This is a genomic window from Chloracidobacterium sp., from assembly GCA_015075585.1.
GTDB lineage: Bacteria > Acidobacteriota > Blastocatellia > Pyrinomonadales > Pyrinomonadaceae > OLB17.
The window spans coordinates 807399-864709 of record JABTUB010000001.1 but is presented as its reverse complement, the minus strand read 5'-3'; the positions used below and the strand labels follow the sequence as shown (position 1 = coordinate 864709).

The window sequence follows — 57311 nt, the reverse complement described above, 5'->3', positions numbered from 1 at the left end:
TATTCTCGACACCTGTTGAAAGCATCCCTTAGAATGGTACCACTGGAAAGTGGAGTTTTCGGCCTGACGGTAGGATCGTGTAACCCTGCTCAAAGTTGAGATCACTCAAAGCTCTCCTTTTCGAGATCCAGCCAGTTCAAAGCGGAGCCGTTCAGGAGCATTTCGATTATCTCTTCGTCGTAAGACATTGATTCGATGAGCTTTCCGGGTTCAAGCTCGCCGAGCGGGAACGGATAATCGGTGCCCAGCATCACACGTTCGGCACCTGCAATGTTGATCAGGTATTCGAGAGCGGCACCATCGTGAACAAGCGAATCGAAGTACATTCGGTTGAGGTATTTTCGCGGGCTGTGGTCGTTATCGACCGCACAAAGGTCGGGCCGAACATTGAATCCGTGCTCGATCCTGCCGATCGTCGCCGGAAACGAACCGCCGCCGTGAGCAAAGCAAATACGCAATTGCGGCAGACGCTCCAGAACGCCGGAAAATATGAGTGAGCATATTGCACGCGAAGTTTCCGCCGGCATACCGACAAGCCACGGCAGCCAAAATTTCTGCATATCTTCCTCGCCCATCATGTCCCACGGATGCACAAAAACGGCCATTCCAAGCTCTTGACACGCGGCAAACACGTCAAAGAACTGCGGCTCGCTGAGGTTGAGCTGATTGACGTTCGTCCCGATCTCGACACCGACAAGCCCTATCGAACGGCACCGTTCGAGTTCCTTTACGGCGAGTTCGGGCGCCTGCATCGGCAGCGTACCGAGGCCGACGAAGCGTTTCGGGTGCCGCAGGATATGCTCGGCGATATCATCATTCAGAAATTTTGCAACCTTGGCTCCGTCCTTTGGCTCCGCCCAATATGAGAACATCACCGGAACGGTTGACAGCACTTGAACATCGACGCCGGCGGCATCGCATTCCTCGATACGTCGCTCGGGCGACCAGCAATTCGCTTCGACATCACGGAACTGCTTGCCGTCATCACGCATCATCCGCGCACAGCATGCCTTGTGATGATCCAGCGTGATAAAGCCGCCGTAGCCGAATCGCTCTTTCCATCCGGGAATATTTCGAGGCAGTATGTGTGTATGGACGTCGATCGTAAACATTTGATGATTTTGGCATTTATCGGCCGGTGCGAAAAGCTGTCAAAGCCGGCCGTTGCCGTTTCTGAGTATAAAATTGATTTACAAAAGTTTACATTCGGCGCCCGACAGACGCCCCCTTATTCATAGCCACACAGGCCGAACGGCGTTAATATCAACTGTAACGTTCAGATCTTAGCAGGAGGAGTATTTTGTATGCGGGCAATCTTTTTTCGTTTCGCCGTATCGGCGATAGCATTTACCGGCTTGGCTCTTGGCATCTACGGGCAGCCGGGACCGCGTCCCGATCCGGCACTTATCGCGAAACGCAACGCGATCGAGGCCGAGCTGAATTCGGTCGCTGTCGTTGACCGGAAGGTGATGGTAACGATGCGTGACGGCAAGCGAATGGCCGCCGACATCTATCGTCCGAAGGATTCGTCGAAGACCTATCCGATCATATTTTCGAGAACGCCGTACAACTTCAATTTCTGGGACGTGCGTCTCGGTGCTCCGCGTGATATGACGACGATCCTTGATGCCGTCAAACGCGGCTATGCTTACGTCGTGATGAATGAACGCGGACACTTTTTTTCCGAAGGCAATTACGACATTCTTGGTGCTCCGATCTCAGACGGCGAGGACGCGATCCGTTGGCTCACGACTCAAAAGTGGTCGAACGGTAAACTCGGTACGATCGGCTGCTCTTCGACCGCCGAATGGCAGATGGCGGTTGCCGCACAGAATGTTCCCGGATTCACGACCTTCATTCCGCAGGGCTTCGGCGCGGGCATCGGGCGTGTCGGGCCGTACTATGAACAAGGTAATTGGTATCGCGGCGGTGCGGTTCAAATGCTCTTTATTGCATGGCTCTACGGCGAACAGAATCAGGTGCGGCCGATGTTCCCGGCAAATACCTCGCAAGAAGATCTGATACGTGTTTCAAAGTCCTTCGACCTCGGACAGCAGCTTCCGCCTGTCGATTGGTCAAAAGCTCTGCGTCATCTGCCCGAAATGGATATCCTCAAAGCGGTTGACGGGCCTCACGGCATTTTTGCGGACAAGATGCCGAACACGACCGGCGGAGCGATGATACAACGTAAGCCGAACGATCCCGCGTGGTACAAGGGCGGCCTTTTCCACGACAATATGAAGATAAATATGCCGGGATTTTGGTTCATGTCGTGGTACGACGTCTCGGTCGGCCCGAACCTCGCAGCCTACAACCACGTTCGCCGAACGGCAAGCCCCGACATTGCCGACAAGCAGTATGCCGTGATCGCACCGACACTGCACTGCTCCTACACGCGGGCGACCGAGAATACCATTGTCGGCGAACGCAGCGTTGGCGACGCGCGCCTCGATTACAGCAAGATGACGTATGATTGGTTCGACTATTTCTTGAAAGGCGAGAAGAACGACGTCCTGAAGATGCCGAAAGTGCAGTACTACACAATGGGCAGCAACAAATGGCAAACAGCGGATGAATGGCCGCCGAAAGGCGCGCAGCCATTGACCTTCTACCTTGCAAGTGACGGTTCAGCGAACACTCTAAAGGGCGACGGGAAACTCGTTTCGACACCGCCTGACGCCGATAAGCCTGATTCGTTCACATACGACCCGATGGATCCCGTGCCTTCGTACGGCGGCAACGTCTGCTGCACGGGCAACGCTGTAGTGGGCGGGTCTTTCGATCAAAGCCGGATGGAGGAGCGCAAGGACATCCTCGTTTATTCGACCGAGCCGCTCAAAGAAGGCTTTGAGCTTAGCGGCCCGATCGAGGTAACGCTCTATGTATCTTCTGACGCAAAGGACACTGACTTCACGGTCAAGCTCATCGATGTTGACGAGAACGGAAAAGCGTGGAACTTGGATGAGACGATCCAACGTATGCGCTATCGGAACGGATACACCGCACCGCTCGCGTGGATGGAACCGAACAAGGTTTACAAGATGGCATTCCAACCGATGACGACCAGCAACTATTTCGCTGCCGGCCATCGCCTGCGGATCGAGATCTCCTCGAGCAACTTCCCGCGTTTTGACCGAAATATGAACACCGGCGGCAATAACTACGACGAGGTCAAAGGCGTCGTCGCACGCAACTCCGTCCATCACTCGAAACAGTTCCCGGCATCGGTTACGATCTCAGTGGTGAAGCACAAATAGCAAAAAGGGCGGACCCAAGCGGTCTGCCCTTTTCTTTTCCGCTCGTCGATGAACGGCGAAATTCACACCGATTCTAATTTTGCCTTTAGGCGTTTGAGAGCTTTCTTATCTTTCAAGAGCTTCTCGATCGGGTCGGCGGTTTTGGCGTTCATCTTTTCGCGGAGAGTTCTATTTATCAGCGTTTGATAGCCAACGTGCGAACGTTCCGCCTCCGATTTGAAATGTTCGATCACATCCGGATCGAGCATTATGGTTATGCGGTTCTTATTGGCCTTTACGACCTTGTCGATGAATGCAGGACGAGTGATCCGCCTTAAGCCTCGTTTTGACGCCTCTTCAGAAGTGGGCAGGTATTCGTAATCTTTATCTTTTGTTGCTTTCATACTCTTTAGTTGCCCATTTTTCGGCCTTCCATGCGGTTATCAACCTTATCGCGGCACCGTCGTAATTGAAAGTGACGTAAACAAGTCCGTAATGCGCAGAAACGCCGATAAGATTGAATCTGACTTCTTCGTCACTCGAATGAGCCTCATCCTCAAAATAAACTCCAAAAGGATCATCAAATGCATCCGCGATCAACGCAAGGTCAACACCGTTGTTCTTGATCACTTCTTGGCGCTTCGCCTCATCCCAAGCAAACATAGATTATATTTATATTATATGTATATCAATGAATATTAACTCGCGACCGGCGGCGGCTCCATTACAGCAAAGCAGTTCTTGCACGTGCGGAAATTTTGGTCGCCGTAGAATTTTTTGAAGACGCCCTGGAATTGGGTCGTGATGTCGGTGAGTTGAAAGTATTCTTCGTAGAGTTTTTCGTTGCAGTTTTCGCAGAACCATAGCAGGCCGTCGAGTTCGCCCTCGCGGCGCTTGCGTTCGATGACGAGGCCGACGGTGTTCTCGCCGCGGATCGGATTGTGCGGGATGCGCGGCGGCAAAAGGAACATCTCGCCCTCGCGGATCGGCACCTCGACCGCCTTGCCGCCCTCCTGAACGAGTACCTTTATATCGCCCTCGATCTGATAAAAAAGCTCCTCGCCCTCGTCCCAATGGTAGTCTTTTCGCGAATTCGGCCCGCCGACAACCATCACGATAAAATCAGCGGAATCATAAATACACTGGTTCCCGACCGGCGGCTTCAGCAAATGCCTGTGCTCATCGATCCACTGTTTGAAATTAAAAGGGCGTCGGATCATATGCTAAGAATGTTACTCGCGAAACTCACGAAATGCACGGAAGATCACAGCACTGCAAGTTTTTCTACCGTCCGCCAATTGCGTCCGGTGACGGAGAGTTTTAATTTCTTTTCGATAAAGCTTTTGCCGAGCAGGCTGTCGGCGACACCTTTTGGCAGATGGCAGTATATTTCGCGGCCGTTTACGACAAAGCGTTCGCATTCGGGCGCGGCGGCAAGTAGCTGCTTTTCTTTTTCCTCCGGCATATTTTCCGTCAGAAAAACGACATGCATTTCTTTGTGGCTATCGAACTGGCCCGCAAAAGGATTTGCGTCGATGATGCGGGCGATGTCGCTCTGTTCGCGTATTATGACCGGAACGGTTTTGCCGAGATCTTTTTCTATCGCGGTTTCTATACGAGAAGCGAGTTTGTTATGGTCGGCCTTGCGCGTGTCGAATGCGAGATTGCCGCTGTTAATGTAAGTCGCAATATTTTCAAAGCCGAGTAAAGTGAACAAGTTCTTCAGCTCGGCCATTTTGATCATCGTGTTGCCGCCGACATTTACGCCGCGAAGTAGTGCAATGTAACGCATAACGTCGGAACCGCCTGAGTAAGTGGGCGGTCGGTTTGTTTGCTGGCCCGCCGCTTACGCAGCGGGTTCTGATATGTCGAGCGACTGGCCCGCCGCTTACGCAGCGGGTTCTGACATGTCGATCACGAATCTGTATCGCACGTCGGCATTGATCGTGCGGTCGTATGCTTCGGGAATACGGTCAGGCGAGATGACCTCGACGTCCGAAGTTATGTTGTGCTCGGCGCAAAAATCGAGCATCTCCTGCGTTTCCGGAATGCCGCCGATCAGCGAACCTGCCAACGTCTTGTTGCCGAAGATCAGCGACAGCGAATGCACCTGATTAGGGCTAGGCGGAACGCCGACAACGACCATTGTCCCGCCGACTCCGAGCAGATTCAGGTACGGGTTCACGTCGTGATCGGCCGAAACCGTGTCGAGGATCATATTGAATGTGCCGGTGAGCGGCGCTAGGTTCGCCGGGTCGCGGGTAACAACGAAATGATCTGCACCGAGCGATCTCGCGTCCGATTCTTTTGACGGCGAAGTGCTGAAGATGGTCACTTCCGCCCCCATCGCTTTCGCGATCTTCACGCCCATATGCCCGAGGCCGCCAAGCCCGACGACGCCAACCTTCTGTCCCGGCCCGACCTTGAAACGCTTAAGCGGCGAATACGTCGTTATACCTGCACAAAGCAGCGGAGCAACGCCTGCGAGGTCGCTCTCATCGCGTTGAACTTTCAGGGCGTAATTCTCATCTATGACGTAGTTGTTCGAGTAGCCGCCGTACGTTTTCGTCACGCGATCCATCTCGGTTCCGTTGTAAGTGTAGGCTGCCATCTTGAGACAAAACTGCTCTTGGCCGTTCTGACAGTTCGGACATTCGCGGCACGAATCGACAAAACAACCGATGCCCGCGATGTCGCCGACCTTGAATTTCGTCACGTTATCGCCGACCTTCGCGACGCGCCCGACGATCTCATGCCCCGGCACGAGCGGATAATTCGTCGGCATCGAATCGTGCCACTCATCCTTCGCCTGATGAATGTCCGAATGGCAAATGCCCGCGTAAAGAATGTCGATCAGGATGTCGTGCGGCCCGACATCGCGTCGCTCAAAATCGAATGGTGCGAAATTCGTACCCGCCTCATGAACTGCGTAGCCCTTTGTCTGTGTCATATTTTCCTTTTGTTATCTTCCTCTTAGTTTGAATTCCATCAGCGGGAGAATTCGCGTTGTGCCATCAAGCTCCGATCTGCTTTCACCAACTTTCACTGCACCCATTGCGGCGTAAAATCCCTCGGCATTCGGGTCTGACTCGATAAACACTCTAGAATATCCCATACCTTTGGCTGTAGCCATCGCGTGTTCAAAGAGACGCCGTCCAAGTCCATTTCCGATCGAGCTTGGATCGAGCCAGAGATGTTCGAGCCAAAGCTTTTCTCGATCTTCACGCAATGTATAAAACCCGCGGATCTCGCCGCTCTCGGTCAGCTTGATTGCCGCTCCGCTCGCAATATCGTCATCGGTGATGGTAAGCTGCGGACGCCATTTTTCGAGCCATTCCGCAGGATATTGCCAATAGGATTTTGCGGCAAAAGCGATCTCTGAAAGCCGTACGAGATCGCCATTTTCCGCCGGTTCGAATCGTGCTTCGTCGTTCATTCGATAGTTGCGATCACTTTGAGTTCGATCGCTATCGGTGTGGGAAGGGCGTTGACCTCGACCGTCGTCCGACACGGCCGAACATCAGCAAAAAACTCGGCATAGAGCCGGTTGTACGCGGCAAAATCCGCTTTCATATTCGTCAGAAAGACCGTCACATCGACCATATTCTGCCACGCCGACCCTGCGTCCTCGAGGATCAACCGCACGTTCTCAAAAACCGAACGGCACTGTACTTCGATGTCGTAAGAGACAATATTTCCGTCAGCATCAAGTTCAACACCGGGAATTTTCGTATTACCGCGTTCACGCGGCCCGACGCCCGACAAATACAGAAGGTTGCCAACGCGGCGTGCGTGCGGATACATACCAACAGGCTCGGGAGCACGGTCAGAATCGATCCTATCGGTATTTTGATCAGCCATCTTTATTACAACAATGCCGCATGATTTTGACACAGAATACCGTAATGAGTAAATTTTCCCTTTATTTTTTCTTCGATAGGCAATAAAATCTTCTGGTGCGTAAGGCAACTTGGATCGGGAGGCCGCTCATCATAACCGGGGACGAAGTCATAAAATCTGGAAGCGAACTCTTAGGAGCTTGTATGGATGTAAACGCTGTCGCGGTCGAACGCGATGCCGCTGTCGGTGTTGAAGATAGGACAGGCCGGCTTACCGTCACAAAACATTCCGAGGTTGCGGCCGTTGCCGACGATGCTCCTGACATGGAGCTTTGCCGGCTTGCTTCGGACGGTAATTTGGCTGCGTTCGAGATCATTTATAAGCGCTATCACCGGCGCACATACAGCCTCGCGCTTAGAATGACCGGCAGCCCGACCGAAGCGGAAGATCTTACCCAGGATGTCTTTATTCAGCTTTTTCGCAAGATCGGGAGCTTTCGCGGTGATTCGGCATTCTCAACGTGGCTTCACAGGATGACGGTCAACCAAGTGCTCATGCATTTTCGGCGGCGAAATGTGAAAAAGGAGCGCACCAGTGACGACGGCGAGATGCCAGAACAGGTCGTTACCGGTTCGGCCGACCCGGGTAAGATGCAGGTCGTTGACCGCATTGCGCTCAAGAATGCGATCGCTCAATTGCCCGACGGATATCGAAAGGTATTTATTCTCCACGATGTAAAGGGATATGAGCATGAAGAGGTCGCCCGAATGATGGGAATTTCGGTAGGCACCTCAAAATCACAACTTCACAAGGCCCGCCTGAAGCTACGCGGTCTTATTGTCAATACTGCGAAGGGATGACGACGCCCCGCATAGGAGCATGAGCAGATCGTTCTGTTCGTGCTTTTTTTGCGTCTCCGAACCGGCGCGGCACGGGAAAGATCAATGCCTTAAGACAACTCTTTCCCGCTCCGGATAATCTATTGAACTGTAGTGAATTGCGACGAGTGCAAAAGTTCATTAACTGCTTTCTTTGAAAGCGACCTCAGGCCCGAGCGTGCCGCCGCGGTTAGGACGCATCTTGCCGAGTGCAATGACTGTGCAATGGTCTGCGAGGAGCTATCCCTTTTTGAGGAAGCCGCGGTCAGCGACGATGGCGAGTACTCTCCGCCGAATGCCCAAGCACTATGGCGCAGGATCAATAACATAATCGAGGGCGATCTTGCAAAGGAGCGGCAGACCGAGCCGCCTCCGCCAAAGAAAAGGTTCTGGAAATGGTCGATACCGCAGATTGCGTCTGCTATGGTGGCGATCGCCGTCATCAGTTCCCTGCTGACAGTTGTGGCGATCAAACAGTACGATCGGCCGAGGACTGACGATTTCACACTCCGCACCTCCGCGTCGCAAACCACTTTTGAAAAGCTGATGAGCACCATCGGGCTGATCGACACCCCTCAACAGGCGCGCGAACGGCACATTAAGGAACAGCAAGCAGCGATCGACTATTGGGATCAACGCGTAAAAGCGAGGCGGCCAATGTGGGACTCACGCACGCGCGAGGCGTTCGACCGCAACCTACGCGTACTCGACCAGTCGATGAATGAGTACATGGTGATCTTGGCTCAGGATCCTGATGATGAGCTGTCGGGCGAAATGCTTGATGCTGTTCTGGATGATAAAATGAATTTGCTTCGCGATTTCTCTGATCTTTAGTTTGTAATGTCGTCCGTGCCGCAATGTGATCTTGATCTCCACTCGAAGGTCAGAACTACTATCCTATTGGGTGTAGTTCTTTTCTTTGCGGTGCTGCCCGCGGCCGCTTTTGGCCAGAAAAAGTTCTCTCGCACGTATCCGGGCAGTCAGAATGTCAGGATCCAGCTTCTCAATCGTACGGGGACGATAACTGTCGAGGGGTGGACACGAAGCGATATAAATATCCAAGCATCACTCGAAGCCCCGACCGCCAATATCGAGCCGCAGAACCTAAGCGGCACGATCGTTATCAATCTTGTAAAAGACAATCAAGGGCGAAGTGACGTCGGCAGTGTGAATTTTACGATACGCCTGCCATACACTGCCGTTGTCGATGTCGAAACGATGATCGGCAACTTGAGCGTAAGCAACATCCGCAGCGGCCTTGTGCGGGCAAGAATATCGAGCGAGGGTGATATTACGCTTACAAATATCGGAGCCGGTGCTGTCTCTGCAGAGAATACGATCGGTGACATTTTTTTCGACGGCGAGATCCAAAATAACGGCAGCTACCGCTTTTCATCGACCCGAGGCAATATTAACCTTCGCATACCGTTCGAATCGAGCTTCAGGCTGATGGCGACGGCACCGTCATCACGGAGCATTGTACTCGGGCCATTCTCATCCGCCGACATGAGCTATGTCGGGAACGGACGGCGGGTCGTCGGGCGTTTCGGCGACGGCAGTGCGACACTTTCTGTAACAAATCAGCAAGGCAGCATATCATTCATACGACGCTGATATACTGAACCAGATGAATATTCAAACAACGGCTCGCTTCGTGCTCATCCTTACCTCAGTGTTCATTCTGGGTGTCCCTGTGGCTTCGCAATCGCTGACCCGTAATTTATCAAAAACGGTAACGGTGCCTTTCGGGGCGGGCGGCACGCTGAACTTGATCGGCGCCCCGGCGGGCGCTGTTACGATCGAAGGTTCGAACAGGCAGGACGTCGAGATCACCGCAAAGATCGAATTGACGGGTTCAACGGAAGCTGAGCTTGACCGCCTGGCACAGGTGACATCATTTGCGGTCGAGGAAGGGACGGCACGAATGACGATCCGAAGTATCGGCACGCACAATCGCCTCGGCGACAAGAAATTCTGGAAAAAGTTTCCAAAGGAACTGCTCACGCGGCCTTTTCGCATTGATTATTCGCTAAAGGTTCCGTTCTATCTCGATCTTAACATAAGCGGCGGCGACGGCGACCTCTCGCTGAAGGGCGTTGAAGGGACGATCCGGACGACCTTCGCCCGTTCCGATGCACGAATCACCCTTGTAGGCGGAACTCTGAATGTCGCGATCGACGCCGGCAAATTGGAACTCGTCTTTCCCGAACGCAACTGGCGCAGCGGGATGATCGAGGCATCCGTTGCGAACGGCGACATAACTGCGAAGGTGCCGTCAGCACTCAATGCTGAATTGACCGCCGCCATCGCCGGCTCCGGCAAGATCGATAATCGATTGGCCTCGCTGAAGCCGCGATCCGCGAATGTGCCTTTTACGGAGCGCTCCGTTATAGCAAAGGCCGGCGTCGGCGGCCCGCCGGTCCGATTCTCGGTCGGCAGCGGCAATATCGAACTCATCCCTATCGAAAAGTAACCGCGAACTGACACCTCGCCGATGTTTAGTTACAATAAGGCTCTATCGGCCGTTTTTCGCCGAGTTTTGCCTTATGTCAATCAGATCAGATCTATGGCTGCGCCGCATGGCCGAGGAATTCGATATGATCTCGCCGTTCCTGCCCGAACTTGTTCGTGAACGCGACGGCAATAAGATCATCTCTGCCGGAGCGTCGAGCTATGGCTACGATATGCGGCTTGCTGATGACGGCTTCCGCATATTTTCGTCGGTACACGGCAAGGAGATCGACCCGAAGCGCTTCGATGAACAGTATTCGCTCATCGAGCCCGAGATACACACTGCTGAGGACGGCGCTCGTTATTACCTGATGCCGCCGCACCATTACGGGCTTGGCGTTACGGTCGAGACATTTAAGATGCCGCGCAACGTAACCGGCGTGGCCCTAGGCAAATCGACTTATGCGCGCGCGGGCCTGCTCGTCAACACAACGCCGCTCGAAGCCGGCTGGACCGGCCGCCTCGTCGTTGAGATCGCTAACCTCGCCAACCTGCCGCTGCGCGTTTACATCGATGAAGGTATCGGCCAGATACTGTTCTTCGAATCCGATCAGGACTGCGCCGTCTCTTACGAAGACCGCGGCGGCAAATACCAAGGGCAAACCGGCCTGACCTTCGCTAAAGTATAGGTAAAATATTCTCGAACATCTGCCTGCAATAAGCCTGACAATTTCTTTGGCTTTTGTCGGCTTGATCTGAATCTCAAGCCGACAGGATCCCGCGATCTCGGCCCTTTTAGGACGGCTCTGTGAAAGTGAACTGACAGCTGACTTTCATTCCACCAACACCTTGACTTTTCGGTTAATGTGTAATAGAAGGGGCTGAGAACCGACGAAAATTATTAATACCGGTTCAACGGAGGTATGTAAAATGATCAAGGCACTGCGCGCCGTTGCTGTTTTACTCGCAGCAGTGGCTTTTCTCACGATTCCAGTATATTCACAATCGAATCTTCCCGGCCCGGACACATCATGTTTTTGTTCCGTCGAAGGTCTATGCTCCGCCTCGCAAACGTGTCCGGATGGCTACTTTGCTATTTGTAATTGTTCGGCAACAGGCTGCACTTCATATTGCAGCCGGCTCGCCGGAGCGATGGATCTTTCAGTAGAGAGTCTTACCAAAAAGCTCCAAGCCAATCCTGCCGAAGATCTCGGTTCGGTGCTGTCCAAAGCGTTCAAGCGGGTCGTCGAGTTCGTACCTACATCCCGAAACTTCAAGTTCGATCTCAAGCCCGCCGATCGCGAACGCGCCTCACACTGGGACATCCTTCAATATCTTGCGGAAAATGGAGACCTTAAGATAAACGGCCGGGATATCAATTTCTGGCTGGGAGTTCGGCGTAACATGGCGAACGGAGGCGAAATCAACCTTTGTACAGGCCCCGTTGCGGTGCGGCTGATCGTAGATGAGCTTTCATTTTTGTCGGGTAAGCATTATTCGATCGTCTCGGGCGATACCGAAACCAAGATCAACGGGCCGTTCAAGGGAACAATGGGTGAAATGCTCGCAAATATCAGCTCGCAAAGCGCCACCCGTATCGCGGCTGAGGAGCGCTAGAACAGCAAGCTAACCGTATCGATAATTGCAAGGGGCTGCTCTGATCTCAGAAGCAGCCCTTCTAACCTTCGGACATAAGGAACAGCTAGACCATTCCGTCGTCCATTGACGGGTCGTGGATCACTGATGATGACATATCCGCGCCCGCATCATACCCCGTATCAACGGTCCCGGCATCGTAATGGCCGCCGCTATCGACCATTGATGAATGATCGACGTCGTAGCCGATCGATGACGGATCGGCGGCATCGGCCGATGCGTAGGCCGCATCGCCATAGTCTCCGGCGTGGCCGAGCGCACTTTCCGCAGCGTCCATATTGCCCTGCTCAGCGTACCATGCAGCGTCATCCTGGAAGCCCTGTGCCTGATTCTCATTCCACGAGGCATTGCCGAGATTGTATGCATCTTGATCGGCTTGTCCCGTGTGATCAGAACCGCCGGCGAGGTAATCCCCGCTGCCGATGTGGTAAGCCGCATTCTCGGCATCGGCCTTGGCCGCCTCGTAATCACCCGCCGCTATGTGATCGGCCTGCTGCTGCTGATACTCCTCAGCGGTCTGCTGGTGATATGCTGCGTTCTGAAGATCGGTCGAGTCGGATGAGCCGAGCATTGATGAATCGCCCGCAGCATACGCTTCACTCTCAGCGGTCTCACGAGCTTCGGCTGCCGCGGCATAATCACCTTGAGCAATGTATTCATCGGCAGCGGACTGCGCATCTTGTGCGGCGTCTGCGTGTGCCTGTTGCTCTGCGGCGGCAGTGTGGTCTTCTGAAGCAGGCTCGACCGAATAGCCCGCATCGGTTTCTGCAGGATCACTTACCGAATACCCTGTATCGATCGTTCCGTCAGGAGAACCGGTAAAGTCCGGATCGTTGCCCAGCGTATGAACTCCGGCATCGTCCGACACCGGAAAGCCGTCCTCACCGACCGTGAACTCGATCGAGTCGGTGGACATCTCTTCATCTGAAGGCAAGCCCTCATCTTGGATCGTCTGATCGTCCAACGACACCTCTTGCCCGTCGGCTGTCATAGCGGTATCGAATTCCCCATCGCCGTCGGTGTCCATAGCCGAAACATCTATAGTGCCGTCACCATCTGTATCGACACCGACTGCATCAATTGAGCCGTCGCCATCAGTGTCAACGCCGATCGCATCAAGCTGACCGTCGCCATCAGAATCAACACCGATAGCATCAACATGGCCGTCGCCGTCAAGATCGGCCGCGATGGTATCGACCTGTCCGTCGCCATCCGTATCAGCCGCGCCTGCATCGAACGTACCGTCGTGATCAAGGTCGGCGAACGCAACGTCCGAGGCAGAGTCGCCGTCATCGAACAGGGCTTCGACGATTTCACTCGGCGCCGCGGGGTCATCGGCACTCATTGTCGTAATTTCAATTTCATCTTGGTTGATGTTCGTAGCGTCGTTCTCATTCGTCATTGCTCTCGTTCTCCTTTATTGGCTTCACCGGAGAATCTTTTAACTCTGCCGGTTTTGGTTTCGTCTTAATGACGGTCAGTTTTCCGCATTTTGCATTAGGGCACTTGACCGACAACTTTGATCTGTCCGCCAACACCGAACGTGATATCCGCATCGGCGTTGCACAGGCCGCGCACTTGAACCGTATAACGCTGCCGGCCGGCTCCTTTGCAGCAGGTGCTTCGGCAGCCGAAGGTTCTGCCTTTGTCGCATCTTCCGTGGGCTTCGGCGGCGCATGCTGAGCAAGTGTCGCCTTGATCCATTCGACGGTTTGTTGAAATTCGGTACTAGCTGCGAATTGGCTTAAAAGTTTTAATCGCGGACCGATATACGGTGTTGATGTCGTCGTAAGCTCTGACAGGCGAAGCATATCGCCATGATCTACCTGCTGCTGCTCCAGCCATGCGTTCATATTGACCTGCCGAAACATATACGACGATTTGAGCGAAAGCGTGAGCAGGGAGCGGCGTGCGACGTTCTCACTCGCAACCGCTATCAATCCGGCACGGTCGGCCGTTATCTCGGCCTGGCGTGCCCAAGCAAGGAGCGGTATTTCGATGGCCCCTGTTATCATCGAGGTCGGACTGAGTATAGCATTGAAAATGCCGCCCGCCATGAAACCTTTCTGCGGGCCGCGCTCACCGAGAAAGAATCTGATCACAGTCTTCCAAAGTGCATGTCCCGCCTTACAATGGCCCATCTCGCGAGCAAGCAAATACAAGAGGTCAACACCGTGAAAATTGCCCGCAATAGCCGACCCGATGACGATGAACGAATCCTTATCCGTACCGAAGGTCAACATTTCCCATGGCCTTTCGCCCGATATATAAATATCGGGCATGTGCGACATCCCAAGAATGCGTGCCGCGCGAACGGCCTGCCCGAAAATTTGCGGCAGTTGTTTTTCGCCAAGACAAATGCCGTTGAACGAAACCTCGATCCAGCGGCGGCCGACCTTTTCCGAAACTGCCTTTGCCGCGGCGTTCAGCGGCGTCATCGCACGCAATGCAGCCATCGCCTTGGCGTCTGCGGCCCAAGCGAAAGCTTCATTCGGGATCGCAAAGCCCGGCACTAACGGCTTGAGCCAACGGCATTGAGTACACAGTATCGTTGTTTCTGGCAATCCGCTGCCGTCACCGCCGCAAACTTGGCACTTCGGCTGGGCTTGAAACGGCGGCGGCTGGGCTTGATATTGTTGTTGCTGTTGCGGCGGCATTTGCGCCTGAGCCTGCGCGGCCATAGCAACGCCGCAGTAAATGCAGAAGCGCGTCGCGGCGGCCGGTTGCGGATGCCCGTTGACACAAAATGTATTTGACGATAGTTCCGACATCAACCCAGCCTGGTTAGGGCTCCAAGCAACATCCAGATAACCCAAATGGCAATATGGATGACGGTTGCTCCGATACCAAGCCACAACCCGACAGTTGCCATCATTTTACCCTTCTCAGATGCACGGCCTTCCTTTATTGCCGTCAACTCGAGCCAACCTAAGATCGCTCCGGGAACGCCGGTGAATGGCCCGCAGCACAATAAGGCCGCGATCGACAGTATCATTGCGATCATCGCCTTTTGGGTTTCCGGCGGTGCCGCTACGTAATTCTGCCCTCCCACAACAGGCCCGCCTACGGGCATCTGCTGCCACGGCGGCGGCGGCGCGGTTGCGGAGCCGCCCAATGGCGAAGAGCAATTTTGGCAAAAGGCCGCCTGCGACAGGTTAGGCGTGCCACATTTCTGGCAAGTGATGGTCATCTTGAGTATATTTGCTTCAGTATCGATCCTGTTATTCTAGGTTAGCCGTGGCGTTACGCCTTGACAGCTCGACCAACATTTACTTCATTCAGGTACAATCATATTACGCTATTTTTTCTAATTTCGTTAATAAAAAATGAAACGCCTTCAAAACTACATAAACGGTAAGCTTTCCGAACCGATCTCACAAAAATACCTCGACAATCTCGACCCGTCGAGCGGCCGGGCCTATTCCCTATTGCCCGATTCGGATGAACGCGATGTCGAGCAGGCCGTTAATGCGGCACGAGCGGCGTTCTCTGACTGGGCAGCGACAGAGGCCGAAGAAAGATGCTTGATAATGCTTCGCATCGCCGACCTTATAGAACGCGATCTCGAAATGCTTGCCGGTGCCGAATCCATCGACAACGGCAAGCCCGTTACGCTGGCGCGTTCAGTCGATATACCGCGTGCCGCGGCAAATTTCCGATTTTATGCTACCGCTGCAATGCACATGGCAAATGAATCGCACGACACGATCGGCCGTAACGCGATCAACTACACGCTCCGCCGGCCGCTTGGCATCGTCGGGTGCATTTCGCCTTGGAATCTGCCGCTCTATCTCTTTACGTGGAAGGTCGCGCCGGCACTTGCCGCGGGCTGCACCGTCGTCGCAAAGCCCAGCGAGATAACGCCGATGACCGCGTACTTGCTCTCGAAGCTTGCGATCGAAGCGGAATTGCCGCCCGGCGTTCTGAATATCGTCCACGGCACCGGGCCAAAGGTCGGCTCGGCGATCGTTGCACATCCCGACACAAAAGCGATCTCGTTCACCGGCGGCACAAAGACCGGCGAAGAGATCGCACGCGTTGCAGCTCCGATGTTCAAGAAACTCTCGCTCGAGCTCGGGGGCAAGAATCCGAATATCATCTTTGCTGACTGCAATTATGATGAGATGATCGCAACAAGCGTGCGTTCGTCGTTCTCAAATCAGGGCGAGATATGCCTTTGTGGCTCTCGCATATTTGTCGAGCGGCCGATCTATGAACGGTTTCGAAATGATCTTGTTGAGAGCGTAAAGGCGTTGAAAGTTGGCGATCCGGCCGATGAAGCGACCGACGTCGGTGCTATCGTCTCGAAGCAGCACCTCGAGAAGATAATGTCGTACATCGAACTCGCAAAAACCGAAGGCGGCACGATCCTATGCGGCGGGCAGGCGGCGGCCGGTACGACCGGTTTTTTCATCGAACCGACCGTGATCGAAGGCCTGCCGTTCGATTGCCGAACCAACCAGGAAGAGATCTTCGGCCCGGTGGTAACGATAATGCCGTTCGACACCGAAGACGAGGTTCTGCGTTACGCGAACAGCGTTCGCTACGGCCTCTCGGCAACCGTTTGGACCGAAAACCTTTCGCGTGCGCATCGCGTTGCGGCGGCGCTCGAATCCGGCATCGTTTGGATAAACTGCTGGCTCCTTCGCGACCTGCGAACACCATTCGGCGGCGTTAAAGACTCAGGAGTCGGCCGCGAAGGCGGCTTTGAAGCCGTTCGATTCTTCACCGAGGAGAAGAACATATGCATAAAATATTAGATAGAACTATAGTGATCATTGTCGTTATGTACTTGGCCGCCACCTTCGCGTGTAAATCGGGAAATAATGCGACAAAGGATACGCCCATCCCTTCGCCTTCGAAGTCAAAGGAAGAGATTCAAGAAGAGACGCTGAAGAAGTCGCGTGATAGATTTGTTGCGGCAATGGAACACGAATACTCCACGTCAGATCAAAAGGCCAAGATAACCGTTAGCAACAATGGTGAGACTCTGACAATTGATAGCGAAATTGTCTCTTGTAAGTCCGTTGGCACTTTATACCCTAATCCTGAGAACAGAAAGCCGTACGCTGTCCTTGGATTCAAGGAACTTGTCGTTATCGATCCCAAACATCGTGATGGAAAATGTTCTTTCGATATGACGAAAACGACTTATTAGGATCTGGTGTCAGCCGTGAAGGCGGCTTCGAAGCACTCAGATTTTTCACGGAAAAGAAGAATGTGTACTTGAGTATTTCCGGGAAGTGGAGCATTTAGTTAAGACGACGGGCCATGATCTATGGTTCGAGGAGATTTTTAGCCCCGATGAGTTTGTGTCGCCATTTGGAGATGACGACTATGTTCTATTGCTCGTAAACGATCGTACAGATGTACCTGATCCGGAACAGAAGAACCTTAGCGAACGATTGATAGCCACGGGTTGTCGATATCCGTGCTCGTTTGGATTTGAATGTTCGTCGTGGGACGATCCCATAGATTATCCCTACATCTTCTCTGACCGGAATCTCGATCCGCCTAATGATCGATTCGTAATGACGACGGGGTATGAGGGTGAAACGATCGAGGAGGTAGCCACTATCTACGCTGGAACACGATATTCGATGATTTTATCCCGACCAGATTTCCAGTTCTGTTTTTGGGAAAGCACGACGCCCTCAAGGTGAGAACCCTTGCTGCCCTGACCCGCGTTTTTCCTTAGGACGCGGTTGCATAGTCGCCAACGGCGACAAATCGGAATAGATTGGAACTGAAACAGTGCGGCTCAACTGCGTTACTCTAGGCCTTAGACTTTAGACCCTGGTCGCCGTTGGCGACATCTCGGGTACAATTATGGGACAATAATTTTATGAAAATCATCATTGCATCATTATTTACATTGGTTTTTGCTTTTTCGTCCTTTGGCCAGACGGTGCCGCCAAAGGAAACGTCTATGTCGCGGTTCCTGCGGTATGTCAAGATCGACACGCAATCGGCCGAGGATCAGAATACTGTGCCTTCGACAAAGAAGCAGTTCGATCTTGCGCGGCTGCTGGAGAAGGAGTTGAAGGAGCTTGGCGTGCAGGATGTGCGTATGAGCGAATTTGCGATCGTATATGGTATGGTCCCCGGCAATCTTCCCGACAATTCAAAGGTGCCGACGATCGGCTTGATCGGACATATGGACACTTCACCGGCGGTCTCGGGCGCGAACGTCAACCCTATCATTCACAAGAATTATCAGGGAGGCGACATTGTGCTGCCGAATGATAAGACACAGGTCATCACCGTTGCGCAGAATCCCGATCTCAAGAATCTCATCGGCGACGACATCATCACCGCGGACGGTACGACGCTGCTCGGTTCGGACGATAAGTCGGGCGTGGCCGAGATAATGACGATGATCGACATCCTGAAGCAGAATCCGCAGATCAAACACGGCAACATCGCGATCGCGTTCACACCGGACGAGGAGGTCGGCGGCGGTATTGATAAATTCGACATAAAGGGCTGGGGGGCGAAATTCGCTTACACTGTCGATGGCGAAGAGTTGGGCGATATCTCGAACGAGACGTGGTCCGCACGCACCGCAACCGTCACTTTTCACGGTAAGAATACGCATCCGGGCACTGCGAAGGGGATCATGATCAATTCGATGTACGCTGCGGGCGATTTCCTCGGTAATTTTCCCGATATGGTGCCCAATCGGCCGGAGACGACGGAAAAACGCGAAGGCTTTCTGCACCCGTATGTTGCGACGATGGGCGAAGAGACCTCGGTGGTCAAGGTGCTGCTCAGAAACTTTGACATCGCGGGCCTCGCCGCACAGGAAGAGGCCGTGAAGCAGGTGATCGCGCGTACACAGGCGAAATATCCGAACGTCAAGATCGAATATAAGAGTGAGCTTGGTTACCTGAATATGTTCGAGGTCTTAAAGGATTATCCGCAGTTGACCGACTATGCCATCGAGGCCGCGAAACGCGCGGGCATTACGGCAAAGCTTACGCCGATACGCGGCGGCACGGACGGCTCGAACCTGACCGCGCGCGGACTGCCTACGCCGAACCTTTTCACCGGCGGACATAATTTCCACGGCAAACTCGAATTCAACTCGCGCAAAGGCCTTGAGAAAACGACCGAGACGCTTGTGAACCTAGTACAGATATGGGCGGAGAAAGCAAAATGACGTTTATGAAGCGAAGCCTCTCGATATTCGCAGCGATCTTTTTATTGGCTGCGGTTGCAGCTGCACAGAGAACGACATTTCCGGGTTTGACGCCTGCCGCAAAAAAAGAACTGGATGCGGCGAAACGCTCACTCGCATTCCCGCTGCCTACGTGGCTTCCTGCCGGCTTTGAGATCGCGGCGGTCGAGAGCAGCCTCGGCAGGAAGGTAAAGATCGAAGACAAGGTCTTCTCGGTAACCTACCGGCGCATATTGAAAGATGATAAGAAGCAGAGCTTCTCGATCACGGCCGGCTTCGACGGCCTCGGCGATCTGATGTACGACGGCGCGCGGACGCTGCGAACCGGCGTCGGACGGGTTTATCTGCTCTATCAGCCGTTGGATGAGGACGGCAAGAAGATGCCTAACTTTGCGATGACCGAGTGGTTCTCTGTCGGCAAAACGGCGTTTCACTACAACGGAAACGTCGACTCCGAGGATGAGAGCCTTGTAATGATATCGCTCGCCGACACTGAAAAGATCCTGAGGTCGCTCAAGCGATATTGAGCAGCGATAATTCAGATGCCGACATCAGTACCAAAGAACACGGGGTACGACCTTGGGTCGTACCCCGTGTTCTTCTATGCGATGCAAAAGCTCAGCTAAAGATATTCCGTACCTTGTCTAAAAATGACTCGTCCGAAAAATCGGACGTTTCAACTTCGGCAAGCTGTTCCAGTAATTTTCGCTGTTCGCCTGTCAATTTCTTAGGCGTAACAACCGTCACTGCAACGAAAAGATCACCTTTACCGCGGCCGCCAAGCACGGGCATTCCCTGTGACCTGACACGGAAGACCGTGCCGGTCTGCGTACCGGCAGGAACTTTTATCTTCTCGTTACCATCCAGCGTCGGAACGTCGATATCAGCACCCAACGCCGCCTGCGCGAACGTGATAGGAACCGCCGAATAGAGATTCGCGCCCTGACGTTCGAAACGCTCGTGATCAGCAACGTGGATCACGACATAAAGGTCGCCGGGGCCGCCGCCGTTCGTACCCGACTCACCTTCGCCGGCAACACGCAGACGCGAACCGGTCTCAACGCCGGCGGGTATCTTTATCTCTATGGTCTTTTCGCGTTCGACACGGCCTTGTCCGCGGCACGTTTTGCAGGGCGACTTAATGATGCGGCCCTTGCCGCCGCAGTTCGCACACGTCCGCATCACGCTGAAGAACCCTTGACTGTAACTCGTTTGGCCGCTGCCTTTACACGTAATGCAGATCTCCGGTTGTGTGCCTTTTTCGGCACCTGTGCCGCTGCATTCATCGCACTGTTCAAGGCGAGGGATACGGAGCTTCTCATCCTTGCCCAACGCCGCATCTTCTAGCGTGATCTGAAGGTCGAATCGAAGATCGGAACCGCGCTGTACGGTCGAGCGTGTCGAGCGCCGCCCAAACATATCACCGAACCCGAACATATCGAATATATCCTCGAAATTCGAGTATCCGGCATCATAGCCGCCTGCACCCGCACTGACGCCGCGATGGCCGAACCTATCGTATGCAGCCCGCTTTTGGCTGTCGGACAAGACACTATAGGCTTCGGCTGCTTCTTTGAATTTGTCTTCGGCTTCCGCATCGCCCGGATTCTTATCCGGATGGTGCTGTACCGCAAGGCTTCGATATGCACGCTTGATCTCTACCTCGGTCGCGGTGCGTGTCACGCCTAATATCTCGTAATAATCTCGCTTACTCATCCAAAAAAGCGCCAGCCCACGATCGGTGGCCTAACGCACTAAATATTATCTCAAATGAATGCACCGGAACGCAAAACTTATCCTCAGCAGTGCCGGGAATGAAGAATGGACGCCGAAAATGACGCCCATTCTGTTTATCGCAAGCGTGCAGCGGGATCTAAGCCATTGTCAGCATTGCCGCGGTAATCCGATTAGCCGCTGATTCGACCCTTGAGAACTGATCCCGCAGTTGGCTGAGGCTTTCGGAGCCAAGCATCTCATCAGCCTCGCCGAGGATCGCTTTGATCGTCTGCTGATCTTCTGCTGATAAAGCGGCCCCAACCTCGGACATCGCACGGCGGGCGTTGCGTATCAGCGAATCCAGTTTGTTGCGTTCTACGATCAGATCCTTTTCGGTTCGGTCGCGTTCAACGCTCGTCTCCGCCTCAATTATCAATTTCTCGATCTCGTCAGGCGACAGGCCTGACGACGGCGTGATCTGCATCGCCTGTTCGAGGCCGGTCATCTTATCCTTCGCCGAAACGCTTACGATGCCGTTCGCATCGATCTCAAAGGACACATCGACCTGCGGAACTCCGCGAGGTGCCGGCGGAATTCCGACAAGCTCGAATTTGCCGAGCGACCGGTTCGCCGATGCGATCTCGCGTTCACCCTGCAGAATGTGCACTTCGACCGATTGCTGGTTGTCAACGACCGTCGTGAACGTCATCGTATTCTTAAGCGGGATGGTCGAGTTACGCGAGATGAGCTTTACGAAAAGACCACCGCGCGTTTCAAGTCCCAGCGACAACGGCAGGACGTCGAGAAGCACGATATCCTTGACATCGCCGGTGAGCACACCGCCTTGGATCGCGGCGCCCATCGCAACAACTTCGTCGGGGTTGATCTCGGACGACGCCGCCTTGCCGAAAACCTCGACAACCGTTCTCCCGATTATCGGTGAACGCGTCTGGCCGCCTACCAATATCACCTTATCAATGTCAGAAGGCTGAAGCTTTGCATCCCACAGCGCCTTTTGACATGGCTCGACCGACGACTCGACAAGGTCTATTACCAATTCTTCGAATTTGTCGCGTGTCAAAACTGAATTTATGTGTTTCGGGCCTGTGGCATCGGCTGCGATGAAGGGCAGACTGATCGTCGTCTCAGCCACGCTCGAAAGCTCGCATTTGGCCCGCTCCGCGGCTTCCTTGAGCCGTTGGAGTGCCAATCGGTCCTTGCGCAGATCAATACCGTTCTCGGTCTGGAATCCTTCCACAAGCCATTCGAGTATGCGTTCGTCAAAGTCCTCGCCGCCGAGGAACGTATTTCCGGATGTTGACAGCACCTCGAAGACGCCGTCGTTGATCTCCAGGATCGAGATATCGAATGTACCGCCGCCGAGGTCATAGACGGCAACCTTTTCGGTCTTTGCCTTGCCGAACCCATAGGCAAGGGCAGCCGCCGTCGGCTCGTTAATGATACGTTCGACCTCAAGGCCCGCGATCTTGCCGGCGTCACGCGTCGCTTGCCGCTGCATATCGTCAAAGTACGCGGGAACCGTAATGATCGCCTCGGTAACCTTGTCACCGAGGAATTCTTCAGCCGCTAGCTTTAAACGCTGGAGCAGTATCGCCGATATCTCAGGCGGGCTGTAAACACGGTCGAGCACGCGAATATGGGCGTCGCCATTCGGCGATTTCACGATCTCGAAAGGCACGCTTTTGCGCATCTTTTCGACCTCCGGAGCATCGAATTTACGTCCTATGAGGCGCTTTACAGCGAAGAGCGTATTCGCCGCGTTCGTTACCGCCTGGCGTTTGGCGATCTGCCCTACAAGACGCTCGTCTTTGTCCGTAAACCCGATGACCGACGGCGTCGTACGCCCGCCTTCTTTATTTGAGATGATCTGGACCGTTCCGCCTTCGAGTACCGAGACGCAGCAGTTCGTTGTACCAAGATCGATTCCTATTACCTTGCCCATAATCTATATCCTTTTGCTTCGGGTTCTGTGAGATATATCATTCGGCAGCCTCGCTCTCCGAGACGTCCGTTTCAGGTGAAAGATCCTCCGATGCTTCTTCGGAGGCCTTGGGAGCGGCCTTTGGGGCCGAAACTCGTACCATCGAGTGGCGGATCACTCTGTTGCCGATGCGGTAGCCGCGGAGCATCTCATCGATGATAATGTTCGGCTCAAGATCATCGCGTTCCTCCATCGCAACTGCCTCGTGAAAATTCGGGTCAAAACGCTCGCCCATAGCCGGGATCGAGATCACGCCCATGCCGGCAAATACCTCATTCATCTGCTGATTGACCAGCACAAGCCCGTCAAAAAGATGTTTGAATTCAGGCGTTCTTCCGGCTAGCTCAGCCGGTGAAACGTCGAGCGCTCGGTTAAGATTATCGAGTACCGGGAGCATCTGGACGCCCAGATTTGCGATCTGATCGATAAAAGCACCGCGACGCTCACGATCAACGCGATACTTGAAGTTCTCGAAATCCTTCAACCTGCGATCACTTTTTTCCTGTATCTCGTTGCGTTCGTTTCGCAGCTCGAATACTTTGAGCTTCAGTGCGGCGATCTCATTCTCGAGCTCGAAATTACTAACTTTGGAGGCAGCCGCGGCCTGAGCATTCGCGACCGCAGGAGAGCCGATCTCCTCCATAACAAAATCGGGCACCGTTTCGTGGTCTTCGTCCGCATCGGCGATCTCAATAGAAAGATCGGACGTGATATGAAGGTCCCTTTCCTTGGCCTCAAGTTCGCGGATGAAATCCTCGACGGACGATGTCATATCGCCATCTATCTCTCGGATCGGGTCTTCGGGGTCTGAAATTTGTTCCTTGGGGTCCATAAGGCATTGGCCGGAGCGACAATGCCTGTCGCCCTATTCGTGCGGAGAACCGGATGACATCATCCGTTCCAATGTCTTCGCTACATACGAGACGATCGAGATCATCCTCGGGTACTCGATCCTCGTGGGGCCGAGCACGCTCAGTGTGCCGATCGCACTGCTGCCCGCGATGCGGTACGGAGCGGAAATGAGCGTGCAATTCTGCATGCTCGGCGTCCGATGCTCACTTCCGATCATGATCTGAACATCACCTTTGGCCGCCGTATCCGTTTCGATACATTCGGTTAGGATCTGAAGCAGGCGTGACCGCTCGCCGATCGTCCGCAGCAATTCCCGCAGGTTCTCGAGGTCGGTAAAATCCTTTTTCGTAAGGATGTTCGTGGTACCGTCAACAAAAACCTCGCCCGCTTCATCCTCGTTCTCGATACTCTGAGTACAAAGGATCGCGGCAGATTGCAGCTGTTTGTCAAATAAGGCCTTTTCCTCGTGCATCTGACGTATGATCTCAGCACGCGTCTCGGCCAGACTCTTGCCGGCAAATTCCCTGTTCAGATAGTTTGCCGTTCTTTCAAGCTCGTCCCTCGAAAAGGTAATGCCGGTCCGAATGATCTTGTTGTGCACGATATTCGGTGCCGAAACCAGGACAACCAAAATGCGGTCGTCACTCAGGCCGACGAACTCGATATGCTGCAGGCGGTCGGTCGCCAATGACGGCGAAACGACAATACCCACATTATTTGAAAGAGCCGATAGTAAATGGGACGTACGTTCCATCAGCCTGTCGGGTGTTTCGTACTGATCGTTGAATGTAAGGCCATACTCTTCGCCGATGCGATGCAGGTCATCATTCGATATGCTCAGCACCCCGAGCAGATTGTCAACGTAGAACCGGTAGCCTTTATCGGTAGGAACTCGTCCGGCTGAAGTGTGCGGCTGCTCAAGCATTCCGCGTTCTTCAAGTTCTGCCATTACATTTCGGATCGTAGCTGAGCTAAGCCCTGATGCATTGGCGAACCGCTCGGCAAGTACCTTTGAACTCACAGGCTCTCCCGTGACAAAGTGTTCATTGATAATGGCCGTCAGGATGATCTGCGCGCGATGATCGAGTGCTTCGCTGCTGCGCTCGCCGCCTGGGTTTGCGTCGCGGCCGGTCTTCCTGTTTGGGCGGGTTTGAAACATACTGCCGTCAAGCGGTATGCTCTTCCCATATAAATGGATAGCATTTCGCTCGATCGATTGTCAAGATAAATTAAACTTTGACTAACATTGTTTTGCCACACGAATCCCTCTCAACGATAAAGGAATTTTACGAAGAAGCGTTCGCCCGCTATGAACCGGAGCGTACGATCCCGGTGGTCCGTGTTTCATTTTACCCTTATATCGGGATAAATCATACGGTTCGCATTCGAGACGGCGTGATATTGGTTCGCATCGGGACGATTTGCAGCGATATGCCGCTTCCATTGCAGCGGGCTCTTGCGTATATCTTGGTTGGCAAGCTCTTCGGAAAACGGATACCTGCGGCCGCTCGAAATGCCTACAATGAGTATGTGCGTTCCGATCAAATGCACGAAAGGGCGCGTCAATCGCGTCGAAGCCGAGCGCGCAAGGTAGTAACATCCTCGAAAGGCGAGATCTACGACCTCGACGAGCTTTTTGATGAGTTAAACCGCGTCTATTTCGGGAGTACGCTCGCAAAACCCACGCTCACTTGGTCGGCAAAAAGAACGTACCGCCTTCTTGGGCACCACGATGAGACGCTCGATCATATTACGGTCAGCCGATCATTTGACTCGGCCTCCGTGCCGCGTTATGTGGTTTCTTACATCCTTTTTCACGAGATGCTGCACATATTTCACCCCACGCAATATGTGAACGGCCGGCGGCGCAACCACACTCCCGCATTTCGCAGTGACGAAAAGAAGTTTCGCCATTACGCATCGGCCGAAAGGTGGATCGAAAATAATACAGCTCGTATGAAACGTGCCGCCAAACGAAAAAAGAGATGACAGAGTTACCGGACTGGGCTGTCATTCCTCAACAAGTTGTCCGATGATCCAGCCGATCAGGCCCAGATCGGAAATGGTCCTTCGTTCGACACCCGATCTGTTGAAGCTCGTTTCGGTTAATGAAATTGCCGACGCCTTTTTCTTATCGATGCACGTCGTCAACAGATCGCAGACCTTCGCTGTATCGTCCGCCGAGACCGAGATCGTTCGGACCGTCGCTGTTTTCGATACGGTAAGCATTGACTTGAACCGATCTTCGCCTGTCGGCTGAGCATCTATCTGCGCGATAAGTTCGGGCGAACCGAACTCAACAAGCCCGTCCGATGAACGCACGGCAAGATCGCCGTCCTCAGCCTTGCCTTTTTGTGGGTTTGCGAGAGCCGCTATCAACCGATCATGATCCTTTACCATTGCGGCAACCATATGTTGGTCGCCGTCCTTACCGCCGCTTTCAGTACGAATGATCGGCCCGGCAGATGCAAGGAAATCGCTTGGTTTCTCAATTCCGTAGGCTTCGAAAAGCACCGGGACAATCAGATCCGCCATCATTTTGGAACGCGGGTCAAGTATATTCTTCAGACGGTCAACGATCGTATTCCACGCGGTCAGAGGGTCTTTCAGGTCGTAGCTGGTCGCAGTTTGAATATCGCCGCGCAATGAACCGGCAAGACCTTGATCATCAGACCCCGAAGGCTTCATTGCCTCAGAAAATGCAGTTGCGATATCCGGCGGCGTGCCGACCTGATATGTATCTTCGATGCCCGCCGCGCTCTCGTGTTGCGACCAGCTAACATCAGTTATTGTTCCGCGAATGATCTGCGGCAAAATTCCCGCGAGCGCCGACTGAACTTCCGCCTCATCGCTCGCTTCGCCCGCGAATTGAAGCGAAATCACGTTGGCTATCTGCGCCACACCGTCAGTGGAAACATAACCCGCCGCAAGCACTTTTTCATCGATCTGAGGCACTTTGTTCAGCTTTGCGACGCTGTCGATCTCGCCGCGTTTGGCCGCGAGACACTTATCGATCGCAGTCTCATCATTTCCAAAATAAATGATCCCGTTCACGACAAGAGCAAAGGCCGTACGTCCGTCTTCCGCGGTCCATTTGAAGTAACTGCCGCTATTTTTCGTGCCCTTATCGAGTTTTGGCTCACTGTTGTAGATCGTTTCGACAAAGCTGCCGAGCTTTTGTTCGACAAATTGCTCGACCTGATAATTCCATTTGTGAGTATCGACCACTGCAACAAAACGCGGGCGAATCCGTCCGACGCTCTGCGTTTCATTGATCTTCTCTTCAGACGCAACAAAGCCCGTCACCGCGACCGCCATTTGTACGCCGCGCAGCATCGACAGATCGGCTTTTGTCGCCACAAGCTCGCTCATTGGCTTGCTGTCGATCACCGGCTGCAGGGCCGCTGCGAGGTCATTTGTCTCAAGATATACGAGTGATTCTGCCGGTACAAAGGTGCGAAGATCCGTTCGCGGCGGTTCTGAACACGCCGCCAGGAAAAGCGCCGATGCGAAAATACACAGTGCTGACAGCACAAGGCCTGTACCGGGAAATCTTGAGACTGCTGATCGCTTGTTCATGGGCGGTTGGCGTCGTATGTTAAAATTCGTGCACTATGGACAGAGTATTCTGCAAAGACATTTTACAGGGAAAGATCGCATTTGTTACAGGCGGCGGCACGGGCATTACCGGCGGCGTCGCCCGAGCCTTTGCGGAACACGGAGCAAAGCTTACGATAATCAGCCGTAAAGAGGACAATCTGATCGCACAAAAGCAGTTCATCGAAGAGAACGGCGGCGAGTGTCTCGCGATCGCGGCGGACGTTCGCGATTCTGCCGCGATCGAAGAAGCCATCCGCCGAACGCTGGATCATTACGGACGTCTCGATATCGTGGTCAACGGTGCCGCGGGCAACTTTCTCTGTGCGGCGAACGAGCTGTCGCCGAACGGCTTCGGAACCGTGATAGACATAGACACCAAGGGCACATTCAACACCTGTCGTGCGGCGTTCGAGGCATTAAGATCGTCGAGAGGGCAGATAATCAACATCTCGGCCACACTGCATTATCTGGCTACGCCGATGCAGATACATGTATCGGCGGCGAAGGCCGCGGTCGATGCTGTCACGCGCAACCTTTCGGTCGAATGGGGTATGCACGGCATCCGAGTTAACGGAATCGCTCCGGGGCCGATCGAAGATACTGAGGGGATGAAACGCCTGCTGCTGCCCGAACTGCGCGACAAACTTGCAAAGCGCATTCCGCTCGGCAGGTTCGGCCGCATCGAGGACATTCGAAACGCCGCCCTATTCCTTGCATCCGATGCCGCAAGCTATATCAACGGTGTTACGCTTGTGGTGGACGGCGGTGCATGGATGCTTGGAACGAGCCTGACATAACCGGCCGCGAAACAGAGACAATGCTTCTTGTTATAGACAATTACGATTCTTTTACCTTCAACCTCGTCCAATATTTCGGCGAATTGGGCGCCGAGATGAAAGTTGTGCGAAATGATGAAGTGTCCGTTGATGAAGTGGACGAAGACCTGCGGCCGCAGCACATCGTGATCTCGCCGGGGCCCGGAACGCCGGACACCGCAGGCATCTCGCTTGGTGTGATCGAACGGTTTGCGGGCCGCGTCCCGATCCTTGGGGTTTGTCTCGGGCACCAAGCGATAGGACAGCACTTTGGCGGCAAGGTCATTCGAGCGCCTGAACCTGTCCACGGCAAACCGGTTGAGATCGTTCATGACGGCAAGACGGTCTTTTCCGGCATACCGCAGAGCTTTGCGGCCGGAAGGTATCATTCGCTCGTCGTTGATCGCGATTCACTGCCTGCTGAACTTGTGGTGTCGGCAGAGTCGCCCGACGGGCTTGTAATGGGATTGCGGCACAGAACCAAAAAGATCGAGGGCGTACAGTTCCATCCTGAGTCGATATTGAGCGACCACGGTAAAAAATTGTTGCAAAACTTCCTTGAACTTTGAGAAAGTAGTAATGGGAGCGTTTTCACTCCCCGCTCACTGCTTTCCATTCTACTCCCGGCCGTCAAATTGCTATGCACCAGACAAAGACCGAGTGGTTAATGTCCGCTCCGGTTTCAGCAACAAATCCAAAGGCCGATTCGCCGCTGTTCCCATACATCGTTAAGCTCATCCGCGGTGAGCATCTCACTGCGCCCGACGCCGCAAACTTTTTCCGCATCCTCACAGACGGGCGTCACGGTTCGATCCAGATCGCCGCTGCTCTTACGGCATTGACCGCAAAAGGCGAAACCGCCGAGGAGCTTGCGGGAATGACGAAGGTAATGCGGGAGCAGGCGATCCATCTGCGGTCAGTACCGAAAAACGCGGTTGATATCGCCGGCACAGGCTCTTCATCTGCAAAGACCTTCAATGTCTCGACGGCGGCGGCTATCGTAGCGGCAGGAGCTGGCCTTCCGGTGGCAAAACAAAGCAATCGCGGCGTTACGACAGCCATCGGCAGTTCCGACGTGCTCGCCGAACTCGGCATTAAGCCCGCGGCTGATGTTGAAACGGCACAATCAGCGCTTGACGGGATCGAGATTTGCTTTATGGCGGCACCGAAGTTTCATCCTTCGCTAAACCGCGTAGGCATGGTACGCCGAGCACTCGGCATTCGCACTTGTCTGAATCTATTGGGAGCAATAGCAAATCCTGCTCCCGTATCGCGAATGCTGATCGGCCTTTGGCATCATTCGCTGATCTCGCCTGTAGGCAATGCACTCGCGATGCTGAAGGTTGATAAGGCGTGGGTCGTTCAGGGCGTTGACGGCCTCGATGAGATCTCGATCTCAGGACCGACGCACGTTATGGAGGCGATCGGCAACAAGACACGCACATTCACGCTCACACCCGAAGATTTCGGTTTGAAAAAAGGCAGCACCGCGGGGCTGAAGTGCCACTCCGCAAAAGAAAGCGCCGCTATCATACGCGACGTCCTCGAAAGCAAACGCCGCGACGAGGCCCGATCGCTTATCGTAATGAACGCTGCGGCGGCGATACTTATCGGCGGCTTGGCAAAGACAACACTTCAAGCAGCAAGGCTCGCCGAGCATTCCATCGACAGCGGTCGGGCACAAACAAAGCTCGAACGCCTTGCAGCGGCAGGAAAGAAATAACTAACGTATTTTGCCGCTGTCGCGCTGATAGCCGATAATGTCGGCGATGAGGCTGCTCTCATTCATTTACGAAAAGGTCACAGATCTGAGGAATACGCTCTACGATCGCGGCGTATTTCATACAGCCTCGCTGAACGCTCGTGTCATAAGCATCGGCAATCTGACCACAGGCGGCACCGGAAAGACGCCGCTGACAGCATTCGTTGCGAATTCACTCTCTGCACACGGCTCGCCGGTGTGCATCCTAACACGAGGCTACGGGCGAAAGGAATCACGCAAACGTGTACTCGTAAGCGACGGGAAAAACGTGCTTGCTGACGCAGATGCCGGCGGCGATGAGCCGGTCGAATTAGCACGAAACCTTCAGGAACGCGCCATCGTGATAGCCGACGCGGATCGACTTTCAGCCGGCGAATGGGCTGTCAGGCGATTCGGAACCGCGGTCTTTGTGCTTGACGACGGTTTTCAACATCGAAAACTCAAGCGGGATCTCGACATCGTGTGCATCGATGCGACCGATCCTTTTGGCGGCGGCGAACTCTTGCCGGCCGGCCGCCTGCGTGAACCTCTAAAAGGCCTTCAGCGAGCGGACATCGCCATGATCACGCGTGCCGACCTCGTCCGCCATATCGACACGATCAAGGCTGATCTTTTGGAGATCAACCCGAAGCTCGACATCTTTACATGCAGAACGCGAATAAAGCGGCTGATCGGATCGAATGATGCAGCGAACAACGGAGAGCAGCTCGCAGCCGTTCATGAAGGCCGTTCCTATGCGTTCTGCGGTATCGGAAATCCCGAGAGCTTCTTTGAATTGCTTCGCCGCGGCGGCTATACGCTTGCGGATACACAAATATTCAAAGACCACCATCGCTTTACAGAAGACGATATCGAACGGATCGCGGATGAAGCTCGCCTTTCGGGCGCAAGCGCGCTTCTCACCACCGCAAAAGATGCCGAAAGGCTGCGGCACTTTGAGTTGCCGCTTCCCTGCTTTGTTGTTGAGACCGAGATCGAGATCGACCGATGCGATGACTTCGTCGAAATGCTTCGATCAAAAGGTCGGTTCTAAATTTGCACGAAACTACGCGTCGGCATTACTTTGCTTGGTCTGTTCGGAGCCTTCGATCCAGCTTGCGATAAGGCTGCGATGGCCTCGGTGATCAAGAATATGCCGATAGGCAACCGTTGCGACGGCAACGAACGGAATTGACACGAATACACCCGGAATGCCGGCGATCTGTTCGCCTGCAAGGATCGCGAGAATGATCGCAAGCGGGTGCAGGTGAATGCCGCCACGCACAATGCGAGGATACATCAGATAATCCTGAATGACCCGAAGCACTATCAAAAAGACCGCAACATATAGCCCACGCCATGGGTTCTCTGAAGCCACGGCGGTCGCAACGACTATTACGCCCACAAGTGCCGGCCCGAGCAGCGGCACGAATTCAAAGATACCGGCTATGATACCAAGCAGCAATGCGTATTTCATGCCAAGCATATAAAAGCCCAGCACGCAGATCAAACCGATAAGGAAACACGATATCAACTGCGCCCGCGTATATGCAGCAAGCGTAGTATTGAGATCTTGCAGCACCATTTCCGCGCGCATACGCCAGCGCCCGGCCGGAAATGATCTGAGAACGCCGAGACGGAACAGGTTCGCATCCTTTAGGAAAAAGAACGCGATCACCGGTATAAGTATCAGCCATGGGACAAATGTTGCGACCGTTAAGAAAAACACACCCAAGGTCGCCGATATCGAACCCGCGATCTCGGTCGCTTTCTTTGTAAGGTCTGATTGGATCTCGTCGGGGATTCGAAGGCGGTCAAAGCGGCCGTTCAGTTCATTGAGTTTTTGCCGGAGCGTCGCCCCGTAACTCGGAAGATTCTGTCCGAACTCTTTTGCTTGCTCGACAACCCGCGGCGCAAGATTTGAAATTGCGAAACCTATGCCGCCGAAAACAAGTATGTATGCCAGCAGGATCGCAACCGAACGCGGCATAAAACGCTCAACGCCGTGAGCCTTGAACGGCCGTCTGATCAGCTTCACGATCGGATCGATCAAATAGGCAAAGAACAGCGACAGCACGATCAAAAAGAACAGATACGAGAGCGATGAAACGATGCTCTGAACCCAGCCCGAGATGGCAACGCCGATCAATGCGATGACGACCACCCGAACGATCGAACGGATCGAGGGCGATGACGGATCGAGACGAACCGTCCGGAACGCGGCCGGTTCCACTGCCGTTTCCTCAGGAATATCGAGGGGTTCTTGAAGCTCGTCGTCCTGCATATTCGCTCGTCTAATATACGCTATTTCCGTTAGTTCGGCATTACTTTCTCGGCAGGTGGCGGCTGCGGAGACATATCTTCGACCGTCAGGCGTTGCTTCCCTTCGGTCAAGGCGTCAAACACAACGGGAGCGTTGGTTCCTACGACGACCGCCGTGCCGTCCGCAGTAAGTTCGCGCCGATTCGCGGCCGCGGTCAATGTCCGTATGGATGCGATATCATTCTTGCTCAGTGCGCCGCCGTCTGCCCGCCTTATGACATAAATAAATGAGAACGCGGCGGTGCGCATATCTTCAACCACGGCTTCGGCGGTGTTTCGCTGCGTCGCCTGCTCGGCCTGCGGCGGTGTCGCAGTCCCGGAACGAAGAACGCCCTCATTGGGCGAACACGCTGTAACGAAAAGTATCAATGCGAAGAGCGGCAGGCTAATTTTCGTCATCTTCGAGGTCGAGGTTCGCGTTCTTATCATTACGTTCCTGCTGATCGAGTATCTGCTTTTCTTCCGGCGTCTCCGGGGCCTCATCAGCCGAGGGATCGGACGGCGCACCTTTCTGATCACGGATCTTCATCAGCCTCGCATCCTGATCCTCATAGACGATCTCGGCCCAACCGGAGTCAAGAGCTTTTGCGAACATCTCTGTATTCTCTTTGGCATCAGCAAAGACAAAGCGCGCACCGAACCGCTCTCGGATCAATGGTGCCGGATCGTCAACCTTTCCTTCTGTCAGGTCTTTGAGCAGTTTGTAAAGATCGGGATTCTCCGAGTAGAGGTAGTTCGGGTCAAGGCCGTAAACGTATGTGTGTTTCGTGTCGTAAAAGAACAGTTTCGGAAAATCATCCCAAGTGCAGTTAAAGATCATCTCGCCCGCAGGGATGTTCTCGACGCCGTTCTCATCGGTTCCGGTAGCCCACTGCATCGCTTTTTCGTATTTCGATGCAGGCTCATTGGCCCTTATGCTCTCGCTGACGCCCGTGATCTCAATACCGAATTTATGAAAGCCGACAAGGCTGAAGAGGAACATTATCGACAGCGCGATGCCTAACACCCACACGAATGCATTTTTTGTATAAGCCCAAAGGCTTGCGGATGGTGCGGGTTTGCCTTTGTCCAGATAAGGGTCGATCTCGCGTTGGAATTCATCGGGCAATTCAGCGACCTTTGGTGCAGTGAATGCCTGCCAACTGAACGCTCCGAACAGAATGGCGAACGGCGGAAAGTATTCGGCGAATCGCTTTGAGCGGAACTGTGCGGCAACGAGTATCGACGCGAACGCGAGAAAGAATGTCGCTCGTTCCGGAAGCTTGCCTCCTCTGGGCATAAAAAGGATATATCCGAGCAGCATCGCGGCGAATGCAACCGGAAATTCCGTCAAAAGCTCTTGTCCTGTGTAGGAGTACCATTCGCCGCCGACGGCTACGACAAAGTCTGAACCTACCTTGAACTTTTCGGCAAAATGCTCGACAAAGAGAAAAAGATTGTTCGGGAAATACGGATTGATGACATTTCCTAAAACAAGGCCGGCTCCCGTATAAGCAAGCGGCCGCCACTCAAAGCGGTGCTCATTCCACGCGATTATCGCCGTCCAAATGATCGCGGCGAAAAACAGCAGCGGGAATAAACTGTATGTCCATACGAAGGCGAACATCAGAGGCAGCAGCCATACATATTTACGCCGGAACAGCAGATGTATGCCGAGTACTGTAATGATGATGGTCAGAGGCGGCGCCTTCGCCATATTCATTCGGTAATAGAAGGCGTTCGCACACGTCAGCAACGCACCGAGCCATATCAGCTGATGTTTGACGCCGTAGCGGAATATCAGCCAATAGACCGAAAAGATCGCAAAAGTGCCGTAAAAGATGGTCGAGACCTTTGCCGCCATCACTGGCTCAAAGAGCCAGAGAAAAGGTATCTGCAGGAGATGGAAAAGGAAATGGTGATCCGCGTAATCCCTTGGATTCAGAACAGTTAGCGGCAGCCACTCAAAGGTCGGCAGCCATTTGCCCTGCCTAAAATTCTCCCAGAGCATCGACGACCATTTTATGTGGTAATAGCCGTCCCAATCGCCGCAGCAGATCGCATCGGTACGCATCTGCAAAAAGATCATCACCATCAAAATGGCACAAAAGCCAAATATCAAGTAGATGACCCGAACGGCCTCTTCTGTTTCAAGAACCTCACGCCAGGACCGCTTTTTCGGTTCTACTGTCGTGCTCTCGCGGTTAGTTCCTTCCATTCAAAATGCGTAAACAACAAAAGAAGAAAGTTACCACGAACCGACGTATTTTGAAACTTGTTGTCGCTCCGCAGACAAATCCGCGATCAAATATCTTTTGAACCTTGAGTAGTTTACCTAAAGCCCGACAAGATCGAAAAGACAGCGCCAATACGAATCGAGTACGCCCTCAACGGCGCCTCATCGTACTACGAGATCAACTTCGCGTATCGGCCGTTAAGCAGCGTTCCTCATATTCGGCATCGTATGTCTTGCCGGCAGCAGTTATGTTCGAAACGCGGCGATTTGGTAAGATTGTAGTTTTGATATGTACCCGAAGGGCGATCTTTTTATACCGGCATCACACGGAGTTCTCGAAGCTATATTGAAACAGCCGAGCGGTACGCGTCGCGGCGTTGGCCTTGTATGCCATCCGCATCCTCTCGGCGGCGGCACGATGCACAACAAGGTCGTGTTCCGTGCTGCGGCAGGCCTTGTTGACGCAGGCCTTACCGCACTGCGGTTCAATTTTCGAGGCGTCGGTGCATCCACAGGTGTTCACAACGAGATCGAAGGCGGCGTTGAGGATGTTTGCGATGCGCTTAATTGGCTCACGGACAAGTATCCCGATGAAGATCTGACGCTTGCCGGCTTTTCATTCGGCTCACGTGTCGGTATGCAGGCCGGGATGGCGGATCCGCGCGTCAAACGCCTGATCTCGATCGGAACTCCGGTCGAAAAATACCGCGATTACGACTTTCTTGCCGATGTTGCAAAGCCGATACTCTTTTTGCATGGCGACCGTGACGAATTCTGTTCCGTCGCCGGGTTGCGTTCGTTGACCGACCGCATTCCGCAGGCTGAGGTCGTGATCTTCGACAACTGCGGGCATTTTTTTGATGACCGGCTGAATGAACTGCGCGGGACCATCGCCAAGTGGGTCGAGAGCAGCATCGCGAATACGATACCTTAGCCGACGGCACTTTTTAGAATTTCGGATATTTGAGGATTAGATAAATGGAAGAACCGATACGAGATGCAGCTATCAGGCTGACGATGATGCCTCGCGACACAAACGCATTCGGCACCGTCTTCGGCGGCGTTATTCTCAGTTACATTGATATCGCAGGCGGCGTTGAGGCCGTCAGGCACACGAAACATGAGCGATTCGTAACGGTCGCAATGAACGAGATCGTGTTTCATGAGCCTGTTTTTATAGGCGACCTTGTCAGCTTCTACGCAAATACGACGAAAGTCGGCCGCACATCGATCACGATCCACGTTGAGGTCGAGGCCGAGCGATTCGGCAACAAAGGGCAAAAGGTTCGGGTAACCTCCGCTGATCTCGTATTTGTCGCAATAAATGAACATCGCGAGAAGGTCGTGATCGGAAATTAGGGATGCTCCCGTATCGCGAGGCTTTGACTGCGCCGCACCGTTGTGCGAAATTCGAAATAGATGGAAATCGGAACATCAGGGCCGCGAATTACCGCGGAAACGGCAAATGGAACAATAGCCTTTGAGGCGCCGGCGGGCAAGAAACTCGTCCTTGCTATCGAAGACGAAGGCATCGATATTCTGCATCGATGCGGCGGTAACGCCCGATGCACGACGTGTCGGGTAGAGATCCTTTCCGAAAATATCGGCGAACGAACCGATGTTGAAAAGGCTATTCTCGCCACAAAGCCGGACATTAGTGAGCGAATACGGCTGTCATGCCAGTTGCGGCTGAATGAAGACCTTCATATTCGCGTTGTGAATCAGGCGAGCATCGCAGGCATCGACCCGGGAAAACGGCCTGAAGACTAGTATCAAATCAGGAGGAATAATAATGGGAACAACTACTACATATACCGCGAAGACATTTGATCTGAGCGATCTTACCGGCATTTCGAATGAAACGCTGGCGATGCACTTCAAATTGTACGAAGGCTACGTTGCCAACACCAACACTTATAACCAGCGTATTGCCGACCTCATCGGCGGCGGACAGCTCGATGCGACACAGGTTGCAGCGTTCAGCGAGCTGAAACGCCGTTTCGGCTTTGAGTACAACGGCATGGTGCTCCACGAATATTACTTCGGCAATATGCAGAAGCACGGCACGGGCGATGCTGCAAAGGATTCCGCATTCTATGCGGCGGCCGAGAAAAGCTTCGGCAGCTACGATGTTTGGAAGGCCGACTTCAACGCGACCGGCAAGATGCGCGGCGTCGGATGGGCAACCGTTTATCAGGATCCGGCAAGCGGTGCAATATCGAATCACTGGATCGACCTCCATGAGACAGGCAACGTTGCAGGATTCAAACCGATCCTCGTGATGGACGTTTGGGAGCACGCTTGGATCAAAGATTATGCACCGGCGGACCGCCCGAAGTATATCGAGGCTTTCTTTGCGAATATCAATTGGGACGTCGTCAATTCGCGGATCGGCTGATAGACGGCACAAGATGAAAGGCCACAGGTGAACGCGCTTCCGTGCGGATGTGTGTTAGTCTGTGGCCTTGAGGCTTTTTATGATAGAGGACAAGGTTTTAGTTCAGAAATTCCTAAATCGGAAGCAACGTGAGAAGCTTCGCAAACCCGATTGGCTGAAGATCAAGCTCGGCGATCCGCGCAACCAGAATGAGGTAATGGACCTTATCTCGGGGCTGAATCTGCACACTGTCTGCCAAGAGGCGAAATGCCCGAATATTTTCGAGTGTTGGACGGACAAGACCGCGACCTTTATGCTCGGCGGCGATACTTGCACGCGGCATTGCGGCTTTTGTGCCGTGAACAAAGGTAAGCCGATGCCGCTCGACCCGATGGAGCCGACACACGTCGCCGAGGCGGTCAAGCACCTCAAGCTTAAGCACGCTGTCATCACATCGGTAAATCGAGACGATCTCGCCGACGGCGGTTCGATGCACTGGGCAGAGACGATCTTGAGAGTGCGTGAGCTAAATCCGGAATGCAAGATCGAGGTTCTGATACCGGATTTTAACGGAGACGAGCAAGCTCTCAACAACGTGCTCGAAGCACGGCCCGAAGTTCTGAACCACAACACAGAAACGATCGCTCGTCTTTATAGGCGCGTTCGACCGGACGCAAAATATCCGCAGACGCTCGAACTACTCGAACGAGCAGCGCACTACCGCGATACTCGATTCCCGCAGATGCTCACCAAGAGCGGCATTATGGCCGGCCTTGGCGAAGGCTTCGAAGAGGTCGTCGATCTGATGCGCGACCTGCGGCGGGTTTCGTGCGACATTATGACGATCGGACAGTACCTGCAGCCGTATGAGAAACGCCTGCCGGTCGAACGCTATGTTACGCCCGAAGAATTCGCCGAGTGGAAACGCATCGGCGAGGCAATGGGCTTCAAACACGTCGAATCATCGCCGCTCACGCGGAGTTCGTATCACGCTCGGCAACAGACCGAATCTGCATAGTTGCTAAATTCACACCACATTTGACAACTGTGTTACCATAGGACTGCTATGAATTTAACCGAAGATATTCAAAGCCTGAGCGTGTTTAAGCGTGACACGGCGAAGTTTATGCGTAGGATGAAGAAAACGCAGCGTCCGATGGTTCTCACTGTCAACGGCAAACCGGCGCTGGTTGTGCACGACGCGGTCAGTTATGAAAAATTCGCCAGGGAACGCGACCGCCTGGAAGCGATCGAGGGGATTCGACGAGGTCTTGAGGATGTCGAGGCCGGGCGAGTGCAGGAAGCCGAGGAATTTTTCAGAGAATTTGAAGCAAAGTACGGTATCGCGGACAATGAATGAAACGCTATCGTGTGATCTTCACCACCAATGCTATAGCCGAGATCGCCGGTTCGTTTGAGTGGGGCAAAAAGTACTGGGGTGAACATGCGGCGAAACTTTGGTATCAAAGCCTTAGGCAGTCCGTACGCCGATCGCTTTCGTCAACACCTCTTGCGTGGCCATTGGCTCCGGAGGATGAAGTTTATACGGCGGAGGTAAGAAATATGTTCGTCGGACGTTACCGAATACTTTTCTCCATAGAGAAACGAACTATAAGTATATTGCATATCCGAGGTGCATTTGTGGATCCAACTCAAAGACCATTTGACGAAGAGGAAAAATGAACGAAACTGAAAAACAAGGCGTTATCGAGGTCCTGAACAGGATCATGGAATTGGAGTTGGCGGGTGTTGTGCGATACACGCACTACAGCCTGATGGTGTATGGGTATAACCGCATCCCGATCGTGTCGTGGCTAAAGAGCAACGGCGATGAATCGCTTGCTCACGCCTATAAGGCAGGTGAGTTCGTAACGATGCTGGGCGGCCATCCGAGTCTGAAGATCGGGCCGCTTCTCGAGACAGAGAAGCACGACATCGGAGACATTTTGCGCGAAAGCCTCGAACACGAGAGCACTACATTGAAAGCCTATTACGAACTGCTCTCGAAAGTCGAAGGACATTCGGTCGCTCTCGAAGAGTACGCACGAGAGATGATCCTGCTCGAAGAGACGCATCTCGACGAGGTCAACAAGATGCTCCGCAAACCCGGCGAGATACAGCCTTTCAGCGAATGAGCGGAGTCATTGTCAATACAGAGCGGCTCGTGATCCGTGAGGCAGAAGCGGAACGCGACGCCGCTTTTATCTTCGAGCTGTTCAATACGCCAAAATTCATAAAGTATATCGGCGACCGTAAGATGGATACGCCTGATGCCGCTTCGCGTTTTATCAGTGAACACTATCAGCGGAGCTATCGCGATAACGGCTTTGGCCTTTGGTGTGTTGAAACGAACGCCGAGTGCATAGGGGTGTGCGGCTTTGTAAAACGTGATGTTCTCGACCTGCCGGACCTCGGTTTTGCTTTCCTGCCCGAGGCGGAAGGCAAGGGCTATGCGTACGAAGCGGCCGCAGCTGTGCTAGAACACGGGAGAACGGTGTTGAAGCTTACCGACATTCTCGCGATCACAACGCCTGATAACGAGGCCTCGCAGAAGCTTCTTCGCAAACTTGGTTTCGAGCGCGATGTCGATCCGATGCTTATGCCCGATGGCTCACAGGTGGCATTGTTTCGTCTTACTTTATGATCTACGGCCTGATCGCCGGCAACGGCCAATTTCCACTTCTTGTTGCCGAAGGGGCTCGGCGTGCCGGTGCTCGTTTGGTCGTTGTTGCTATCAATGAAGAAGCCGATTCACGGATCGAAAGCGTTGCTGATGATGTCCGTTGGGTCGGGGTCGGCCAGCTCGGCAAGATGATCTCTCACTTCAAAAAGCACGGCGTTACCAAGGCTATAATGGCCGGACAGGTCAAACACGTACAGATATTTTCCGGATCGCTTCCTGACCTGCGAATGGTAAAGATGCTCTGGAACCTGCCGCGGCGAAATACCGATGCTCTGATCGGCGGTGTTGCCGATGAAATGGCAAAAGAAGGTATTGAATTGATCGACTCGACCTTTTTCATACAAGATCATCTTGCTCCGCTTGGGCCTATGACAAAGCGGGAACCGAATGCCGATGAGACCGAGAATATCGAGTATGGCCTTCATATCGCTTCGGCTCTGGGCGCACTGGATCTGGGCCAAACGGTTGTGATCCGGGCGAAGGCGTGCGTCGCTCTCGAAGCAATGGAAGGAACGGACCTTACGATAGAGCGGGCAGGCCATCTCGCAAAGGGCAAGCTGACGGTCGTCAAGGTCGCAAAGCCCGCTCAGGATATGCGCTTTGATGTGCCTGTTGTCGGCACCCCGACCATCCAAGTGATGATCGAGGCGGGAGCAACTTGCCTTTCCGTAACTGCCGGCAAGACACTTATCTTCGGCCGCGAAGAGATGCTTGCACTCGCTAACAAACACAAGATCGCGGTCATAGGCTCACCGATGCGGCGATCGGAAACAATTTCACCCGTTTTCTCGTAACAATGGAACAAGCAAGTGCTTTGAATGTGCAGAGTTGACCGAACTCTGTGCTGTAAACGTCTTATTTTGGAGAAATGATGAATAAACGAATACTTTCCCTTCTTACCGCTGCTCTTTTCGCGGCTCAGGTAGCTTTTGCACAGGCTCCGGCCAAGCCGATCAAGATCACGCCTGCCGAACGTCAGGCAGTATCCGCTATCACGGCAAAGCAGCTTAGCGATTATCTCTATTTCGTCGCATCAGACGAAATGGAAGGCCGCGACACGCCTTCGCGAGGCCTGGATACGACCGCTAAATTCATCGGTATGAATTTGTCGCGTTGGGGCTTTAAGCCGGCGGGCGATAACGGCACATATTACCAGAAGATCGCTCTTCGATATGAGCAGGCCGATCCGGACCGCAACAGCTTAAAGGTCGGCGATACAACCTATAAGTTCAATACCGATTACTTTAAACTTTCGGGTAACGGTTCGGTTTCGGGGCCGCTCGTATTCGGCGGCGAAGGCTGGCTGGTTAAGTCCAAAGGGATGGAACCATACAAGAATATGGACCTGACGGGTAAGATCGTCATCCTTATGTCAAAAGCACCGCCGCGCGGAGCGGGCGGCATGGCACTTCCTCCGGGTGTTACACAGGCTGACCTCACCGGGACGAAAGGTGTGGATTGGGCCGATCCTGTTACCTATGCCAAGTCAAAGGGTGCAAAGGCTGTCATAAATATCGCGGGGCCGCAATTGGCCGCTTTCTGGCCGCAGATCAAGGGCTTCTTCGGCAGGCCGCGCGTCTCACCCGAGAAACTGGAAAAAGCCGCGGCTAACCCTGATATCCCGGCCCTTCTGCTATCGCATCAGGCGGGTGAAGCGATCGTCGGCAAAGACAAGCTTGAGGCCGGGAACGCTTTCGAACTCGACAAGACAGCCGCGATCGAGGCCGAATCAAAGGTCGAAACGAAATGGACGCAGAATGTCGTCGCACTTTGGGAAGGCAGCGACCCTGTACTCAAGAAGGAAATGGTCGCGATCGGGGCGCATTACGATCACGACGGGATCAGGCCTGACGCACCGGGGCCGGACAAGATCTGGAACGGAGCCGATGATGACGGCTCGGGAACCGTAGCGGTGCTCTCGATCGCCGAAGCTCTTGCAAAGTCGTCTGTAAAACCAAAGCGTTCGATCCTTTTCGTATGGCATTGCGGCGAAGAGAAAGGCCTTTGGGGCAGCGAATACTTCAATAAGTTCCCGACGGTGGATATCAAGGAGGTCGTCGCACAGCTCAATATCGATATGATCGGCCGCAGCAAGCCTGAGGGCGACACCGACCCGAAAGATAAAGAACTCTCTGATGCTAATACGATCTATGTGATCGGCAAGGATATGATGAGTTCGACGCTGGGCAGCGTGGTAAGCGGCGTTAACGCAGGTTACCTTAAAATGAATTACGACACGCGTTACGACGACCCGAAGGACCCGAATCGCTTTTTCTTCCGGTCAGATCACTTCAACTACGCACAGAACGGTATTCCGGTCACATTTTGGTTTGACGGCATCCACGTTGATTATCATCAGGCAAGCGACACAGCAGATAAGATCGATTATCAGAAGATGGAAAAGGTTACACGCACCATTATGCTGACGCTCTTTAAGATCGCTGATCTTAAGACACGACCGGCCGTTGATAAAGAACTTCCGGCGGAACTAAAGCGTTAGGATCTGTTTCGCCCTACCGAAAAGGTGCTGCCGAATAGCTCGGCGGCACCTTTTTTTAGCCTTCTTTGGATGATTGGAGTATCCGATACGCCTCAGACCGCGAAATACCGAACTCCTTGGCGGCTTTCTTTATCGCAGCTTTATGGTCGATGCCTTCAGATTCAATTTCGCGGATACGATCGGGAATAGCTGTTGCCTTTGTTAGCACCCGTACGGCGTTTATCGAGCCGCGTTCGATCAAGAGTACGATCTCGCCCTTAACGTCCGCTGCAGAATACCTTTCCGCAAGCTCGGATAAACACCCGCGAACGAATTCTTCGTGCAGCTTCGTAAGTTCGCGCGCAACGACGGCCCGCCGGTCGCCAAGCACCTCGTAACAATCAGCAAGCGAACGCCCGAGCCGATGCGGTGTCTCATATAATGCAAGCGTCGCCGGGACCGCTGCTATTTCGGCAAGCCGGTTGCGCCTTTCGCCTTTCTTTGACGGCAAAAAGCCGCCGAAGAACAATGAATCGGTCGCAAGGCCTGCCGCCGCGGCAGCCGCAACGAAAGCTGCCGGCCCCGGTACCGGAACTACCTTGATGCCTGCCTCGGAAGCGCGAGCTACGATGCGGAGGCCCGGATCGCAAACGCCGGGCATGCCCGCATCCGAGACAACAGCAACCGAGCGGCCTTTCAGTAGTTCATCAAGCAGCCGTTCAGCCTGTTCGTGCTCGTTGTGTTCGTGATAACTGACGGTTCTGTTCGAGATCCGGAAATGATTGAGCAGCTTCTGCGTGTGCCGTGTATCTTCACATGCGATCAGATCGACAGAGCGCAGAACTTCAACGCCGCGAAAGGTCATATCCTGCAGGTTACCGATCGGCGTCGCAACAATGTAAAGGGTACCGGCAGCCATTATCGGCTCAATTATTACAGAAAAAGCCCGCGACTTCGATGCCGCGGGCTTGAAAGGGCTTCTCTTCCCTTGTTTTGTCGTCAGAACGGCTTATGACCTAGAAGGGCCACCAGCTCGGCAGGTTTATTCTGCCGTTGCCGCGCCCGTTGCCGCGCCCGTTGCCCCATGCGCCGTTGCGGCCATTGTTGTAGTTGATGCCATAGGTGTTCGCTATCACGCGAAGGTCATTCTCGATAGCATACCAATCGTTCATCATGTAGCCGATATTGCGGTTCCCGCGAAGCTCGCGGCTGATAAGCGAACCGTAGTTCACCACGTTCACTGCCTCATTGCGGCTTCTGTTCAGATCGCGTCCGCGGTCGGCCTTATCTTCGAGCTTGTCAGCGGCCTTTCGGAAGTCCTTTACAAGACGCTGAAAGTCCTTTGTGCTGTAGTAGCCGTAGCTGTCCTTGTTGCGATTGACATTACGCTCAAAGTCACGCGAACGATCCTTAAGGTCACGGATGGCGCCGTAAGCGTTGTTATAGTAGCCGTTATTCCCATAGCCGCCGTTACCACCATAACCGCCGTAGCCACCATAACCGCCGTATCCGCCGTTTCCTCCGTATCCGCCATACTGAGCCGAAGCAATGGCCGGCAATCCTATAATTGCTAATGCAAATGCTGCTACCGACAAGATATATTTGATGTTTTTCATTGTGCTCTCCCGAACCGATAATTTCTAGGCAATGATTTGGCCATTGCGAAAATACTAAAGAGCAAAGAGCGTGCCACAGAGAGGGCTGCCTGCACATAAACTCGTAACCCATTGATACAACAGGATTTATAGAGCCAGCCGCAAGGAACAACGGATCGAGCGGCAAGGAATTGCCGTGTTCCAAAACGTAGGCTGAATATGCGAGATGGTCAGTTGCCCGCCACGGCTTTTGAATGGGCGGCCCGAACGGCATTTGCGGCGCAGATACGTCCGCCGGTTCCGACCTTACCTTTGAGACTGTCGAGCTTATCGGCCGAATCCAACAGCCTTGATCGAAGGTCTGCCATCGATACCTTCGGCTCCTGTGCCGCGATCAATGCGGCAACGCCGGAAACATAGGGCGTTGCCATCGACGTGCCGGACAATTCACGATATGAGCTGCCGAGCCAAGTCGAAAGAACGGCCTTGCCAGGTGCGGCAACATCGACGCTCTTGACTCCGAAATTGGAGAAGGAAGCGAGTTTGTCGGTGTTGTCCACCGCAGCAACACTAACGACGTTCGGCAGTTTGTAGTTAGACGGGTAATGAGGACCAGTGTCGTTATCAGTGCCGTTATTGCCGGCCGCTGCAATAAAAAGGATGCCCGCATCGCCGGCCGCACGGATCGTATCTTCGAGGGCCTTCGAGTAAATCTGCGAGCCCCAACTCGCACTGATGACCCGAATGTTGACCCCGTCCTTCTTACGTTCGATCGCGTAGTTTATCGCCGCGATCGCATCCTCAGTAGTGCCGCCGCCGTTCCTTCCGAGGAATTTCAGCGGCATGATCTTTACATTCCAGTTGACGCCCGTAATGCCCAGACCGTTGTTACCTTCGGCCCCAATAATGCCCGCACAATGCGTACCATGGCCGTTATCATCGGAAGGATCGTCATTCAGGTCAACGCCGTTGAAGCCGCGCAGATCGTCGAGCTCGCCTAGCTCGGCATCGCTGTATGCCGCAAGATCATCAGGCCGCGTCCAGATATTATTCTTAAGGTCTTCGTGATCCAGTTCAACACCGCTGTCGAGAACGGCAACCACGACTTCACTGCTGCCGGTCGTCGTTTGCCATGCGGCGACAGCATCGATATCGGCTCGTGCCGTACCGCCCGCGGCACCCTGATTATTCAATGCCCACTGCTTTGCGAACAGCGGATCGTTCGGCACCTTCTCATCGGATCGAAAGACCGAGGCTGCCGAACGCGGCGAAATATCGTTGTTTTTTTCGATTGGGTCGTCCAGTTGTATGCGATAGTTCGGTTCCGCGTATTCCACATCGTTCATCGATGCATATTGGTGCACTACGAACTGAGGATCGGCGTCATCAAGATCGTCTATCACGGCAAGGCCGCCGACCGATTCGATCTCATCTACTACTTGATCGTTGCTGGCAGCCGCGATCGAACGCATCCTATCGAGGCTGACGTCAGGCTTGAAACGCACAAGGACCTCGGGCGGACGCTTGAGCGGGCCGACAGATCGGTGTTCCTCAGGAATAGCAACATCGGCCGAGAGCGATGAACGCCATCGTTCAAGCCCGCCCAGAACGGCAGCGAACGTAACAAGAATCGCCGCGATGCCGAAATGCACCCAAAAATTACTCCGATCCATATCTCTAGCCTACAATATGATTCTTGCCGGCGCCGCCGCATGCACGCAGTTGCTGGGCATCCGCTCGATAAAGGTACGCGGCATCCTCAACGCTAAGTTCGATCTCCCAGCCTTCGCAGATCACCGAGGCTGAGATCTCGCCTTCGACAGGTGCGCCAAGCGCGGCATCGGGAAACTCCTTATCACAGATCTGCGTAACCTTAACGTCGCCTTCATCAACGCCGAGGCGCTTTGCCAGATCGTCGATCGCAGCATAAACGGCACTTTCTTTAGTAAAGCTCATAACCGTTACCTACGTCTTCTGCTCGCGAAATGTTCGTCTGATCGTAAGATTTCTTGCGATCTCAACGATCGCCGGTACGATAAAGGTCGCACACGCGGCGCCGAGTATCATTCCCGTAACGAACCGTGAGGTAAAAGTGTTAGCCCAGACGCCGAAGATAGTGAGCGCCCAATCCACTCCGATCGGAATCACCGACAGGGCAAGCCAAATACGCGAAATCGGCTCGATATCGTCTATCTTCCGCCAGAGCGGATAAATCGCAAAACCGGCAAATATACCAAAGTAAACGCCGAAACAGCGCGAGCAAACACCGAATTGTTCACCCTCGATATGAAAAGATCTGTCAGGAATCTGATGGCACAAATAGCTAAAAAAATGATAAAGCGGTGCCGAGATCTGTGTGAAGCCGTTCGCCTTGGCGAGAGGTGCGAGCAGGATCAGTAACACCCAAACGAGAACGACCGCACCTCCGATGAGCCAGACCTTGAATGCTTGACGGCGAAATCGCTCGGCAAGGGGCACCGGTATGTAATTTTGTCGGGCTTGTATCGGCACTTTACTACTATTTCGACGCCCGAAGCTGCTGTTTCGGATCGTCCTCCGCAAGGCCGAGCCGCTTTTCAGCTTCGAGAATATGCGCGGTCGTCTGAAGTACCGTATCAGGATTGAGCGAGATCGAATTTATACCCTTTTCGACCAAAAATTCGGCGAATTCGGGATAATCCGACGGTGCCTGGCCGCAAATACCGATCTTTTTGCCGTTACGCTGAGCGGCTTCGATCGCCATTGCGACCATCTTCTCGACGGCGCCGTTCCGCTCGTCAAAAAGATGCGCGACCATCTCGCTGTCGCGGTCAAGGCCGAGCGCAAGCTGTGTCAGGTCGTTCGAGCCGATCGAATAACCGTCAAAGACCTTTAGGAATTCGTCAGCGAACACAACATTCGCCGGCAGCTCGCACATCGCGTAGATCTCGAGGTCGTTCTCGCCCTGTTTAAGGCCGTGTTCCGCCATGAGGTCGATGACCTTTTGGCCTTCTTCGACCGTTCGGCAGAATGGGATCATCGGTTTGATGTTCACAAGCCCCATATCTTCACGGGCGCGTAAAAGTGCAAGGCACTCAAGCCTGAAACCGGCCCTATAGCGATCATCGTAATATCGTGACGCACCGCGAAAGCCGATCATCGGATTCTCTTCCTCCGGCTCGAACTCCTTACCGCCAATGAGCATCGCGTACTCATTTGATTTGAAGTCCGACATACGCACTATCACCGGCTTCGGATAGAACGCGGCGGCGATCCGGCCTACACCCTCGGCAAGTTTGCGGACAAAGAATTCCTTTGGGTCATCTTCGCCGATCCTGCGCGAGATCGTTTCGATATCAGCCGGCTTTTTGAGCGAGGGATAGTTCACCAGCGCCATCGGATGTATGCCGATGTGGTTGTTGATGATGAATTCGAGCCGAGCAAGCCCGACACCGTCATTCGGAAAGCGGGCGGCATCGAACGCGCGATCCGGATCGCCGACATTCATCATTATTTGAGTTTTCGGGCGATCCTTTTGCGAGATCTTCTGTTTTTCGACCTTGAAATCGATCTTTCCGTAATAGATATTTCCGCGTTCGCCCTCCGCGCATGAGACCGTGACCGGAGCACCGTTCTTTATCTTCTCAGTGCCGTCGGTCGTTCCGACGACACACGGAATGCCGAGTTCACGGCTGATGATCGCGCTGTGGCAAGTACGGCCGCCGCGATCGGTAACGATCGCCGAAGCACGTTTCATGATCGGTTCCCATGCGGGATCGGTCATCGAAGTTACAAGTATCTCGCCTTCCTTGAAAGTATTCAGTTTCGACGGATCGAGCAGAACGTGTGCAGTGCCGTGCCCGATCTTTTCGCCGACAGCAACGCCGGTCGCCAGCGGTGCCCCATGCGTTCCGGTCAGCTTATACGTCTCGATGAAGTTGGTTTCCTTGCGGGCATGAACGGTTTCAGGCCGTGCTTGCAGTATAAAAAGTTCGCCCGTGATGCCGTCCTTTGCCCACTCAATATCCATCGGCTGGCTGCGGCCCGCAAGCTTCGAGTAATGATCCTCGATCGCACAAGCCCACGTCGCAAGCTGGAGAACCTCAAAGCCGGCCAGGCAGAAGCGGTTCCTCTGCGTCTCGACGACGTCCCGCACCTTCGTGCCGATACCGTCGTCGTTAAAGACCATCTTGACCTCCTTGATGCCGAGTTTCCGGGTTACGATCGGGCGGAACCCGAGCTTTAGGGTCGGCTTATAGACGATCCATTCATCCGGCGTCGCCATTCCCTGCACGACCGCCTCGCCTAACCCCCACGCGCCGTTGATAACGACAGCGTCGCGGAAGCCGCTCTCTGTATCGAGCGTGAACATAACGCCCGAACAGGCCGTATCTGATCGAACCATCGGCTGCACACCGATCGAGAGAGCAACATCGAAATGGTCGAAGCCCTTCGCCGTACGATATGAGATCGCTCGATCTGTCCAAAGCGATGCATAGCACTCATGGCAGGCCGCAATGAGCTGAGCTTCGCCGCGGACATTGAGGAGTGTATCCTGCTGGCCGGCAAAACTCGCATCCGGAAGGTCCTCGGCCGTAGCCGACGAACGAACCGCAACCTCGAACGTGCGCTTGCCTATCCGCTCACCGAGGCGTCGATTCGCCTCGAGGATCGCCATTTCGATCTGCTCTGGAAAGGGAGTTTCGAGCATCAGGCGGCGCGCCTCGCTGCCGACGCGGGCGAGCGCATCGAGATCGTTGACATCAAGGTCTTTCAAAAGGCTCTTGAGCCGATCGCGAAGCCCGTCGGTCTCAAGAAGAAGTTCGTACGCATGGCTCGTCGTTGAATAGCCATCGACCGCACGCACGCCCTGCTGCGTCAATTCACGAAATAGTTCGCCGAGGCTTGCGCATTTTCCGCCGACGAGTGCGACATCATTTGCACTGACATCGCTGAGATCGAGTACGTATGGGTTGGTTTCGCTCATCGTTAGTAAGTCCTATGCAAAGATGTTGACCTCGGCGTTACTTAAGTATCTGACACAAAATTTCAGAAACGGATAACGGCATCGGGGCCGCCTTCGACATGGACGGTATCGACAAAGCGTATGCTCTTCGATTCGGTCGTCATAACGACGCTGTGCGTACGTTTGCCTGCGCCGAAAAATCGCACACCGCGAAGTAGAGAACCGTCGGTTACACCCGTTGCGGCAAAGATGATCTTCTTGCCGGGAGCAAGGTCGTTAGTGTCATAGATCTTTTCCGCATCATTGATGCCCATTTCCCTAAGTCGATTCATTACTTCACTTACCGGCGGAACCTTTGACTTGTCAACGCCCAGACGATCAGGATCAAAGACCAGCTTCGCTTGTATCTCACCATTCAAACATTTGATCGCGGCGGCCGTAAGCACACCTTCCGGTGCGCCGCCGATGCCCATAAGCGCGTGGATATTGGTTCCCGCGACCGCTGCCGATATGCCGGCCGAAAGGTCGCCGTCCGAGATCAGACGGATGCGGGCGCCTGCTTCACGCACGGCATCGACAAGGGCTTTGTGACGCGAACGGTCGAGGCAGATAACGGTCAGGTCATCTATATCACGGCCCAAACGCCGAGCGATATTCTTTAGATTATCCGCCACCGGAGCATCGATATCGACCACGCCGCGGCACGAAGGCCCTACGACGATCTTGTCCATATAAATATCAGGAGCGTTAAGGAGTCCGCCGTGTTCGGCCGCCGCGAGTACGGCAATTGCGTTGTTCGCACCCAACGCACAAAGATTTGTGCCTTCGAGCGGATCGACCGCGATATCGACTTCCGGAAACTCCGCCCTCGATTCTTCCGAAAATGCGCCGCCGCCGACCTCTTCGCCGATATAGAGCATCGGTGCCTCATCGCGCTCGCCTTCGCCGATGACGATGCGTCCGCGCATCGGCACCGTATCCATGACCTCACGCATTGCTTCGACAGCAACATGATCGGAGTATTTGCGGTCGCCCTGGCCCATGGTTCTCGCCGAGGCGATCGCCGCGGCTTCGGTTACACGTAAAAAATCAAGCGACAGTTCGCGTTCTGCTTTATTGGGTTTCATAGTGCTCCTGTAGGAAACGGTATTTTTGTAGGTGAATCACGTTATACGTGGCATTTTACCACTTATTAGGCGTGATTTGACAAGCTATCTTCAGCGTATTACGTTTGAATTTGACGCAAATAGTGCATTCACTAAGGAGTCGATGATCCATGACGTACATTGTTGCCGAACCGTGTGTTAGCTGTAAGTACACCGATTGTGCGGCCGTTTGTCCGGTTGAAGCTTTTCACGAACTGTCAGACCGTTTATTGATTAACCCCGACAACTGCATCGATTGCGATGCTTGCCTGCCGGAGTGCCCTGTTGAGGCGATCTTCTCCGACATGTCGATCCCGGAAGAATATATGGAATGGCTCGACATCAATAAAGACGCTGAGAATTATCCGGTTATCAGTGTGAAACAACCTGCACTCTATGCCGAAGGCTGTAAAGGACAGCCTGAATAGGATCTGACACCTGTGCATTTCGCTAAATGAAAGCGGCCTTCGGGCCGCTTTCTTGCATTCGCCGCCGAGAAAAAAACCCTTACATCCCGCTGCCAAATTTGTTTATAATCATAATGGCGGCGTCGCGGTTCTTCATAAGAGCCGGGCGACGCGTATGATGGCAGGCTTGTAAGACCCGCGCGGGCACACGGGAAAATCGGCGACATTCAGCTTTTACTACCGGCGACCAGAATTTGCCTAGAGGTTTGTGTATGTTCGATAACGCACCTGAGCGAATGGGTATGAAATCTGATCTTGGCACCGCAAAAAAGGCCAAGATACTTGTCCTGTTCGGCACACGGCCCGAGGTCATCAAATTCGCGCCCGTGATAGATGAGCTTAAAAATAAGGGCTTTGAGACTCTCGTCGTCTCCTCCAGCCAGCATAAACACCTGCTCAAACCCTTCCTGGACCTGCTGAAGGTCAACGTAGACCTCGACCTTGACGTGATGCGTAAAGATCAGACACCAAATGATGTTTGCTCGCGCGTGATCGCAAAACTCGATCGGGTGCTTGCCGATGAGCGGCCTGATCTTTTACTGGTCCAAGGCGATACTACAACGACGCTTGCCGGTGCTCTGGCAGCATTCAACCGCCGTATTCCGGTTGGGCATATCGAGGCAGGGCTTCGGTCCGGCGATCTGCTAAGCCCGTTTCCGGAGGAAGCGAATCGGCGGCTCGTTACGCAAGTGGCGTCGCTGCATTTTGCTGCTACTGAAAAGAACCGCCGTAATCTGACACGCGAAGGCGTTCCGAGCGAAAAGATATTCGTTACCGGCAATCCTGTGGTCGATGCGCTTCGATCAATGCTGAAGAACCTTAAGCCGTCGGATAAAGTATCAACTCTTATTGATGACACCGCCGGCAAGAAACGGCTGCTCCTCACCACACATCGAAGAGAGAGCTTCGGGTCTGCAATGACCGAGAATTTGCGGACAATTCGCGACTTCATCGCCAAGCACGGTGACACTTGCCTTCTTTTCCCGGTGCATCCGAACCCGAACGTCAAAGGCCTTGCCGAAGAGATCCTCCGCTCGCAGGAGCGTGTGTATTTGCTGGAGCCTCTGGATTATTCGGACTTTCTTTCGCTGATGAAACGATCGTGGCTCATTTTGTCGGATTCGGGCGGCGTGCAGGAAGAAGCGCCTTCGCTCGGCAAACCCCTTCTTGTGCTGCGTGAGAACACCGAACGTCCGGAAGGCCTGCGTGCCGGCGTCTCAAAACTGGTCGGGGATCGTCCTTCAGCACTTCGACGGCTGCTCGAAGAGAATTATTCTGTTGACACGTGGATCCGATCGGTAAAAGAGGTCGCAAATCCGTTTGGCGACGGCAAGGCCGCAACCCGCATCGTTCGCGTAATCGAACAGAAATTCGGTGCTGCCAACGCGCGTCATAAAGCTGCGCTCAATGCCTGCCCATAGGCCAGAGATAAGTGTTATCAAACGAACGAAAAACCCGCCATTTGCTGACCATTCTGGTCGAAGACTATTTTCACGTCGGCGCGTTCGAGAACCTTATCCATCAGCGTAATTGGTCGAATTTTGAGCCGCGTTACGAGCGTAATACACTGAAAACACTTGACCTGCTCGATGAATTCGGCACGACCGCGACCTTCTTCGTCCTGGGATGGATAGCCGAGCAGAATCCGCCGCTTATACGCGAGATCGTGCGGCGCGGACACGAAGTAGCGAGCCGCGGCTTTTATCATCGAAGCCTGAAAAATCTTACCGACGAAGAATTCCGCACCGATCTTCGGCGTACGGCCAAAGCCATAACCGACGCTTGCGGTCAGAAGGTGATCGGTTACAGAAGTGCGGAAAAGCTCGCCTACGGCAACAAAGAATGGCTCTTTAACGTTCTTGCCGAGGAAGGTTACGTCTATGATGCATCTTTTCTTCCACGGCGAAACACCCGCAAAGATCGGCGCTTTGCCCACCAAGTACACGTTGAGGGCCGCGCGGTCTGGGAGTTTCCGTATTCAACGCACGATATCGGCCTTGGCCTCTTCCCGATCTCCGGAGGGAATTATTTCCGCCAGATACCTTATACGCTGATGCGAAAGGCCGTAGGAAGTTGGGAAAAGCACACTGAGCAGCCGTTCATCTCCTACTTTCACGTGTGGGAACTCGACCCCGAGCAGCCACGCATCTCGGCAGCGTCCAAGTACAACCGTATCCGTCATTACAGAAAGCTCGATAAGATGGAGTGGATACTTCGTGAGAACCTAGCCTTGTATGATTGCGTGAGCATCGCGCAGCATCTCGATATGACGGCGGCGATCCGAGAGGATATACCGGAACACGCCGCCGGGCCCGTGCGTGCGGCAGCAGCGAGCCGGCCCATTCGGCAAACGCCTTCGTGGGCGGCTGTCCCGGTATCCGTCGTGATACCGTGCTATAACGAGGAAGAGGCTCTGCCCTATCTGGCAAATACGCTCGACAGTGTCAGCGAAAAGCTCAGGTCTTGCGGCTACGATCCGAATTTCATATTCGTCGATGACCGGAGCACCGACAACACGTACGCCCGTTTGAATGAGCTTTTCGCGTCAAAGCATGGATTCCGCATCGTGCGGCACGAGCAGAATCAAGGCGTAGCGGCGGGTATCATGACCGGCATTCGTGAGGCAAAGACCGAAATGGTCGCCTCTATGGACTGCGATTGTACATACGACCCGCACGAGCTTGCGAATATGCTTCCGCTGCTCGCCGACGGAGTCGATATGGTAACCGCATCACCGTACCACAAGGACGGAAGCGTCAGGAACGTGCCCGGATGGCGTCTGTTCCTGTCACGCGGGGCATCCTTCCTTTACCGGCGCGTACTCAATGCAAAGCTTGATACCTATACGAGCTGTTTCCGCGTATATCGACGAGAATCGATGCTTGGGCTTAAAATAAAGGAGCCCGGTTTTCTGGGCGTTGCTGAGATGCTTGGAAGGCTTGATCTGGCCGGCGGAAAGATCGTTGAATTTCCTGCGGTTCTCGAAGTGAGGCTCTTCGGGATCTCAAAAATGAAGACCGCAAGGACCGTGTTGGGGCACCTGCAGCTTCTTACATCGCTTGCCGGCTCGCGCCGCTTTAGGAATTCCGGCCCGATTAGATCTTCTATTCCCGTAGAAGAGAAGCCGCGATGATCCGCGACTCGTGAAACCTCGGAAATTTAAGGCCTTTTCTTCGATAACGCAAAACGGGCGGCCACGCGCCGCCCGATCGCGAACCTTGATCTGATCCAATTAGAGATAAACACGTATGACACCTGTTGCCACTACCGAAAAACTGATGACACTGCCGTCCGATCAGGACGCAAGCGGGCGAACCTTTGATGAAAAGGAGATCGCTTATGTTACCGAAGCCCTTCGCTCCGGCACCTTGACCACTACTAAAGGAAAGTTCGGCAAGGCTCTGGAAAAGGCATTTGCCGAGAAATTCGGCGTAAAATACGCCTATGCCTGCACGTCCGGTTCGGCAGCTATCCATATCGCCGTCGCTACGGTCAACCCAGATCCGGGCGATGAGATCATAACGACCTCGATAACGGACATGGGAGCCTTGACGCCGCTTATGTACCGCGGAGCGATCCCTGTGTTCGCCGAGGTCGATCCGAAGACGCTGAACGTTACCGCAGAAACGATCAAGGCGAAGATCTCGGAACGCACCAAGGCGATCATAGTCACGCATCTTTTCGGAAACCCATGCGAAATGGGCCCGATAATGGAGCTTGCAAGGGAATGCGGACTGCCCGTAATTGAAGATTCAGCCCAAACATTCCTTGCGGAACAGGACGGCAAATTTGCCGGAACGATAGGCGACATCGGTTGTTTCTCGTTGCAGCAGGGCAAGCACATGACCACAGGCGAAGGCGGCATGGTCGTAACCAACGATGAAAAGCTCGCCCGTCACATGTTCCTTTATATCAACAAGGCTTGGGGCTACGGTGACGCAGATCCCGATCATTACTTCATGGCATTGAATTACAGGATGAGCGAGCTGCAGGCCGCCGTCGCTCTCGGCCAACTCGAAAAGCTGAGCGAATGCGTCGCAAACCGCCAAAACACGGCAGCGATGCTGACCGAACTGCTGCAAGGCCTTGACGGTATAGAAACACCGGCAGCCGCCGCTGATTCGACGCACGTATATTGGAAGTATTGTCTTACGATCGATGATTCAAAGATCGAAGGCGGCTCACCGGCACTTGCGGCTCTGCTGAAAGAAAAGAACATCTTCTCGGCACCGCGTTATATCGTCAAACCGGCGTTCATGTGCCGGGTGTTCCAGGAAAAGAACACGCTCGGCGGCTCGCAATTCCCTTTTAACCTGGCCCGCGAAGGTGCGGCAGACTACAAAATGGAAAGCTATCCGCTGACCGCGAAAGCCCTTCACGATGTCCTTGTGCTGCCGTGGAACGAAAAATATACCGAAGAGCATGTGCGTTATATCGCGGACAACGTCCGCGTTGCCGCAGCTAAGCTCAGGAAATAGAGGATTTACCGCAGAGGGCACAGGAAGGTCAGAGCCGCAAGAACTCTTCTCCCCTCAATGCCCTCTGTGAACGCCGTTGCAAAAATGATGAACAAACTCAAATTTGGATTAGTAGGGGCCGGCGGTATCGCACAGGCATACGCTCAGGCATTCAACGAGAGCGGCTGCTGCAACCTTGCCGCCGTATCAGATGTAAGGCCTGAAGCCGCCGCCGCACTTGCCGAGATCGTCGGCGCTAAGACATACAGCTCTTATCAGGAGCTCGCAGATCTTTCGCCCGATGCCGTGATCGTCGCAACGCCGCCGTCAACGCACGCCGAGATAGCCTGTTTCTTTTTGGAACGCGGCATTTCTGTGCTGTGCGAAAAGCCGCTGACCACAAATATTGCCGATGCCGAAAAGATGATCGCAACGGCGGAAAAAGCCGGTGTGCAATTCACGATGGCATCGAAATTCCGCTACTCGGCCGATGTGATCAAGGCAAAGAGCCTGCTTGCAAGCGGTATTCTCGGCGACGTGCTTCAGTTCGAGAACGCATTCACTGCAAAGGTCGATATGTCCAAGCGATGGAACTCCGACGAGGCCGTCTCCGGCGGCGGCGTGCTGATCGACAACGGCACGCACAGCGTTGATATAATCCGATACTTTCTCGGCTGTGTAGATTCAGTGCTCGTGGTTGACGCAGGCGGTACACAGGGGCTAACGGTTGATGAGAATGTAAAGATGTTCGCAAAGACCAAGAGCGGCGTAACGGCAAGTGTTGACCTTACATGGGGCATCAACAAGGAGTTACCTTATTTTATAAGCATTTACGGTACTAACGGCACGATCCACATCGGCTGGCGTGAGTCAAAATATAAGCTGAACTCATCGCCCGATTGGGTCGTTTTCGGCAACGGATATGATAAGGTCGCTTCGTTCAAAGGCAAGATCGAGAACTTTGCAAATTCGCTCCGCGGCAGTGAAGAGCTGCTCATCAAGCCGGCTGACGCCCTCGCATCCGTGCAGGTGATCGACGCCGCATACCGGTCGATGCGGCAGAACCTTTGGCAGCCTGTTGTTGAAAAAGCACAGACGGCAAGTTAGGACGGTATAAATGAAGCGAATACACCCGACTGCGATCATTGAAGAAGACGTTGCCATCGGCGACGGCACGAGCGTTTGGGACAATGTCCACATTCGCCATGGCGCGAGCATCGGCGAGGAGTGCATCGTAGGCGAAAAGAGCTATATCGCTTATGACGTAAAGGTCGGCAACCGCGTCAAGATCAACGCGATGGTGTACATCTGTGCGGCGGTAACGATCGAGGACGGCGTGATGATCTCAGCCTCGACGACATTTACGAACGACCGCTTTCCGCGTGCAACATTTCCTGATCTCAAAACGCTTCGTCCTTCAGAACCCGACGAACACACGCTGCCGACGCTCGTTCGCGAAGGCGCGACGATCGGCGCCGGCTGCGTTATCGGCAACGATCTTGAGATAGGACGCTGGGCAATGGTCGGTATGGGCTCCATCGTTACAAAGAGCATTCCGGATTTTCACCTCGCGCTCGGCTCGCCGGCCCGCTCGGTCGGTGCCGTGTGCAAGTGCGGCCTCCTATTTCATCGGTTCGCCGATGGCGAAAGTGGCGATTTTACATGCGAGTGCGGGCTGCGTTATACGATCAGCGGCCGCCTTGTGCGGGAAGCTGCCGAGCGTTTGCTGTATCCTGAAGATATGTCCGGCGCGGCCGCTTGATCGCTTCTCGCGGGGCATACACATTTGTGAAAAATGATCCGAAAAATATTGCGGTCGTCGGCTCGGGCTTCCTTGGCCTGACGCTCGCTCTGCGCCTGTCAAAGCTCGGCCATAACGTGACCGTATATGAGGCGTCGGACGAGATCGGCGGGCTTGCTGCCGCATGGAAGATCGGGGACTACATCTGGGATAAGCACTATCACGTAACGCTCGGTTCTGACAGCTATACACGCAAGATCGTTGAAGAGATCGGCCTTGGTGACGAATTTCGCTGGGTCGAGACAAAGACGGGCTTCTATACTGACGGTAAACTCTACTCCATGTCGGACAGCCTGGAATTCCTGCGATTCCCTCCGCTCGGCCTTGTCGGTAAAGCCCGGCTCGGCAGGACCATCCTAAAGGCGTCACGCATAAAGGATTGGAAAAAGCTTGAGCGGATCGGTGTCGAAGAGTGGCTTGTAAAACTCTCGGGTCGCAAGACGTTTGAAAAGATCTGGAAGCCGCTGCTTATCGCAAAACTCGGCGATGCTTATAAAGAGACGTCTGCGGCATTCATCTGGGCGACGATCCAACGGATGTATGCGGCACGCAACTCGGGTATGAAAAAAGAGATGTTCGGCTACGTTCGCGGCGGCTACGCGCGGGTACTCGAATGCTTCGGCGAGCATTTGACCGACTTCGGTGTCGATATCCGTTTGAACAGCCCGGCAAAAGAGATCGAGAGGCTAAAGGCCGGCAAACTCCGTGTGCATACCCATGAAAAACGCCGTCGCACCGATCCGCCGGCAAGGAGATACAATAACAAGACAAAATATGCCGCGGTGAACACAGGAGCATCGGTCGCCGCAGGCTTTTCGGGCGGATTCTTGTCAGAGCCCGCGCCTGCGGGCTATCGAA

59 protein-coding genes and 1 pseudogene (1 of these 60 only partly in view) are annotated in these 57311 nt (G+C 53.9%); 34 read left to right on the top strand and 26 right to left on the bottom strand.

Going from position 1 to position 57311, the window contains the following annotated elements:
• Window positions 1-101: 101 nt before the first annotated feature.
• Window positions 102-1112 carry an amidohydrolase gene (locus HS105_03935; GenBank protein ID MBE7515749.1) on the bottom strand — a complete coding sequence of 337 codons (1011 nt, stop codon included), beginning with the start codon at window positions 1110-1112 and terminating at the stop codon, window positions 102-104.
• Window positions 1113-1304: 192 nt separating this feature from the next.
• On the opposite strand from HS105_03935, the gene HS105_03930 reads away from it, so the two are divergent.
• The gene (locus HS105_03930) at window positions 1305-3257 is read left to right on the top strand and encodes a CocE/NonD family hydrolase (protein MBE7515748.1); all 1953 of its coding nucleotides are present in this window, start codon (window positions 1305-1307) and stop codon (window positions 3255-3257) included.
• 62 nt (window positions 3258-3319) lie between these two features.
• Here the strand turns inward: HS105_03930 and HS105_03925 are convergent, their stop codons facing one another.
• The 7 genes from HS105_03925 to HS105_03895 all read right to left on the bottom strand — a co-directional run bounded on the left by HS105_03925 (window position 3320) and on the right by HS105_03895 (window position 7097).
• Window positions 3320-3640, bottom strand: coding sequence for a BrnA antitoxin family protein (locus HS105_03925; protein ID MBE7515747.1), 321 nt, complete (start codon window positions 3638-3640; stop codon window positions 3320-3322).
• Window positions 3621-3899 (bottom strand): BrnT family toxin, encoded by a 279-nt coding sequence (locus HS105_03920; GenBank protein ID MBE7515746.1) that lies wholly within the window; start codon window positions 3897-3899, stop codon window positions 3621-3623. Before HS105_03920 ends, HS105_03925 begins: the two co-directional genes overlap by 20 nt.
• Before the next feature lie 35 nt (window positions 3900-3934).
• Window positions 3935-4456 carry a 3-hydroxyanthranilate 3,4-dioxygenase gene (locus tag HS105_03915; protein ID MBE7515745.1) on the bottom strand — a complete coding sequence of 174 codons (522 nt, stop codon included), beginning with the start codon at window positions 4454-4456 and terminating at the stop codon, window positions 3935-3937.
• Window positions 4457-4500: 44 nt separating this feature from the next.
• Window positions 4501-5028 carry a DUF1697 domain-containing protein gene (locus HS105_03910; GenBank protein ID MBE7515744.1) on the bottom strand — a complete coding sequence of 176 codons (528 nt, stop codon included), beginning with the start codon at window positions 5026-5028 and terminating at the stop codon, window positions 4501-4503.
• Window positions 5029-5124: 96 nt separating this feature from the next.
• Window positions 5125-6186 (bottom strand): NAD(P)-dependent alcohol dehydrogenase, encoded by a 1062-nt coding sequence (locus HS105_03905; protein MBE7515743.1) that lies wholly within the window; start codon window positions 6184-6186, stop codon window positions 5125-5127.
• A gap of 12 nt (window positions 6187-6198) precedes the next feature.
• Entirely contained in the window at window positions 6199-6672 is a 474-nt protein-coding gene (locus HS105_03900) for a GNAT family N-acetyltransferase (GenBank protein MBE7515742.1), read from the bottom strand.
• Window positions 6669-7097, bottom strand: a complete 429-nt coding sequence (locus HS105_03895; protein MBE7515741.1) for a RidA family protein — start codon at window positions 7095-7097, stop codon at window positions 6669-6671. The genes HS105_03900 and HS105_03895 overlap by 4 nt, the downstream gene beginning before the upstream one ends.
• A 302-nt stretch (window positions 7098-7399) precedes the next feature.
• On the opposite strand from HS105_03895, the gene HS105_03890 reads away from it, so the two are divergent.
• The 6 genes from HS105_03890 (at window position 7400) to HS105_03865 (ending at window position 12022) form a co-directional block, all read left to right on the top strand.
• Window positions 7400-7936, top strand: coding sequence for an RNA polymerase sigma factor (locus HS105_03890; GenBank protein ID MBE7515740.1), 537 nt, complete (start codon window positions 7400-7402; stop codon window positions 7934-7936).
• Window positions 7937-8068: 132 nt separating this feature from the next.
• Entirely contained in the window at window positions 8069-8788 is a 720-nt protein-coding gene (locus HS105_03885; GenBank protein MBE7515739.1) for a zf-HC2 domain-containing protein, read from the top strand.
• Window positions 8789-8854: 66 nt separating this feature from the next.
• Window positions 8855-9568: a DUF4097 family beta strand repeat protein gene (locus tag HS105_03880; GenBank protein ID MBE7515738.1), complete on the top strand. Its 714-nt coding sequence runs from the start codon at window positions 8855-8857 to the stop codon at window positions 9566-9568.
• A gap of 13 nt (window positions 9569-9581) precedes the next feature.
• Complete coding sequence (locus HS105_03875; GenBank protein ID MBE7515737.1) at window positions 9582-10427, top strand: hypothetical protein; 846 nt, start codon at window positions 9582-9584, stop codon at window positions 10425-10427.
• 73 nt (window positions 10428-10500) lie between these two features.
• Window positions 10501-11094 carry a dCTP deaminase gene (locus HS105_03870; protein MBE7515736.1) on the top strand — a complete coding sequence of 198 codons (594 nt, stop codon included), beginning with the start codon at window positions 10501-10503 and terminating at the stop codon, window positions 11092-11094.
• A gap of 463 nt (window positions 11095-11557) precedes the next feature.
• A complete protein-coding gene (locus HS105_03865; protein ID MBE7515735.1) occupies window positions 11558-12022 on the top strand; it encodes a hypothetical protein in 465 nt (154 codons plus the stop codon).
• 1015 nt (window positions 12023-13037) lie between these two features.
• On the opposite strand, the pseudogene HS105_03860 reads toward HS105_03865, so the two are convergent.
• The 3 genes and pseudogenes from HS105_03860 to HS105_03850 form a co-directional block, all read right to left on the bottom strand.
• Window positions 13038-13280: pseudogene (locus HS105_03860) on the bottom strand (hypothetical protein).
• Between the two features lie 172 nt (window positions 13281-13452).
• Complete coding sequence (locus tag HS105_03855; GenBank protein MBE7515734.1) at window positions 13453-14832, bottom strand: M48 family metallopeptidase; 1380 nt, start codon at window positions 14830-14832, stop codon at window positions 13453-13455.
• Window positions 14832-15251 (bottom strand): DUF4190 domain-containing protein, encoded by a 420-nt coding sequence (locus tag HS105_03850; protein ID MBE7515733.1) that lies wholly within the window; start codon window positions 15249-15251, stop codon window positions 14832-14834. Before HS105_03850 ends, HS105_03855 begins: the two co-directional genes overlap by 1 nt.
• A gap of 136 nt (window positions 15252-15387) precedes the next feature.
• Here HS105_03850 and HS105_03845 point away from each other — a divergent pair, with 136 nt between their 5' ends.
• The 4 genes from HS105_03845 to HS105_03830 all read left to right on the top strand — a co-directional run bounded on the left by HS105_03845 (window position 15388) and on the right by HS105_03830 (window position 19768).
• Window positions 15388-16821, top strand: a complete 1434-nt coding sequence (locus HS105_03845) for an aldehyde dehydrogenase (protein MBE7515732.1) — start codon at window positions 15388-15390, stop codon at window positions 16819-16821.
• Window positions 16806-17219, top strand: a complete 414-nt coding sequence (locus HS105_03840) for a hypothetical protein (protein ID MBE7515731.1) — start codon at window positions 16806-16808, stop codon at window positions 17217-17219. Before HS105_03845 ends, HS105_03840 begins: the two co-directional genes overlap by 16 nt.
• Before the next feature lie 771 nt (window positions 17220-17990).
• Window positions 17991-19223, top strand: coding sequence for a peptidase T (gene pepT, locus HS105_03835; GenBank protein ID MBE7515730.1), 1233 nt, complete (start codon window positions 17991-17993; stop codon window positions 19221-19223).
• Window positions 19220-19768 (top strand): hypothetical protein, encoded by a 549-nt coding sequence (locus HS105_03830; GenBank protein MBE7515729.1) that lies wholly within the window; start codon window positions 19220-19222, stop codon window positions 19766-19768. Before pepT ends, HS105_03830 begins: the two co-directional genes overlap by 4 nt.
• 91 nt (window positions 19769-19859) lie before the next feature.
• On the opposite strand, the gene dnaJ is transcribed toward HS105_03830, so the two are convergent.
• From dnaJ to hrcA, 4 genes are all read right to left on the bottom strand, one after another.
• Window positions 19860-20957 carry a molecular chaperone DnaJ gene (dnaJ, locus tag HS105_03825; GenBank protein MBE7515728.1) on the bottom strand — a complete coding sequence of 366 codons (1098 nt, stop codon included), beginning with the start codon at window positions 20955-20957 and terminating at the stop codon, window positions 19860-19862.
• A 157-nt stretch (window positions 20958-21114) separates the two neighbouring features.
• Complete coding sequence (dnaK, locus tag HS105_03820) at window positions 21115-22920, bottom strand: molecular chaperone DnaK (protein MBE7515727.1); 1806 nt, start codon at window positions 22918-22920, stop codon at window positions 21115-21117.
• 37 nt (window positions 22921-22957) lie between these two features.
• A complete protein-coding gene (locus tag HS105_03815; protein MBE7515726.1) occupies window positions 22958-23791 on the bottom strand; it encodes a nucleotide exchange factor GrpE in 834 nt (277 codons plus the stop codon).
• A 33-nt stretch (window positions 23792-23824) separates the two neighbouring features.
• Window positions 23825-24970: a heat-inducible transcription repressor HrcA gene (hrcA, locus tag HS105_03810; protein ID MBE7515725.1), complete on the bottom strand. Its 1146-nt coding sequence runs from the start codon at window positions 24968-24970 to the stop codon at window positions 23825-23827.
• Window positions 24971-25062: 92 nt separating this feature from the next.
• Here hrcA and HS105_03805 point away from each other — a divergent pair, with 92 nt between their 5' ends.
• Complete coding sequence (locus HS105_03805; GenBank protein ID MBE7515724.1) at window positions 25063-25800, top strand: M48 family metallopeptidase; 738 nt, start codon at window positions 25063-25065, stop codon at window positions 25798-25800.
• A 21-nt stretch (window positions 25801-25821) separates the two neighbouring features.
• Here the strand turns inward: HS105_03805 and HS105_03800 are convergent, their stop codons facing one another.
• On the bottom strand, window positions 25822-27390 hold the full coding sequence (locus tag HS105_03800) for a hypothetical protein (protein MBE7515723.1): 1569 nt from the start codon (window positions 27388-27390) through the stop codon (window positions 25822-25824).
• A gap of 35 nt (window positions 27391-27425) precedes the next feature.
• Here HS105_03800 and HS105_03795 point away from each other — a divergent pair, with 35 nt between their 5' ends.
• The 4 genes from HS105_03795 to lpxK all read left to right on the top strand — a co-directional run bounded on the left by HS105_03795 (window position 27426) and on the right by lpxK (window position 31021).
• Window positions 27426-28208, top strand: coding sequence for an SDR family oxidoreductase (locus tag HS105_03795; GenBank protein ID MBE7515722.1), 783 nt, complete (start codon window positions 27426-27428; stop codon window positions 28206-28208).
• Between the two features lie 20 nt (window positions 28209-28228).
• Window positions 28229-28795, top strand: coding sequence for an aminodeoxychorismate/anthranilate synthase component II (locus HS105_03790; protein ID MBE7515721.1), 567 nt, complete (start codon window positions 28229-28231; stop codon window positions 28793-28795).
• Between the two features lie 71 nt (window positions 28796-28866).
• Complete coding sequence (gene trpD / locus HS105_03785) at window positions 28867-29949, top strand: anthranilate phosphoribosyltransferase (GenBank protein ID MBE7515720.1); 1083 nt, start codon at window positions 28867-28869, stop codon at window positions 29947-29949.
• 37 nt (window positions 29950-29986) lie between these two features.
• Window positions 29987-31021 (top strand): tetraacyldisaccharide 4'-kinase, encoded by a 1035-nt coding sequence (gene lpxK / locus HS105_03780; GenBank protein ID MBE7515719.1) that lies wholly within the window; start codon window positions 29987-29989, stop codon window positions 31019-31021.
• 12 nt (window positions 31022-31033) lie between these two features.
• Here lpxK and HS105_03775 read toward each other — a convergent pair whose 3' ends face one another.
• Genes HS105_03775 through HS105_03765 form a run of 3 tightly spaced genes read right to left on the bottom strand, consistent with a single transcriptional unit; the run spans window position 31034 to window position 34486 of the window.
• The gene (locus HS105_03775) at window positions 31034-32251 is read right to left on the bottom strand and encodes an AI-2E family transporter (protein ID MBE7515718.1); all 1218 of its coding nucleotides are present in this window, start codon (window positions 32249-32251) and stop codon (window positions 31034-31036) included.
• A gap of 29 nt (window positions 32252-32280) precedes the next feature.
• Window positions 32281-32688: a hypothetical protein gene (locus HS105_03770; protein MBE7515717.1), complete on the bottom strand. Its 408-nt coding sequence runs from the start codon at window positions 32686-32688 to the stop codon at window positions 32281-32283.
• Window positions 32675-34486, bottom strand: coding sequence for a hypothetical protein (locus HS105_03765; GenBank protein MBE7515716.1), 1812 nt, complete (start codon window positions 34484-34486; stop codon window positions 32675-32677). Before HS105_03765 ends, HS105_03770 begins: the two co-directional genes overlap by 14 nt.
• 307 nt (window positions 34487-34793) lie before the next feature.
• On the opposite strand from HS105_03765, the gene HS105_03760 reads away from it, so the two are divergent.
• The 11 genes from HS105_03760 (at window position 34794) to HS105_03710 (ending at window position 42064) form a co-directional block, all read left to right on the top strand.
• On the top strand, window positions 34794-35438 hold the full coding sequence (locus tag HS105_03760) for an alpha/beta fold hydrolase (protein ID MBE7515715.1): 645 nt from the start codon (window positions 34794-34796) through the stop codon (window positions 35436-35438).
• Window positions 35439-35482: 44 nt separating this feature from the next.
• Window positions 35483-35863, top strand: coding sequence for an acyl-CoA thioesterase (locus tag HS105_03755; GenBank protein MBE7515714.1), 381 nt, complete (start codon window positions 35483-35485; stop codon window positions 35861-35863).
• 60 nt (window positions 35864-35923) lie between these two features.
• A complete protein-coding gene (locus tag HS105_03750) occupies window positions 35924-36274 on the top strand; it encodes a (2Fe-2S)-binding protein (protein MBE7515713.1) in 351 nt (116 codons plus the stop codon).
• Between the two features lie 22 nt (window positions 36275-36296).
• On the top strand, window positions 36297-36902 hold the full coding sequence (locus HS105_03745) for a superoxide dismutase (GenBank protein MBE7515712.1): 606 nt from the start codon (window positions 36297-36299) through the stop codon (window positions 36900-36902).
• A gap of 79 nt (window positions 36903-36981) precedes the next feature.
• Complete coding sequence (gene lipA / locus HS105_03740) at window positions 36982-37899, top strand: lipoyl synthase (GenBank protein MBE7515711.1); 918 nt, start codon at window positions 36982-36984, stop codon at window positions 37897-37899.
• Window positions 37900-37947: 48 nt separating this feature from the next.
• Window positions 37948-38241 (top strand): type II toxin-antitoxin system Phd/YefM family antitoxin, encoded by a 294-nt coding sequence (locus HS105_03735; GenBank protein ID MBE7515710.1) that lies wholly within the window; start codon window positions 37948-37950, stop codon window positions 38239-38241.
• Window positions 38238-38564: a type II toxin-antitoxin system RelE/ParE family toxin gene (locus HS105_03730; protein MBE7515709.1), complete on the top strand. Its 327-nt coding sequence runs from the start codon at window positions 38238-38240 to the stop codon at window positions 38562-38564. Before HS105_03735 ends, HS105_03730 begins: the two co-directional genes overlap by 4 nt.
• Window positions 38561-39016: a bacterioferritin gene (locus HS105_03725; GenBank protein ID MBE7515708.1), complete on the top strand. Its 456-nt coding sequence runs from the start codon at window positions 38561-38563 to the stop codon at window positions 39014-39016. Before HS105_03730 ends, HS105_03725 begins: the two co-directional genes overlap by 4 nt.
• Window positions 39013-39525, top strand: a complete 513-nt coding sequence (locus tag HS105_03720; protein MBE7515707.1) for a GNAT family N-acetyltransferase — start codon at window positions 39013-39015, stop codon at window positions 39523-39525. Before HS105_03725 ends, HS105_03720 begins: the two co-directional genes overlap by 4 nt.
• Complete coding sequence (gene lpxI, locus HS105_03715; protein MBE7515706.1) at window positions 39522-40358, top strand: UDP-2,3-diacylglucosamine diphosphatase LpxI; 837 nt, start codon at window positions 39522-39524, stop codon at window positions 40356-40358. The genes HS105_03720 and lpxI overlap by 4 nt, the downstream gene beginning before the upstream one ends.
• A gap of 74 nt (window positions 40359-40432) precedes the next feature.
• Complete coding sequence (locus HS105_03710; protein ID MBE7515705.1) at window positions 40433-42064, top strand: M28 family peptidase; 1632 nt, start codon at window positions 40433-40435, stop codon at window positions 42062-42064.
• A gap of 55 nt (window positions 42065-42119) precedes the next feature.
• Here HS105_03710 and rsmI read toward each other — a convergent pair whose 3' ends face one another.
• The 7 genes from rsmI to glpX all read right to left on the bottom strand — a co-directional run bounded on the left by rsmI (window position 42120) and on the right by glpX (window position 49710).
• Complete coding sequence (gene rsmI, locus HS105_03705) at window positions 42120-42962, bottom strand: 16S rRNA (cytidine(1402)-2'-O)-methyltransferase (protein ID MBE7515704.1); 843 nt, start codon at window positions 42960-42962, stop codon at window positions 42120-42122.
• A gap of 97 nt (window positions 42963-43059) precedes the next feature.
• Entirely contained in the window at window positions 43060-43659 is a 600-nt protein-coding gene (locus HS105_03700) for a hypothetical protein (protein MBE7515703.1), read from the bottom strand.
• A gap of 209 nt (window positions 43660-43868) precedes the next feature.
• Window positions 43869-45311 carry a S8 family serine peptidase gene (locus HS105_03695; protein ID MBE7515702.1) on the bottom strand — a complete coding sequence of 481 codons (1443 nt, stop codon included), beginning with the start codon at window positions 45309-45311 and terminating at the stop codon, window positions 43869-43871.
• Window positions 45312-45315: 4 nt separating this feature from the next.
• Window positions 45316-45594 carry a hypothetical protein gene (locus HS105_03690; protein MBE7515701.1) on the bottom strand — a complete coding sequence of 93 codons (279 nt, stop codon included), beginning with the start codon at window positions 45592-45594 and terminating at the stop codon, window positions 45316-45318.
• Window positions 45595-45603: 9 nt separating this feature from the next.
• Entirely contained in the window at window positions 45604-46149 is a 546-nt protein-coding gene (locus tag HS105_03685) for a DUF2085 domain-containing protein (GenBank protein MBE7515700.1), read from the bottom strand.
• Between the two features lie 7 nt (window positions 46150-46156).
• Window positions 46157-48604 (bottom strand): phosphoenolpyruvate synthase, encoded by a 2448-nt coding sequence (gene ppsA / locus HS105_03680; protein MBE7515699.1) that lies wholly within the window; start codon window positions 48602-48604, stop codon window positions 46157-46159.
• 62 nt (window positions 48605-48666) lie between these two features.
• Entirely contained in the window at window positions 48667-49710 is a 1044-nt protein-coding gene (gene glpX, locus HS105_03675; protein ID MBE7515698.1) for a class II fructose-bisphosphatase, read from the bottom strand.
• A gap of 149 nt (window positions 49711-49859) precedes the next feature.
• Between glpX and HS105_03670 the strand changes: the two genes are divergently transcribed.
• The 7 genes from HS105_03670 to HS105_03640 form a co-directional block, all read left to right on the top strand.
• Window positions 49860-50156 carry a ferredoxin family protein gene (locus HS105_03670; GenBank protein MBE7515697.1) on the top strand — a complete coding sequence of 99 codons (297 nt, stop codon included), beginning with the start codon at window positions 49860-49862 and terminating at the stop codon, window positions 50154-50156.
• A gap of 251 nt (window positions 50157-50407) precedes the next feature.
• Window positions 50408-51616, top strand: coding sequence for a UDP-N-acetylglucosamine 2-epimerase (non-hydrolyzing) (gene wecB, locus HS105_03665; GenBank protein MBE7515696.1), 1209 nt, complete (start codon window positions 50408-50410; stop codon window positions 51614-51616).
• An 11-nt stretch (window positions 51617-51627) separates the two neighbouring features.
• Window positions 51628-53328 (top strand): glycosyltransferase, encoded by a 1701-nt coding sequence (locus HS105_03660; GenBank protein MBE7515695.1) that lies wholly within the window; start codon window positions 51628-51630, stop codon window positions 53326-53328.
• 145 nt (window positions 53329-53473) lie between these two features.
• Window positions 53474-54673, top strand: a complete 1200-nt coding sequence (locus tag HS105_03655) for a DegT/DnrJ/EryC1/StrS family aminotransferase (protein MBE7515694.1) — start codon at window positions 53474-53476, stop codon at window positions 54671-54673.
• Between the two features lie 84 nt (window positions 54674-54757).
• Window positions 54758-55759, top strand: coding sequence for a Gfo/Idh/MocA family oxidoreductase (locus tag HS105_03650; GenBank protein MBE7515693.1), 1002 nt, complete (start codon window positions 54758-54760; stop codon window positions 55757-55759).
• A gap of 10 nt (window positions 55760-55769) precedes the next feature.
• On the top strand, window positions 55770-56414 hold the full coding sequence (locus tag HS105_03645) for an N-acetyltransferase (protein ID MBE7515692.1): 645 nt from the start codon (window positions 55770-55772) through the stop codon (window positions 56412-56414).
• 26 nt (window positions 56415-56440) lie between these two features.
• A protein-coding gene (locus HS105_03640; GenBank protein MBE7515691.1) for an NAD(P)/FAD-dependent oxidoreductase crosses the window boundary here: on the top strand, window positions 56441-57311 show its 5' portion. The gene runs 587 nt beyond the window's last position; only the first 871 of its 1458 coding nucleotides appear in the window; it begins with the start codon at window positions 56441-56443; its stop codon lies beyond the right edge, outside the window.

Bases quoted from the DNA above. Each gene is read 5' to 3' on its own strand.
- dnaK (MBE7515727.1), bottom strand. From the start codon at position 22,920: ATGGGCAAGGTAATAGGAATCGATCTTGGTACAACGAACTGCTGCGTC.
- HS105_03670 (MBE7515697.1), top strand. From the start codon at position 49,860: ATGACGTACATTGTTGCCGAACCGTGTGTTAGCTGTAAGTACACCGAT.
- HS105_03730 (MBE7515709.1), top strand. From the start codon at position 38,238: ATGAAACGCTATCGTGTGATCTTCACCACCAATGCTATAGCCGAGATC.
- HS105_03750 (MBE7515713.1), top strand. From the start codon at position 35,924: ATGGAAATCGGAACATCAGGGCCGCGAATTACCGCGGAAACGGCAAAT.
- HS105_03800 (MBE7515723.1), bottom strand. From the start codon at position 27,390: ATGAACAAGCGATCAGCAGTCTCAAGATTTCCCGGTACAGGCCTTGTG.
- HS105_03920 (MBE7515746.1), bottom strand. From the start codon at position 3,899: ATGTTTGCTTGGGATGAGGCGAAGCGCCAAGAAGTGATCAAGAACAAC.
- HS105_03840 (MBE7515731.1), top strand. From the start codon at position 16,806: ATGCATAAAATATTAGATAGAACTATAGTGATCATTGTCGTTATGTAC.
- HS105_03795 (MBE7515722.1), top strand. From the start codon at position 27,426: ATGGACAGAGTATTCTGCAAAGACATTTTACAGGGAAAGATCGCATTT.
- HS105_03695 (MBE7515702.1), bottom strand. From the start codon at position 45,311: ATGGATCGGAGTAATTTTTGGGTGCATTTCGGCATCGCGGCGATTCTT.
- HS105_03790 (MBE7515721.1), top strand. From the start codon at position 28,229: ATGCTTCTTGTTATAGACAATTACGATTCTTTTACCTTCAACCTCGTC.
- dnaJ (MBE7515728.1), bottom strand. From the start codon at position 20,957: ATGAGTAAGCGAGATTATTACGAGATATTAGGCGTGACACGCACCGCG.
- HS105_03915 (MBE7515745.1), bottom strand. From the start codon at position 4,456: ATGATCCGACGCCCTTTTAATTTCAAACAGTGGATCGATGAGCACAGG.
- hrcA (MBE7515725.1), bottom strand. From the start codon at position 24,970: ATGTTTCAAACCCGCCCAAACAGGAAGACCGGCCGCGACGCAAACCCA.
- HS105_03655 (MBE7515694.1), top strand. From the start codon at position 53,474: ATGACACTGCCGTCCGATCAGGACGCAAGCGGGCGAACCTTTGATGAA.
- HS105_03700 (MBE7515703.1), bottom strand. From the start codon at position 43,659: ATGAAAAACATCAAATATATCTTGTCGGTAGCAGCATTTGCATTAGCA.
- HS105_03870 (MBE7515736.1), top strand. From the start codon at position 10,501: ATGTCAATCAGATCAGATCTATGGCTGCGCCGCATGGCCGAGGAATTC.
- HS105_03815 (MBE7515726.1), bottom strand. From the start codon at position 23,791: ATGGACCCCAAGGAACAAATTTCAGACCCCGAAGACCCGATCCGAGAG.
- HS105_03725 (MBE7515708.1), top strand. From the start codon at position 38,561: ATGAACGAAACTGAAAAACAAGGCGTTATCGAGGTCCTGAACAGGATC.
- HS105_03910 (MBE7515744.1), bottom strand. From the start codon at position 5,028: ATGCGTTACATTGCACTACTTCGCGGCGTAAATGTCGGCGGCAACACG.
- HS105_03830 (MBE7515729.1), top strand. From the start codon at position 19,220: ATGACGTTTATGAAGCGAAGCCTCTCGATATTCGCAGCGATCTTTTTA.
- HS105_03760 (MBE7515715.1), top strand. From the start codon at position 34,794: ATGTACCCGAAGGGCGATCTTTTTATACCGGCATCACACGGAGTTCTC.
- HS105_03850 (MBE7515733.1), bottom strand. From the start codon at position 15,251: ATGACCATCACTTGCCAGAAATGTGGCACGCCTAACCTGTCGCAGGCG.
- HS105_03710 (MBE7515705.1), top strand. From the start codon at position 40,433: ATGATGAATAAACGAATACTTTCCCTTCTTACCGCTGCTCTTTTCGCG.
- HS105_03900 (MBE7515742.1), bottom strand. From the start codon at position 6,672: ATGAACGACGAAGCACGATTCGAACCGGCGGAAAATGGCGATCTCGTA.
- glpX (MBE7515698.1), bottom strand. From the start codon at position 49,710: ATGAAACCCAATAAAGCAGAACGCGAACTGTCGCTTGATTTTTTACGT.
- HS105_03775 (MBE7515718.1), bottom strand. From the start codon at position 32,251: ATGCAGGACGACGAGCTTCAAGAACCCCTCGATATTCCTGAGGAAACG.
- HS105_03690 (MBE7515701.1), bottom strand. From the start codon at position 45,594: ATGAGCTTTACTAAAGAAAGTGCCGTTTATGCTGCGATCGACGATCTG.
- HS105_03845 (MBE7515732.1), top strand. From the start codon at position 15,388: ATGAAACGCCTTCAAAACTACATAAACGGTAAGCTTTCCGAACCGATC.
- HS105_03930 (MBE7515748.1), top strand. From the start codon at position 1,305: ATGCGGGCAATCTTTTTTCGTTTCGCCGTATCGGCGATAGCATTTACC.
- HS105_03765 (MBE7515716.1), bottom strand. From the start codon at position 34,486: ATGGAAGGAACTAACCGCGAGAGCACGACAGTAGAACCGAAAAAGCGG.
- wecB (MBE7515696.1), top strand. From the start codon at position 50,408: ATGTTCGATAACGCACCTGAGCGAATGGGTATGAAATCTGATCTTGGC.
- HS105_03770 (MBE7515717.1), bottom strand. From the start codon at position 32,688: ATGACGAAAATTAGCCTGCCGCTCTTCGCATTGATACTTTTCGTTACA.
- HS105_03865 (MBE7515735.1), top strand. From the start codon at position 11,558: ATGGATCTTTCAGTAGAGAGTCTTACCAAAAAGCTCCAAGCCAATCCT.
- rsmI (MBE7515704.1), bottom strand. From the start codon at position 42,962: ATGGCTGCCGGTACCCTTTACATTGTTGCGACGCCGATCGGTAACCTG.
- HS105_03720 (MBE7515707.1), top strand. From the start codon at position 39,013: ATGAGCGGAGTCATTGTCAATACAGAGCGGCTCGTGATCCGTGAGGCA.
- ppsA (MBE7515699.1), bottom strand. From the start codon at position 48,604: ATGAGCGAAACCAACCCATACGTACTCGATCTCAGCGATGTCAGTGCA.
- HS105_03925 (MBE7515747.1), bottom strand. From the start codon at position 3,640: ATGAAAGCAACAAAAGATAAAGATTACGAATACCTGCCCACTTCTGAA.
- HS105_03745 (MBE7515712.1), top strand. From the start codon at position 36,297: ATGGGAACAACTACTACATATACCGCGAAGACATTTGATCTGAGCGAT.
- lipA (MBE7515711.1), top strand. From the start codon at position 36,982: ATGATAGAGGACAAGGTTTTAGTTCAGAAATTCCTAAATCGGAAGCAA.
- lpxI (MBE7515706.1), top strand. From the start codon at position 39,522: ATGATCTACGGCCTGATCGCCGGCAACGGCCAATTTCCACTTCTTGTT.
- pepT (MBE7515730.1), top strand. From the start codon at position 17,991: ATGTCGCGGTTCCTGCGGTATGTCAAGATCGACACGCAATCGGCCGAG.
- HS105_03935 (MBE7515749.1), bottom strand. From the start codon at position 1,112: ATGTTTACGATCGACGTCCATACACACATACTGCCTCGAAATATTCCC.
- HS105_03855 (MBE7515734.1), bottom strand. From the start codon at position 14,832: ATGTCGGAACTATCGTCAAATACATTTTGTGTCAACGGGCATCCGCAA.
- HS105_03895 (MBE7515741.1), bottom strand. From the start codon at position 7,097: ATGGCTGATCAAAATACCGATAGGATCGATTCTGACCGTGCTCCCGAG.
- HS105_03650 (MBE7515693.1), top strand. From the start codon at position 54,758: ATGATGAACAAACTCAAATTTGGATTAGTAGGGGCCGGCGGTATCGCA.
- HS105_03875 (MBE7515737.1), top strand. From the start codon at position 9,582: ATGAATATTCAAACAACGGCTCGCTTCGTGCTCATCCTTACCTCAGTG.
- HS105_03755 (MBE7515714.1), top strand. From the start codon at position 35,483: ATGGAAGAACCGATACGAGATGCAGCTATCAGGCTGACGATGATGCCT.
- HS105_03645 (MBE7515692.1), top strand. From the start codon at position 55,770: ATGAAGCGAATACACCCGACTGCGATCATTGAAGAAGACGTTGCCATC.
- HS105_03890 (MBE7515740.1), top strand. From the start codon at position 7,400: ATGGAGCTTTGCCGGCTTGCTTCGGACGGTAATTTGGCTGCGTTCGAG.
- HS105_03735 (MBE7515710.1), top strand. From the start codon at position 37,948: ATGAATTTAACCGAAGATATTCAAAGCCTGAGCGTGTTTAAGCGTGAC.
- lpxK (MBE7515719.1), top strand. From the start codon at position 29,987: ATGTCGGCGATGAGGCTGCTCTCATTCATTTACGAAAAGGTCACAGAT.
- trpD (MBE7515720.1), top strand. From the start codon at position 28,867: ATGCACCAGACAAAGACCGAGTGGTTAATGTCCGCTCCGGTTTCAGCA.
- HS105_03905 (MBE7515743.1), bottom strand. From the start codon at position 6,186: ATGACACAGACAAAGGGCTACGCAGTTCATGAGGCGGGTACGAATTTC.